The 57,671-nt window shown below is 57.3% G+C and carries 48 protein-coding genes and 1 pseudogene (2 of these 49 cut by a window edge); 15 read left to right on the top strand and 34 right to left on the bottom strand.

Annotation, left to right across the window (positions count from 1 at the left end; translation table 11 throughout):
- From AC0IM9_RS12535 to AC0IM9_RS12505, 7 genes are all read right to left on the bottom strand, one after another.
- Nucleotides 1-7: the 5' end (the start) of a heme biosynthesis HemY N-terminal domain-containing protein gene (locus AC0IM9_RS12535; protein WP_482804229.1), read on the bottom strand. It extends 1,226 nt beyond the left edge of the window; only the first 7 of its 1,233 coding nucleotides appear in the window; it begins with the start codon at nucleotides 5-7; its stop codon lies off the left edge, out of view.
- A 14-nt stretch (nucleotides 8-21) separates the two neighbouring features.
- The gene (locus tag AC0IM9_RS12530; protein WP_140910529.1) at nucleotides 22-1,179 is read right to left on the bottom strand and encodes a uroporphyrinogen-III C-methyltransferase; all 1,158 of its coding nucleotides are present in this window, start codon (nucleotides 1,177-1,179) and stop codon (nucleotides 22-24) included.
- Entirely contained in the window at nucleotides 1,163-1,942 is a 780-nt protein-coding gene (locus AC0IM9_RS12525) for a uroporphyrinogen-III synthase (RefSeq protein ID WP_482804228.1), read from the bottom strand. Before AC0IM9_RS12525 ends, AC0IM9_RS12530 begins: the two co-directional genes overlap by 17 nt.
- Nucleotides 1,942-2,868, bottom strand: a complete 927-nt coding sequence (hemC, locus tag AC0IM9_RS12520; RefSeq protein WP_482804227.1) for a hydroxymethylbilane synthase — start codon at nucleotides 2,866-2,868, stop codon at nucleotides 1,942-1,944. Before hemC ends, AC0IM9_RS12525 begins: the two co-directional genes overlap by 1 nt.
- A gap of 191 nt (nucleotides 2,869-3,059) precedes the next feature.
- Nucleotides 3,060-4,349, bottom strand: a complete 1,290-nt coding sequence (locus AC0IM9_RS12515) for a hypothetical protein (RefSeq protein WP_482804226.1) — start codon at nucleotides 4,347-4,349, stop codon at nucleotides 3,060-3,062.
- 177 nt (nucleotides 4,350-4,526) lie between these two features.
- Entirely contained in the window at nucleotides 4,527-5,723 is a 1,197-nt protein-coding gene (locus tag AC0IM9_RS12510; protein WP_482804225.1) for an AAA family ATPase, read from the bottom strand.
- Nucleotides 5,724-5,768: 45 nt separating this feature from the next.
- Nucleotides 5,769-6,398: a hypothetical protein gene (locus AC0IM9_RS12505; RefSeq protein WP_482804224.1), complete on the bottom strand. Its 630-nt coding sequence runs from the start codon at nucleotides 6,396-6,398 to the stop codon at nucleotides 5,769-5,771.
- A 344-nt stretch (nucleotides 6,399-6,742) separates the two neighbouring features.
- Between AC0IM9_RS12505 and AC0IM9_RS12500 the strand changes: the two genes are divergently transcribed.
- Nucleotides 6,743-7,012: a hypothetical protein gene (locus AC0IM9_RS12500; protein ID WP_482804223.1), complete on the top strand. Its 270-nt coding sequence runs from the start codon at nucleotides 6,743-6,745 to the stop codon at nucleotides 7,010-7,012.
- 29 nt (nucleotides 7,013-7,041) lie between these two features.
- Here AC0IM9_RS12500 and yccX read toward each other — a convergent pair whose 3' ends face one another.
- The 3 genes from yccX to gltA form a co-directional block, all read right to left on the bottom strand.
- The gene (gene yccX, locus AC0IM9_RS12495; protein WP_140910535.1) at nucleotides 7,042-7,314 is read right to left on the bottom strand and encodes an acylphosphatase; all 273 of its coding nucleotides are present in this window, start codon (nucleotides 7,312-7,314) and stop codon (nucleotides 7,042-7,044) included.
- On the bottom strand, nucleotides 7,311-9,506 hold the full coding sequence (gene rlmKL / locus AC0IM9_RS12490; RefSeq protein WP_482804222.1) for a bifunctional 23S rRNA (guanine(2069)-N(7))-methyltransferase RlmK/23S rRNA (guanine(2445)-N(2))-methyltransferase RlmL: 2,196 nt from the start codon (nucleotides 9,504-9,506) through the stop codon (nucleotides 7,311-7,313). The genes yccX and rlmKL overlap by 4 nt, the downstream gene beginning before the upstream one ends.
- A 115-nt stretch (nucleotides 9,507-9,621) precedes the next feature.
- Nucleotides 9,622-10,917 (bottom strand): citrate synthase, encoded by a 1,296-nt coding sequence (gltA, locus tag AC0IM9_RS12485; protein WP_482804221.1) that lies wholly within the window; start codon nucleotides 10,915-10,917, stop codon nucleotides 9,622-9,624.
- Between the two features lie 164 nt (nucleotides 10,918-11,081).
- Between gltA and AC0IM9_RS12480 the strand changes: the two genes are divergently transcribed.
- Nucleotides 11,082-15,092, top strand: a complete 4,011-nt coding sequence (locus AC0IM9_RS12480) for a hypothetical protein (protein WP_482804220.1) — start codon at nucleotides 11,082-11,084, stop codon at nucleotides 15,090-15,092.
- 11 nt (nucleotides 15,093-15,103) lie between these two features.
- Here the strand turns inward: AC0IM9_RS12480 and AC0IM9_RS12475 are convergent, their stop codons facing one another.
- The 6 genes and pseudogenes from AC0IM9_RS12475 to AC0IM9_RS12450 form a co-directional block, all read right to left on the bottom strand.
- Nucleotides 15,104-16,573 (bottom strand): methyl-accepting chemotaxis protein, encoded by a 1,470-nt coding sequence (locus AC0IM9_RS12475; protein ID WP_140910539.1) that lies wholly within the window; start codon nucleotides 16,571-16,573, stop codon nucleotides 15,104-15,106.
- 3 nt (nucleotides 16,574-16,576) lie between these two features.
- Nucleotides 16,577-17,116 carry a PAS domain-containing protein gene (locus AC0IM9_RS12470; protein WP_482804219.1) on the bottom strand — a complete coding sequence of 180 codons (540 nt, stop codon included), beginning with the start codon at nucleotides 17,114-17,116 and terminating at the stop codon, nucleotides 16,577-16,579.
- A gap of 119 nt (nucleotides 17,117-17,235) precedes the next feature.
- On the bottom strand, nucleotides 17,236-18,030 hold the full coding sequence (locus tag AC0IM9_RS12465) for a response regulator (RefSeq protein ID WP_278209644.1): 795 nt from the start codon (nucleotides 18,028-18,030) through the stop codon (nucleotides 17,236-17,238).
- A 3-nt stretch (nucleotides 18,031-18,033) separates the two neighbouring features.
- On the bottom strand, nucleotides 18,034-19,461 hold the full coding sequence (locus AC0IM9_RS12460; RefSeq protein ID WP_278209645.1) for an HDOD domain-containing protein: 1,428 nt from the start codon (nucleotides 19,459-19,461) through the stop codon (nucleotides 18,034-18,036).
- A 4-nt stretch (nucleotides 19,462-19,465) separates the two neighbouring features.
- Complete coding sequence (locus AC0IM9_RS12455) at nucleotides 19,466-22,273, bottom strand: valine--tRNA ligase (RefSeq protein ID WP_482804218.1); 2,808 nt, start codon at nucleotides 22,271-22,273, stop codon at nucleotides 19,466-19,468.
- Nucleotides 22,274-22,425: 152 nt separating this feature from the next.
- A pseudogene (locus tag AC0IM9_RS12450) lies at nucleotides 22,426-22,904 on the bottom strand (host attachment protein).
- Nucleotides 22,905-23,352: 448 nt separating this feature from the next.
- Between AC0IM9_RS12450 and AC0IM9_RS12445 the strand changes: the two are divergent.
- Both AC0IM9_RS12445 and AC0IM9_RS12440 read left to right on the top strand, forming a co-directional pair.
- Nucleotides 23,353-23,706 (top strand): hypothetical protein, encoded by a 354-nt coding sequence (locus AC0IM9_RS12445; RefSeq protein ID WP_140910545.1) that lies wholly within the window; start codon nucleotides 23,353-23,355, stop codon nucleotides 23,704-23,706.
- Between the two features lie 54 nt (nucleotides 23,707-23,760).
- Entirely contained in the window at nucleotides 23,761-24,312 is a 552-nt protein-coding gene (locus tag AC0IM9_RS12440) for an MOSC domain-containing protein (protein WP_482804217.1), read from the top strand.
- Here the strand turns inward: AC0IM9_RS12440 and AC0IM9_RS12435 are convergent, their stop codons facing one another.
- From AC0IM9_RS12435 to AC0IM9_RS12420, 4 genes are all read right to left on the bottom strand, one after another.
- Nucleotides 24,313-25,074, bottom strand: coding sequence for a hypothetical protein (locus AC0IM9_RS12435; protein WP_482804216.1), 762 nt, complete (start codon nucleotides 25,072-25,074; stop codon nucleotides 24,313-24,315).
- A gap of 6 nt (nucleotides 25,075-25,080) precedes the next feature.
- Entirely contained in the window at nucleotides 25,081-25,506 is a 426-nt protein-coding gene (locus tag AC0IM9_RS12430) for a YqaA family protein (protein ID WP_482804215.1), read from the bottom strand.
- A gap of 62 nt (nucleotides 25,507-25,568) precedes the next feature.
- A complete protein-coding gene (locus AC0IM9_RS12425; protein ID WP_482804214.1) occupies nucleotides 25,569-26,468 on the bottom strand; it encodes a cupredoxin domain-containing protein in 900 nt (299 codons plus the stop codon).
- Nucleotides 26,469-26,585: 117 nt separating this feature from the next.
- A complete protein-coding gene (locus tag AC0IM9_RS12420) occupies nucleotides 26,586-27,179 on the bottom strand; it encodes a hypothetical protein (RefSeq protein ID WP_140910550.1) in 594 nt (197 codons plus the stop codon).
- 310 nt (nucleotides 27,180-27,489) lie between these two features.
- On the opposite strand from AC0IM9_RS12420, the gene pgi reads away from it, so the two are divergent.
- Nucleotides 27,490-29,139: a glucose-6-phosphate isomerase gene (gene pgi / locus AC0IM9_RS12415; RefSeq protein WP_482804213.1), complete on the top strand. Its 1,650-nt coding sequence runs from the start codon at nucleotides 27,490-27,492 to the stop codon at nucleotides 29,137-29,139.
- Between the two features lie 2 nt (nucleotides 29,140-29,141).
- On the opposite strand, the gene AC0IM9_RS12410 is transcribed toward pgi, so the two are convergent.
- From AC0IM9_RS12410 to AC0IM9_RS12390, 5 genes are read right to left on the bottom strand one after another with little or no spacing between them, the layout of a single operon-like run.
- The gene (locus AC0IM9_RS12410) at nucleotides 29,142-31,211 is read right to left on the bottom strand and encodes a TonB-dependent receptor (RefSeq protein WP_482804212.1); all 2,070 of its coding nucleotides are present in this window, start codon (nucleotides 31,209-31,211) and stop codon (nucleotides 29,142-29,144) included.
- 24 nt (nucleotides 31,212-31,235) lie between these two features.
- A complete protein-coding gene (locus AC0IM9_RS12405) occupies nucleotides 31,236-32,468 on the bottom strand; it encodes a type III PLP-dependent enzyme (protein WP_482804211.1) in 1,233 nt (410 codons plus the stop codon).
- The gene (locus tag AC0IM9_RS12400) at nucleotides 32,465-34,294 is read right to left on the bottom strand and encodes an IucA/IucC family protein (protein ID WP_482804210.1); all 1,830 of its coding nucleotides are present in this window, start codon (nucleotides 34,292-34,294) and stop codon (nucleotides 32,465-32,467) included. Before AC0IM9_RS12400 ends, AC0IM9_RS12405 begins: the two co-directional genes overlap by 4 nt.
- Before the next feature lie 35 nt (nucleotides 34,295-34,329).
- Nucleotides 34,330-35,529: an MFS transporter gene (locus AC0IM9_RS12395; protein WP_482804209.1), complete on the bottom strand. Its 1,200-nt coding sequence runs from the start codon at nucleotides 35,527-35,529 to the stop codon at nucleotides 34,330-34,332.
- The gene (locus AC0IM9_RS12390) at nucleotides 35,526-37,355 is read right to left on the bottom strand and encodes an IucA/IucC family protein (protein ID WP_482804208.1); all 1,830 of its coding nucleotides are present in this window, start codon (nucleotides 37,353-37,355) and stop codon (nucleotides 35,526-35,528) included. The genes AC0IM9_RS12395 and AC0IM9_RS12390 overlap by 4 nt, the downstream gene beginning before the upstream one ends.
- Nucleotides 37,356-37,925: 570 nt before the next feature.
- On the opposite strand from AC0IM9_RS12390, the gene AC0IM9_RS12385 reads away from it, so the two are divergent.
- From AC0IM9_RS12385 to AC0IM9_RS12375, 3 genes are all read left to right on the top strand, one after another.
- On the top strand, nucleotides 37,926-39,041 hold the full coding sequence (locus tag AC0IM9_RS12385; protein WP_482804207.1) for a helix-turn-helix transcriptional regulator: 1,116 nt from the start codon (nucleotides 37,926-37,928) through the stop codon (nucleotides 39,039-39,041).
- A complete protein-coding gene (locus AC0IM9_RS12380; RefSeq protein ID WP_482804206.1) occupies nucleotides 39,038-40,111 on the top strand; it encodes a LuxR C-terminal-related transcriptional regulator in 1,074 nt (357 codons plus the stop codon). Before AC0IM9_RS12385 ends, AC0IM9_RS12380 begins: the two co-directional genes overlap by 4 nt.
- A gap of 119 nt (nucleotides 40,112-40,230) precedes the next feature.
- The gene (locus AC0IM9_RS12375; protein WP_278209656.1) at nucleotides 40,231-40,881 is read left to right on the top strand and encodes a response regulator; all 651 of its coding nucleotides are present in this window, start codon (nucleotides 40,231-40,233) and stop codon (nucleotides 40,879-40,881) included.
- Between the two features lie 11 nt (nucleotides 40,882-40,892).
- On the opposite strand, the gene AC0IM9_RS12370 is transcribed toward AC0IM9_RS12375, so the two are convergent.
- Nucleotides 40,893-42,986, bottom strand: coding sequence for a hybrid sensor histidine kinase/response regulator (locus tag AC0IM9_RS12370; RefSeq protein ID WP_482804205.1), 2,094 nt, complete (start codon nucleotides 42,984-42,986; stop codon nucleotides 40,893-40,895).
- Nucleotides 42,987-43,343: 357 nt separating this feature from the next.
- Here AC0IM9_RS12370 and AC0IM9_RS12365 point away from each other — a divergent pair, with 357 nt between their 5' ends.
- Nucleotides 43,344-44,414, top strand: coding sequence for a helix-turn-helix transcriptional regulator (locus tag AC0IM9_RS12365; protein WP_482804204.1), 1,071 nt, complete (start codon nucleotides 43,344-43,346; stop codon nucleotides 44,412-44,414).
- Between the two features lie 4 nt (nucleotides 44,415-44,418).
- On the opposite strand, the gene AC0IM9_RS12360 is transcribed toward AC0IM9_RS12365, so the two are convergent.
- From AC0IM9_RS12360 to AC0IM9_RS12345, 4 genes are all read right to left on the bottom strand, one after another.
- A complete protein-coding gene (locus AC0IM9_RS12360; RefSeq protein WP_482804203.1) occupies nucleotides 44,419-45,285 on the bottom strand; it encodes an alpha/beta fold hydrolase in 867 nt (288 codons plus the stop codon).
- 106 nt (nucleotides 45,286-45,391) lie between these two features.
- Nucleotides 45,392-45,700 (bottom strand): hypothetical protein, encoded by a 309-nt coding sequence (locus AC0IM9_RS12355; protein WP_482804202.1) that lies wholly within the window; start codon nucleotides 45,698-45,700, stop codon nucleotides 45,392-45,394.
- Between the two features lie 40 nt (nucleotides 45,701-45,740).
- Nucleotides 45,741-46,460: a hypothetical protein gene (locus AC0IM9_RS12350; protein WP_482804201.1), complete on the bottom strand. Its 720-nt coding sequence runs from the start codon at nucleotides 46,458-46,460 to the stop codon at nucleotides 45,741-45,743.
- Nucleotides 46,457-47,215, bottom strand: a complete 759-nt coding sequence (locus AC0IM9_RS12345; protein WP_482804200.1) for an Lcl domain-containing protein — start codon at nucleotides 47,213-47,215, stop codon at nucleotides 46,457-46,459. The genes AC0IM9_RS12350 and AC0IM9_RS12345 overlap by 4 nt, the downstream gene beginning before the upstream one ends.
- A gap of 621 nt (nucleotides 47,216-47,836) precedes the next feature.
- On the opposite strand from AC0IM9_RS12345, the gene AC0IM9_RS12340 reads away from it, so the two are divergent.
- Complete coding sequence (locus tag AC0IM9_RS12340) at nucleotides 47,837-48,364, top strand: hypothetical protein (protein ID WP_482804199.1); 528 nt, start codon at nucleotides 47,837-47,839, stop codon at nucleotides 48,362-48,364.
- Between the two features lie 172 nt (nucleotides 48,365-48,536).
- Nucleotides 48,537-50,327: a sensor histidine kinase gene (locus tag AC0IM9_RS12335; protein WP_482804198.1), complete on the top strand. Its 1,791-nt coding sequence runs from the start codon at nucleotides 48,537-48,539 to the stop codon at nucleotides 50,325-50,327.
- A gap of 153 nt (nucleotides 50,328-50,480) precedes the next feature.
- On the opposite strand, the gene AC0IM9_RS12330 is transcribed toward AC0IM9_RS12335, so the two are convergent.
- The 3 genes from AC0IM9_RS12330 to AC0IM9_RS12320 form a co-directional block, all read right to left on the bottom strand.
- Nucleotides 50,481-51,275 carry a VPLPA-CTERM sorting domain-containing protein gene (locus AC0IM9_RS12330; RefSeq protein WP_482804197.1) on the bottom strand — a complete coding sequence of 265 codons (795 nt, stop codon included), beginning with the start codon at nucleotides 51,273-51,275 and terminating at the stop codon, nucleotides 50,481-50,483.
- Between the two features lie 135 nt (nucleotides 51,276-51,410).
- On the bottom strand, nucleotides 51,411-51,971 hold the full coding sequence (locus AC0IM9_RS12325; protein WP_482804196.1) for a VPLPA-CTERM sorting domain-containing protein: 561 nt from the start codon (nucleotides 51,969-51,971) through the stop codon (nucleotides 51,411-51,413).
- Between the two features lie 44 nt (nucleotides 51,972-52,015).
- Nucleotides 52,016-52,735 (bottom strand): Lcl domain-containing protein, encoded by a 720-nt coding sequence (locus AC0IM9_RS12320; protein ID WP_482804195.1) that lies wholly within the window; start codon nucleotides 52,733-52,735, stop codon nucleotides 52,016-52,018.
- 224 nt (nucleotides 52,736-52,959) lie between these two features.
- On the opposite strand from AC0IM9_RS12320, the gene AC0IM9_RS12315 reads away from it, so the two are divergent.
- From AC0IM9_RS12315 to AC0IM9_RS12300, 4 genes are all read left to right on the top strand, one after another.
- The gene (locus AC0IM9_RS12315; RefSeq protein ID WP_482804194.1) at nucleotides 52,960-53,604 is read left to right on the top strand and encodes a LuxR C-terminal-related transcriptional regulator; all 645 of its coding nucleotides are present in this window, start codon (nucleotides 52,960-52,962) and stop codon (nucleotides 53,602-53,604) included.
- Nucleotides 53,601-55,418 carry a sensor histidine kinase gene (locus AC0IM9_RS12310; protein ID WP_482804193.1) on the top strand — a complete coding sequence of 606 codons (1,818 nt, stop codon included), beginning with the start codon at nucleotides 53,601-53,603 and terminating at the stop codon, nucleotides 55,416-55,418. The genes AC0IM9_RS12315 and AC0IM9_RS12310 overlap by 4 nt, the downstream gene beginning before the upstream one ends.
- A gap of 140 nt (nucleotides 55,419-55,558) precedes the next feature.
- Nucleotides 55,559-55,903, top strand: a complete 345-nt coding sequence (locus AC0IM9_RS12305) for a hypothetical protein (protein WP_482804192.1) — start codon at nucleotides 55,559-55,561, stop codon at nucleotides 55,901-55,903.
- A 135-nt stretch (nucleotides 55,904-56,038) separates the two neighbouring features.
- Nucleotides 56,039-57,070 (top strand): MerR family transcriptional regulator, encoded by a 1,032-nt coding sequence (locus tag AC0IM9_RS12300; RefSeq protein ID WP_482804191.1) that lies wholly within the window; start codon nucleotides 56,039-56,041, stop codon nucleotides 57,068-57,070.
- Between the two features lie 106 nt (nucleotides 57,071-57,176).
- Here the strand turns inward: AC0IM9_RS12300 and AC0IM9_RS12295 are convergent, their stop codons facing one another.
- Nucleotides 57,177-57,671, bottom strand: the 3' portion of a protein-coding gene (locus AC0IM9_RS12295) for a hypothetical protein (protein ID WP_482804190.1). Its footprint extends 159 nt past the window's final position; only the last 495 of its 654 coding nucleotides appear in the window; its start codon lies off the right edge, out of view; its stop codon occupies nucleotides 57,177-57,179.

Genomic DNA, 57,671 nt, shown 5'->3' with positions numbered 1-57,671 from the left:
TCTTCATGGCGCCACCGCTGATTACTGGCCGGCCGTTGCGGCTTCGGCCGGCGCCGGCGGATTGTTGAACACGGCCTTATCGGTCTCGATCCGCAGTTTGCTAATGTCCTTCAGTAGCTTCAGCGAGCCGCTGACGTCCGGGTACTGGCTACGAATCTGAACCCCGGCCAGTTTATCCAGCTCAACGGCAAAGTTATCGGTCTGTTGGTTTTCGGCAAAATTCTTCTTCAGCCATTGTTTGGCGTCGGCAACACTGCTGGAAAACAAGGCGTCATTCTGTTGCACCAAGGCAATCTGGATCATTTCCAACCGAACTTTCAATTGCTGTTTGATAAAGTGCGCTTCTTCTGGGGTCAGCACGGCATTGACCGGCTGGTCGGTATGGCGCAATACCACATAGCCCTCCAATTGCTTGGCAACCTGTTGCAGGATTTCATGACCGTGTTCGGACAAATCCTGATTGGCCGCTTCCGGTTTTTCCAAGGCTTTGCCGGCATGTGGCAGAAACACCGCCAAGCTTTCTACCGAATCCTGCAATTGTTGGATTTGCGCGTAAAGGCCGACGATATCCGGCACGATGGCACTGTTCAACAACGACAGTTCTTTGGCAATCTGCTCTCTGACCTTGAATACCGCCGCATCTCCACTTTCGCGCAGCCGTTGGTCGGCCGCTTCCAGCGCCTGACGCGTGGTATTGACGTCGCCGACCAGCTGCAACCGCTGATTCGCGACTGTCAACAAGTATTCGGCATCCGCCAGCAGCCAATCGCCGCGTGTTTTACCCAATTGGCGCTGCACCACCAATATCGAGTTCTCCAATTCCTTGCGGGCTGTCGTCAAACGCTCTTCGTGCAACTGGGAGAACTCGGCCAAGGTTTGGTTGAAATGGTTGTCCTTGCCGGTCATTTCGGCATTGACGTTGGCGATCTGGGATTGCACCCCGGCCAACTGATCGCGCAAGCCGTTCAACTCCCGGTCCAGTTCGATGATTTTCTGATTGTCCTGACTATTCTCGGTGTCTTGGCTGGCTCGTAATTGCTGCAAATAATAAAAACCCGCCGCCGCCACCGCCACAACCAGGGCGATGGAAAGTATGCCTATCCAAAGACCGGCGTGCGACTTCTTAACCACTACCACCTGAGCTGGAGCTTCTTGTTTTTCTTCAATTACTTCCGCCACTGTTTTCCCCGTTCAATAACGTCGTCAAGGTCTCTAATATCGCCGCATCCGTCGCTTGCGAGCTGACTGCCACCCGTTTAAATCCTAGCTGTAGCGCAGTTTGGCCGATACGCTCGCTCACCACCACTAATCCGATTTGCCGCAATCGTTCAACCGACTCGCCGTCCAGCATTGCCAACAAATTTTGCAGCGCCTCAACGCTGGTCACCATCACCGCTGCCAGCCGGTTTCCTTGCAGTTCCGCCCGCAACCCAGCGGCATCGGCCTCCGGCCGGCTCCGGCTGTAGACTTCCAAATACTTCACTTCGGCACCGCGGCCACGGAGTCCGTCCGCCAATTTTTCCCGGCCGCCGCAGCCGCGCACAATAGTGCAGCGCAAGCCTGCAACCTGCTGCAGTGCCGGCTCGGCTAGCAAACCGTCGCTACTGAATTCGCTGGCCGGCACACACGTCACCTCGCAGCCAGCCTGCCGCAACGCTTGCGCGGTTGCGGCGCCGACAGCCGCCAGTCTGGCTCCACGCCAACCCGGCATTTTGCCACCGAACGCCGGTATAGCAAAATCCACAGCGTTACTACTGGTAAAAATCAGCCAATCGCTGGCTGCGGCATCAGCCAGAGCTTGTGCCTCAGGCTGATGCGCAACGATCAGCAAGGTCGGAAACCGCACCGGAATCCCGCCACGGCTTTCGATTAATTCGCACAAATGCTCGGCTTGACCGGCAGGCCGGGTTACTAAAACGCGCGCGCCGTTCAAACCGGGCATCACTGGTAAAGCTCGCGGAGTATCTGATCGGCCCCTTGCGCCAATAAATCGTCCGCTACGGCCCGGCCCAATGCCTCAGCCTCCTCCAAACTGCTCTCTGCCTCGGCACGGTACAAAACGGAACCGTCGGGACTACCGACTAAACCACGCATGAACAAGCGCTGGCCTTTGACTTCGGCAAAACCGGCGATCGGCACCTGGCAACCGCCATTTAGTCTGGCGTTCATAGCCCGTTCCGCGCCGACGCGGATGCTGGTCTCTTCGTCGTGCAATACCTTTAGGTACTGATGAATCTCGGCATCGTCGATCCGGCATTCGATGCCGATCGCGCCTTGGCCCATGGCCGGCAAGGACTCCTCCGGCAGCAAGCGGGCGGTGATGCGTTCCGCCAAATCCAGCCGTTTCAGTCCGGCCGAGGCCAGAATAATCGCGTCGTATTCGCCGGCATCGAGCTTGGCCAGGCGGGTATTGACGTTACCGCGCAGGCTCAAAATTTCGGCATTCGGGAATTTTTCCTTAATTTGGCATTGACGACGCAAACTGGAGGTGCCGATTCGGGCATCCGCCGGCAGCTCGGCCAAAGCCCGGTAACGGTTGGAGACGAAGGCGTCGGTCGGATCTTCGCGTTCCAGAATCACCGCCAGATGCAAGCCATCCGGAAATTCGACCGGCACGTCTTTCATCGAGTGCACGGCAATATCGGCCGCCCCTTCCAGCATGCCCTGTTCCAGTTCCTTGACGAACAAACCCTTGCCGCCCACTTTCGCCAACGGCGCATCCAGGATTTTGTCGCCGCGAGTCACCATCTTCACCAGTTCGGTTTGCAAGCCCGGAAAAGCCTGACGCAAGCGCTCGGCGACGTGCTCGGCCTGCCACAAAGCCAGCGGACTTTGCCGGGTGGCGATTCGAATGATTCTGTCAGCCAAAATAGCTCCTGCCGATTCGGGCGGGAACCACCCGCACCCTGAGTTGAGAATAAATCGCGGCTATTGTAATCCGATTCTCCGGGAAAGGTGGGGGGAAGTTATCCTAGCGTCGCCGATTGCGTGGTTCCGGCACTGTGCCTGTAAAACTACCGACAACAAACTAAAACTGGAATGAGTGTAGTGACCGGAAATCAGCCAGCGGAGGCAGGGAGTTTCGCTCTAAAAATCTGGAACCAAGTTGCAGCCCATTGCATTCGGTCTTGCATATAAGTCAATTTATCTGGAAATCGCTGTATAAACTTCGGGTGCCATGAACTAGCTTCCCAGGTAGTTTTGGGACTGGACAATCCCCTTATCTCGGGGTTGTTAGCATAAACAACAGTCAGCGCCGAGTTCTTGTCCGCACGATGAAACACACTGTTGATCAAGACATCCGGCAATGCGACGTTTTTAGCGACTAGCCTGTTTGCGGCCAAATTAAAAATCGGCTGCCCCCACGGTGCGGTATCGTGTCCGACCCAAAAACACATCTGCTTGCCGAAATCCTGGTTTTCCGCCGTTTTAGCGGCTTGTGCGCCGGCAGCATCGCAAGCCGAGTGCCGAGCGAAACCTTTACCATCAACGACAAACTGTAAGCGTAGTACAACCATTTCCTGTAATTTGTCTTGCTCAATTTTGGCCAACACCGCCAATTCATCGCTGCCCCGACTGGACGGATTCTGGATGTGTGCCAACCCCTGCCAGTCTCCCTCCGGCAGCGGTATCGCCACATCGCCGATCACAACCTCATCAATAAAGCGACGCCCGGAAACGGAATCAGCCCGGTTTTCAGTTTTACCTGCGGACGCCACGCTCACCGCGGGCGAAGATACAATGGTAAAACGGTCGCTTTTGGGAAGTCCCTGGAACGAGACCGGACTAAGGCCCGTTATGCTGCGAAGCTTATCCAGCGCTTGCGAGTATTCCGCAGAGTCCTTGCGATAAGCGTAAAAGTGATCGGAATGGCGTGAACAGTTCACGCAAGGAGAGGAATCATAGGTATAAACGTCCACCGGGATATCCTCGGTGACCCCCTGAAAATCCTGACCGTGATACCCACCGAGAATAATTCGCCGGACGTTCCCGGCCTTTGCTCCAACCAATACCCATTTAACCGGCTCGTAAGACATCAGCGCGAGTACTTTGGGTATCGGGGAAGATGGGACTGTCACGGTCACGATATTCTGAGTGTGCTGTACGGCATATTGCTGATGACAATTCAGCATCGCTTGAGAATCCTTTCGGTTGGGACACTTTGCCCACCACGGCTGGGATTTAGGTCCATCGGCAGCGCCCCCACTATACACACCGACGACATGCAATTCGGTACCGGGCGGCAAAACATTAGCCTGAGGTGGCAGGCTGACGTCAAAGGACTCGTCGTGTCCGGCTGATCCGGTTGATACCTGACCTTGTGTGGTGTTGGCCGCCACCTGCTGCACCGAATTCGCCGCACTCGCTCGGTAACTGGCAGCACTGGGTCTGGATGTAACCATCTGCTGCCAAGGTCCCAACCACACCACTAACGCGGAAGACAGGCAGGTCAAAACCACAGTCCAGCGCCACGTTGCCGATCGAACCCATAACCCTTCGCGCTCCATCGAGTTCACTTTGAAACTTTAACCTCGCGCTCGAGCCACAACTCGTTGCTCACCGTCAAAACTCAATTCGATGGCTTTAACGCCACATTTCTTCGCTTCTATCAGTGAATCCGCCAAACGCTCTTCAATGACACGCACCAGATCCCTAGAGGAACTACTCTTCCCGAGCTTCTTGAAACGCGCCATTAACGTCAGGATAATTTGGGGGTCGATACCCTGATTGACGACTTCCAAGCCGTAACTACGAATCATGTCCTCGATTTCCAAAGCAGCGACTCTGGCAACATCCAAACCTTGCAGCGCTCGAAACACGAATATTCGATCCAGCCGATTCAAAACTTCGGGGGCAAATAGACTCTCGCGGAGCGCTTCGACCGCGCTCGACCTCATCATGTCTGGCTCGCCAGCGAAAGTCTCGGCCAATTCCGTCAGGCGGTCAGTCGCTGCATTACTAGTCAAAACAAAAATCGCCGAGGTCGTGGCAATGTGGCGGCTATCGGAGCGCTCCGTTACAAATCCATCATTCCAAGCGGTCAAAAAGGCTTTCAGCACATCCGGATGCGCTTTCTCGATTTCGTCCAACAGCACCACCGCATCCGGCGTGTCCCGCAGACCGGCCGTCAACTTTCCATAACTGTCGGAACCGACATATCCCTTGGTCATACCGAACAATTGCGACAAAGAATAACTACCGGATGCAAATTGCGTCATGTCAAAATGCAGCAACGGACGTTCAAGTTCGTCGGCCAGCACTTTGGCCAGATAGGTTTTGCCGGTACCCGGTGGCCCGGCGAACAAAAATACGCCGACAGGCTTGCCGCGCTGAGATAAGGCCAAGCGCCGCCTAATTTGGGCAGATATGTCGTCGCAAACGCCGTCCTGCCCGACTACCCGCTGTTTCATCGCCTTGGAGAGACTTTCGGCGTCGATAAATGTAGCATTCTCCGCTTCGGCCAACCCGTCTTCTATAGCCTGTCTATTGGTCAGGCGGTCGAGAATATCCATAAGTAGCCCCTTGTGTAAAAAAGTGGGAAGCCGGGAGCACTCGTAGAGCCATCCTAGCGCTAACAACAGCCATCCGACTAGAGCAAAGCCGGCGATATAGGCGATGTTGCTACGCAATCCGGAAATGATGCTTGGCACGACTGGCGCCTTCGGCCAGTGATCCTCAGCAAACTGAAACAAACTGACGAACGCCGTCACCGCAAACAGCACAGGCATCCAACGGCCAAAGGCACTAATCATCCGTCAACCGCCCAATCAAGAGGCCGGTAAAACCAAACTGACGCCCGGTTTTAACACCGGCAGCGCAAGCGGGTTACCTCCGCTCTCAACGCCAAGCGTGATACCTCCGCCACCGTCATGAACTCCGGTTATTTTCACAGACTTAGTCCCGTCAAGCGGCACCGCGATCCGGGTTGGTTTTTTTTGTAAAACCACATCGCTCTGATAGCCGGCCGAAGCCACGTTGACCACATCGCCATCTGCGGCAGCAAAATCCCACAACGTGACCCACACCAACCTCAATCCGCTTGCCGCCGGATTAGCGTCTGGAGCCAAATCAACGCGCTTGGACAATTCCGACATCAATTGTTGCCGCTGTTCAGGCGGGAGTCGCATCGTAGCCAAAGCGGCTTCCGTATCGCTATCTGACACCGGCACTAACTCGACTGATTGGATCTTGGCGAACGTGGTCTCCAATTCGGCTTGGTGGGTACTGGAAACCTTATCGACAGCACCGGAAATCCATGCATCATCAATAGCGTAACCCAGCCCGGCAACCAGCAAGACACTGATCAAAAGTAACTTAAGCGGCGAAGCTTGGCCGCTTCTGACCCGCCTCGACTCCTGCTCATTGCGTGACTGCTTTATCGGTTCCAAATGTTTCATGCTCTCCGGTATCCTCGAAGAATCGGCGAATTCCGCCGAGCAAATGATCTAACGCCATAATTGGCCGTATTGGCAGATTCACCATCTCAATCAATGTAAGCCACAACAACTCGACCGCTTGCCACAGCGAACTTTCCAAGTGATTTGGCCCGCCAAGCTTAGCCGTTACGTCAAAATCCGCAAGCCCAGTCTCCAACCGCATATCTCGAATGTGAGCCTAGTCCGTCAAAATGATCGAAATGCCCTATGCGGGGCCTAACCGAGGTCGACAAAGCATCTGCCAGCGCTTGGAAAAAACGAAGATCGCTCTATCTTTAACCTGACAAATCTGACGAGTAGCCCGCATGAAACGATCCATACGCCTGCTAGCAGGCGTCGGCCTGATTGCCGCTATACCCAGCATCGGCTGCTTTACCTACTACGCCGCGGCGGAGGCTGACGCTGGCCGCGAGGCATTCGGCATTTCAGACCTGTTGGCGTATCCGATGGCTTTGTTGTCGTTCGCCGCCTTGGCGACCGGCCTCAGTGCCGAACCTCCTAACATTCGTCAGGCCGCGCTGGCGGCGATTTTTCTGTTGGCATCGCTCGCATTGATCTTGAGCCATAGCTTTTGAAAAACAGCCGACCGATACCGTCACCAAGCTCAACGAATTTCGAAACCCGCAAAATGTTCATCGCTGTGATGCTGCGTCACCGTCACCTCTCCGACTTTGGCCAACAGCGGCCCTCGATGGCACCAGGCCACCAATTTTTGCAATTCTTCCGAATGACCGCTGGCGACAATTTCCACGGAACCGTCAGCCAAGTTGCGAACGAAGCCGGATAGATTGAGCTTTACCGCCTGCTTCTGGGTATAGGCCCGAAAATAAACGCCCTGCACCCGGCCTTTAACGATGATATGCACACAATCCGTCATCGGCTGATCCTCCAGCAATAATGAATTTTTTGGTCGCGGGCGAAATCGTCCGGGATCGTGGCCGCAGTTATATCTTCGAAGTGCAGACCGGCCAACGCCTCGCGGTCCAATTTAAAACGGCGGAAGTTGGTCGAGAAATACAAAACCCCGCCGGGCGCCAGTAAGGCCGCGGCGTTTTTCAGCAACGCGACATGATCGCTTTGGATATCGAAGGCCTCGTCCATTTTCTTGGAGTTGGAAAAGGTCGGCGGATCGAGAAAAATCAGGTCGAATTGCGGCCGGTTTTTTAACGCCGCTTGCTCGGCCAGCCATTTTGGGCAATCCGCCCGCATCAGTTTATGGTCGCCGCGGATGCCGTTCAATTCGAAATTACGCTTGGCCCAGTCCAGATAGGTGTTGGACATATCGACCGTGACCGTCGAGGCCGCACCACCAACCGCCGCATGCACCGTGGCGCTGCCGGTGTAGGCGAACAGATTCAGAAAGCGCTTACCCTTGGCTTCCTGTTGAATCCGTAAACGCATCGGCCGGTGATCGAGAAACAGGCCGATATCCAGATAATCCTCGAAATTGACCCAAAACTTGCAACCGCCTTCCTCGACGACCTGGAAGCGGCCGGAGTCGCCTTGCTTTTCGTATTGGTCGGTCGCTTTTTGCTTACGGCGGATTTTCAAAAACACCTGGTTGGCCGGGATTTCCAGCACCTTGGGAATCTCGGCCATCGCCCCAGCCAGGCGCTGGTTGGCCTTGGCCGGATCGATGGTTTTCGGCGATTCGTATTCCTGGACGTTGACACAGATTTGTTCGCCCTGGTACACATCCACCGCCACGGCGTATTCCGGCAAATCGGCATCGTACAAGCGATAGCAATGCACGTTATTCTGCTTGGCCCATTTCGCCAGCTTTTTCAGATTCTTGCGCAAACGGTTGCCGAACATGTCCGCTTGCGGATCGACCTGTTCGGCTTGGGCGCGGCGCCAGATGGATTCGGCGCGCTCCTGTTGCGACTTGGCCTTGGGCTCGAAGAACGCTCTTTCCTCAATGTTAAAACGCAACAACTTGCATTCCAGCGCCCCGTTGAACAACGTGATCGGCTTCTGCGAGCGGATGCCCAGCCTAAAGCCCAGCTCCGGGTCGCTGATGATCATCGCCGCCTGCCAGCCGGCGAAGCGCTGTTTCAACACCTCGCCGAAGCGGCGGTAAAGCGCGGCGGTTTCCGCTTCGTCGCCCAAGCGTTCGCCGTAGGGCGGATTACAGGCGATCAAACCTTTGGGCCAGCTTTCCGCCGCGGCCGCATCGCCGATGTCGCGTTTTTCGATATGAATCTTGCCGGACAAGCCGGCGTTTTCGACGTGCTGAACCGCAGTGGCGACGGTACGCCGGTCCTGGTCGAAACCGACGATGGTAGGCAGTTTTGCCAGCCCGGCCTCGCGGCGTTGCCGTGCTTCGTCGAGCAAGCCTTGCCACAACTCGGCATCGTGTTTCTTCCAGCCCAGAAAACCAAAATAATCGCGCTGCAAACCCGGCGCGATATCGGCGGCAATCAAGGCGCCTTCCAGCAGCATCGTCCCGGAACCGCACATCGGATCCAGCAACGTGCCGCCTTGTTCGGCAATCTTCGGCCAGCCGGCGCGCAGCAAAATCGCCGCTGCCAGGTTTTCCTTGATCGGCGCGGCAATGCTGACGTCGCGAAAACCGCGCTTGTGCAAACTCTCGCCGGACAAATCCAGGCTGAGCTGGGCCAAGTCGTTGTGCAGATAAACATTGACCCGCAGCGAGGGCCGTTCGGTCTCGACACTGGGCCGTTTGTTGAATTTGGCGCGCATCTGGTCGACGATGGCGTCTTTGACCTTTTGCGCGCCGAAATGGGTGTTGTTGATGGCAGGACTGTTCTTGCTGCTGAACGACACCGCCAGACTGTCGTCCGGCTTCATATGCTCGAACCAGTTGATGCGTTTGACGCCGTCGTACAAGTCCTGCTGGGATTTGACCTCGAAACTGCTCAATGGCAGAAAGATCCGGTTGGCGACCCTGGACCACAAACACACCCGGTAGGCCAGCGCCAAATCGCCGTCAAAGGCCACCCCGGCCAGCTTTTCCTTGACGTTTTGGCCGCCGAGGCTGCGGATTTCATTGGCGAGGATGCCTTCCAGCGCCTTGGGCGCAGTAGCGTAAAGAGGGTATTGCGTCATGATGGGCGACCGGAACAAGTGGGTCGGCTAGGATACTAAAACTGCCGCCGCCGCGGCGGCATTTTTTGGCAACACGGCGATTCGCCTCGCGCGAATCACCGTGTTGCCAAAGGGCTTAACGGGCGGAGATCGGTTTCACATCGCGGGTGGTCACGCCTCTGTACAACTGGCGCGGCCGGCCGATTTTCAGTTCCGGATCGGAGATCATTTCGTCCCATTGCGCGATCCAGCCCACCGAGCGCGCCAACGCGAAAATCGCGGTGAACATCTCGGTCGGAATCCCCAGAGCCCGCAACACGATGCCGGAGTAGAAATCCACGTTCGGATACAGTTTTTTCTCGACGAAATACGGATCTTCCAGCGCGATCCGCTCCAATTCCATCGCCAGCTTGAACAAACGGTCGTCGTTCAGATTCAGCTCGTCCAGCACTTCATGGCAGGTTTGCCGCATCAGCTTGGCGCGCGGATCGTAGTTTTTGTAGACCCGGTGACCGAAGCCCATCAACCGGAACGGATCGTTTTTATCCTTGGCCTTGGCCACATATTCGCCGATTCGCGACACGTCGCCGATTTCTTCCAGCATATTCAATACCGCCTCGTTGGCACCGCCATGCGCTGCACCCCACAGACAGGCGATACCGGCGGCGACGCAGGCGTAAGGATTGGCGCCGCTGGAACCGGCCAGACGTACCGTCGAGGTCGAAGCATTTTGCTCGTGATCGGCGTGCAAAATCAGAATCCGGTCCAGCGCCCGCATCAGTACCGGGTTGGCCAGATAATCCTCGCCCGGATCGCCGTGCATCATGCGCATGAAGTTTTCGGCGTAGCCCAGTTTGCGCTTCGGATAAATGAACGGCATGCCGATGCTGTATTTGTAGCACATCGCCACCATGGTCGGCATTTTTGCGATCAGCCGAATCGCGGACATGTAGCGATCTTCTTTGCAGGTAATATCCATCACGTCGTGGTAGAACGCCGACAGCGCACCGACGACGCCGACCAATACCGCCATCGGGTGGGCATCGCGGCGGAATCCGCTATAGAATTTGATCAACTGCTCGTGGACCATGACATGCTGGCTGATGGTCGTGACGAAGCCCTTCATTTCCGCGCCGTTGGGCAGATCGCCGTTCAATAACAGGTAACAGACTTCCAGAAAGTCGCATTTCTCGGCCAATTGTTCGATAGGATAGCCGCGGTACAGCAACACACCGGCGTCGCCGTCGATAAAGGTGATTTTCGAGGTACAACTGGCAGTGGAAGTAAAACCGGGGTCGTAAGTGAAACAACCGGTTTGCGCGTACAGCGAGCGAATGTCGATGACCGACGGCCCCATGGTGCCAGCAGTAACCGGCAATTCGACGGCCTGTTCCTGGCCATCGTGTTTTAACGTCACTTTTTGATCAGTCATGTCAAATTTCTCCGGTAATAACGAGCGTTTTAGACGGGGTACGCGACTTATTCTATTGCAATTAGCGAATAAACACAGCTTAAGATCGGGATTGTTTACAAAAAGACCTCGATAACAGGGGTTTTCCAATTCACTGAAACCGGGTTGATTCCGGGGAGGACAAGATGGAGCGCTGGATATGGTTGGTTATTCTTTTGGCCTGGCAAGGCATGCGGCAGCCGGCTAACGCTTGGGAACTTCAGGATACCCCGGAACCCTTAAAACCCTGGATCGGCTGGGTGCTGCACGACCAACCGCAACACGGCTGCCCGTTCTGGTTCAACGACCTCCAAAACAAGCAATGCGCCTGGCCCGGTCGATTCGTGCTAAACCTGCAACCCAACCGCGGCAATTTCGAGTCCGAGTGGACACTTTACCGCAAAAGTTGGATCACGCTACCCGGCGACGAACGCCACTGGCCGCAAGCCGTGACGGTAGACCAACAAGCCGCTCCGGTCGCGATCAAGGATGGCAGGCCGGCCCTGGAATTACCGGCAGGACATTACCGGATCAGCGGCCAATTCGTTTGGGACCAGCTTCCGGAACAACTGGCCATCCCGGAGGCCTCCGGCTTACTTCGGCTTAGTATCGACGGCCGGCCGGTGGATTATCCGCGGATCGAACAGGGTGCGGTCTGGCTGGCGGAGCGGGCCGCAGCCGACGCCGGCAATCGGGAGAACCGCCTGGAACTGCACGTTTTTCGCCAAGTTATCGACGAATCCCCGCTGCAAATGATCACCCGGCTGGACCTGGAAGTCTCCGGCGCCGCGCGAGAGCTTGAATTTGGCCATGCCTTGTTACCGGGCTTTATTCCGATCAATGTCAACAGCCCGCTGCCGGCCCGGCTGGACGGAAACGGCCGCTTATTCGCCCAAGTCCGCCCCGGTCACTGGATCATCGATATCCACAGCCGCCATCCGCAGTATTTGACGCAACTGGAGCTGGCAATCGACGATGCCGGCTGGCCGCAGGAAGAATTATGGACGTTTCAAGCCTTACCCTCCCTGCGGTTGACCGAAATCACCCAACCTGCGGCGATCGACGGCAGCCAGACCAACCTGCCTGACGACTGGCGGCATTTGCCGACCTACCGTTTGCACCAAGGCGACAGCATGATTTTCAACGTGATCCGCCGCGGCGATCCCGAACCCGAACCCAACCAGCTAGCCCTGACCCGCACCCTGTGGCTGGATTTTTCCGGCACCGGTTACACGGTCAACGACCGGATTAGCGGCAGCATGCGCCGCGACTGGCGGCTGAACGCGGAGCCGGAGTTACATCTCGGCCAAGTACAACTGAACGGTCAAAACCAGCTGGTCACTCAATTGCCCGACCATAGCCAAGGCGTGGAAATTCGTAGCGGCAATCTGCAACTGAATGCCGACAGCCGGATCGAGACCGATATCTCGAGTTTGTCCGCCAGCGGCTGGCAGCAACGCTTTCAGCAGGTCCGGGCTGAACTGAAAACACCGCCCGGCTGGCGCTTACTGGCGGTGACCGGGGTCGACAACGCCCCGGACACCTGGCTGAACCGCTGGACCTTGCTGGATTTGTTTCTGGTGTTGCTCGGCGGCCTGGCGGCCGGACGCCTGTGGTCTTGGCCATGGGGCGGCGCGGCCCTGCTCGGCTTGAGTCTGATCTGGCACGAACCCGATGCACCGCGCCTGATTTGGCTGCTGACTCTGGCAACGCTGGCCTTGCTGCGGGTATTACCGGAAGGCAAAGCCCGGCACTGGTTGGCCGCTTGCCGCAATTTGTGTTGGCTGACGCTGGTTGCGTTGGCGGTTCCATTCGTAGTGGATCAAATCCGGATCGGCATTTATCCGCAACTGGAGCAGCCGGAACAGATCGAGCCGAGCGCCGCCTACACCAGCGCGCCCGCCGCACCTGAAGCGTTGCAAAGCGATGCGGCGCCGGCAGAACTGGCTGACACGCTGCCCGAGGCAAGAGTATTAAAACGCAGTTACTCGACGAAATCCGAAGCTGGCGGCGGAGCCAGCAGCTCCGCCGACCTGGAGCGGACCGATCCCGACGCCAATCTGCAAACCGGCCCCGGTCTGCCGAACTGGCATTGGCGTAGCGTCCATCTGGCCTGGAACGGCGGGGTAGATAGCCAACAGCAAGTGCAGCTGTGGTACCTGCCGCCCTGGGCCATGATGTTGCTGCATTTTTTGCAGGCCGGGATAACCCTGGCGTTGATTCTACGGCTGACCGACGTCTCGATCGGTGGCTGCTGGCGCCGGATGGCGCCCACTGCTGCCTGTGTGGTGCTGGCGCCGCTGCTGGCTATGCCGAGCCGACCGGCATATGCGGATTTGCCCGATCCGCAATTGCTGGCCGAGCTGAAAGCCCGGCTGTTGCAAGCTCCCGCTTGCTTGCCTGACTGTGCTCAGATCGCGGAAATGCAAGTGCAAGCTAAACCGGACCTGCTGCGCTTGCAATTGCAAATCCACGCCCAGCAAGCGCTGGCGGTGCCGTTGCCGGCACAGGCCGACCAATGGCTGCCGGAAACGGTAGAGGTCGACGGCGCACCGGGGCAGGCCCTGTTCCGCAATGCCTCCGGCGACGTCTGGCTGGCGTTGCCGCGCGGCGTACACAGTGTGGCGATGCAAGGCCGCTACCGGGAACCGGTCAAGTTCACACTGCCGTTGCCGCTGATCCCGCAACATGTGAGCCTCGACGCCGAAGGCTGGCGCATCGACGGCGGCTACGAAGACGGCAAAGTCGGTCCGCAACTGGAATTCAGCCGGCTGCAAACCGAAACGCCGACCGGTAAAGTCCTGCCGCAAACGGCGCTGCCGGCGTTCGTCCGCGTTAGCCGCACTCTGCACCTGGGCCTGGATTGGCGCATCAGCACCCGAGTCGAATCGCTGGCTGAATCCGGCAATCCAATCATGTTCGAACTACCGTTGCTAAAAGGCGAGGCGGTAACCACCCCGCTAGTCCGGGTCAAGGACGGCAAGGTATTGGTGAATATTGCCGCCAGCGAAGGCAGCGCAGAATGGGAATCGGTCCTGGAAAAATCGGGCCAAATCGACTTGCTGGCCGATGCCGGGGGCCAATGGCACGAAGTCTGGCAGGTCGAGGTAAGCCCGGTTTGGCGCCTGCATAGCGACGGCCCGGCTCCGATTTACCGGGAAAATCCGCAAGGCCCCTGGCTGCCGGAGTGGCATCCCTGGCCCGGCGAGCGCGTGTCGTTGAAAGTAGAACGCCCGGCGGCGGTCGCCGGGGCCACGCTGACGATAGACAGCAGCGAATTGTTGGTTCAGCCCGGCGCACGTAATCAGACTGCGGAACTCACGCTGGCTATCCGCAGTTCGAAAGGCGGCCGACACACGATCATTTTGCCGGACACCGCCCAACTGCAGGAAGTGGCGATCGACGGCATCAGCCAGCCGATACGCCAGCAAGGCGCCAGTGTCAGCCTGCCGTTGCGGCCCGGTCACCAGCAAGCGGTGTTAAAGTGGCAGACCCCGCTGCCGCTCGGTTTCACGACCTCCACGCCCAGTGCCAATCTCGGCAGCGCCAGCGTCAATAGCCGCATTCGGTTGATCATGCCGCAAAACCGCTGGCTGCTGTGGACCTCAGGCCCCTCGTTCGGCCCGGCTGCGTTAATTTGGGGCTTATTGTTGGTACTGGCTCTGATCGGCATCGGTCTGAGCAAAACAGGAGCCACGCCGCTGAAGCACTGGGAATGGTTTTTACTGCTGACCGGCCTGAGCCAATTGCACGTTGCCGCCGGCATTTTCATCGCCGGCTGGCTGTTTGCGTTGCAATGGCGCGCCAGGCAGCCGCCTGCCGGAGTACACCGCTTCAACCTGTTACAAATCGGCCTGGCAAGCGGCAGCGTATTGGCTTTGCTGGTATTGGCCTGGGCGGTGGAACAAGGCCTGCTCGGTAGCCCGGAGATGCAAATCGCCGGTAACCATTCGACGGCTTACCAACTGAATTGGTACCAGGACCGCAACGACCCGCAGTTGCCCAGCGCCACGGTACTCAGCCTGCCGCTGGCAGCGTACCGCGGCCTGATGCTGGCTTGGGCGCTGTGGCTGGCGGCGGCTATGTTGAAATGGTTGCGTTGGGGCTGGGCCTGTTTTGCGGCGGGAGAGATTTGGCGCAAATCAGCCAAAACCTGACCGGCATGGCATCAGCTACCTTTATGCTTTTCCTCGACCATGGCGTCGATCATCAGCATAACGTCGGCGCTGGCGTTTTCGGCCAACTGCATCTGATGGATGATTTCGTTCAGCATGGCTTGATCTTCCTGCCACTTGCCGCGTGAGATTTGGTATGCGCGCTGGGTGGTGGTGTGGACGTCGGCATGCGGTTGGTTCAGTTTGGCGTAAGCCGCGGTATGCCGAAAAGATTCGTAGCCCAGCCCTTCGTAATACCACTTGCCCAATCGGCAATTATGGTTGTCGACCATAATGGCCTGACGTTGCGGACAATCGCTAGGCGTTTCTATCGAAATATAGCCGTTCTGCTTGTAGATGATATGGTCCAACTTGGTCAGCAAACCGAAGGATTTGTCCTTGGCGTAGGCGATAAAGCCCAGCGAAGCTTTGGCGGATTGCGACAGGTTGGAAAACTGTTGCCGGAACGAGCTGACTTGGGCCATGATCTCCTGCGAAATGGCCGCTGAAGTTTCGGCTTCTCCATGCATTTGTTCGACGCGCGAGTTAAAGGCTCTCAGCGTCTTCGAGACTTCCATCGCCGCGTCCTTGGTATGCTCGGACAAGTTTTTCACCTCGTCCGCCACCACCGCAAAGCCGCGACCGTGTTCCCCGGCCCGTGCCGCTTCGATCGACGCGTTCAATGCCAACAGGTTGGTTTGGTCGGCAATCCCGGTGATCATCGATAAGGATTCGGTAATTTTTTTGCTGTCGCTGATCAAGGCTCCGATCACGTCGGACACCGAATGCACGTTGGAATTGATATCGGCCAACGAGTGGCTGATCGTTTCTACAGTGGCCAAACTATCGTCGGCGTTGCGCCCGGTTTCGGTGGCGATGCTCTCCACCTTTTGCATCTGCTCGGTGATATTGATCAGATCGTTTTGGTTGCCTTTCAGATTAGTCAGCAAATTGGAAGTATTCAGCGCGTGCAAGCCGGCCGACAAGCGGTTTTTGATCATTAGTTGGTCGTTTTCGTCCATCAACTTGATCGCCGCATTCATGTTTTTGGCCGACTGCTTCAGCAAACCCGGCAAACCGTCGACCAGAGCATAGCGTTCATGGTTGCCTTGCGAGGCATGACTGAAACAGGTACTGATTTCCTTGAAATAACATTCCATGATGTCCAGTGTCTCGTTCAATTCCCAGGCCACCTTGCCGATTTCGCCCATGCCGCGGGTTTTGGTGACCCGATGGTAGAGCTCTCCGTCATTGGTATGCTTCAGCACTTGCTCCATCCGCTCCAACACCAGCAGACTTTGTCTGCCGGTCTGCCAGGCGATCAGAGCCACCAGCGGCAACGGCAATAACAGCAGCAACATGATCCAGGAAAAACCGAACATGATCACGGAGTAAACCAAGGCACCCAGCGCCGAGACCAGTATCGCCGCTACCGCATAATTCAGCTTGGTTCTTAAAAACGGAATGTTGGCATTGGAACTCATCGCTTAAACTCCGTTGGGCTTGTACAGGTTGAGCACTAAACTGTTGTAATGCTTAACCCCGGTTTGCTTGACCTGATCCAGAAGGTACGCCAGGGATAAATCCGGGGCATCCTTGGCGGAGCTGCGCTTTTCAATGGCGAGCATTTCCCGGTAAATCGGAATCAGCACCTCCAACGCCGAGCGCGGCGGATTGCGCCGCACCGAATAGTAACCTTGCAACTTGCCGTTACGGTCGTAGTCGGGCGTGATGTTGGCGAACACCCAATAATAACCGCCGTCGGCACACAGGTTTTTAGCGAATCCGAAAAACTCGTCGCCGGCTTTCAAGGTATTCCACATAAATCGGAATACACCGCGCGGCATGTCGGGATGGCGAATGATGTTGTGCTGTATGCCGAGCAGTTCGTGTTCCGGATAGCCGGCAATCTCCATGAAAATCCGGTTGGCGTAGGTAATTCGCCCGGCAGCGTCGGTTTTGGAGACGATAAAATCCTCGTCGCCCAGTTTTTTTTCATGATTGTTGGGAGTAATTCCGGGTTTCATGGGCGCACCGTTCAGGAAATAACATTACTAAATCTAGCTGAATTTCCGGTTTTGGGGGTACGCTAATGCCGCTTTTTGCCGTGTGCGTCGTGAAATATCCGCACGCCTGCGGGACAGGGTCAATTCAGCAGATTAATCAATAACCGCTTGATCGACGCCGGTTCGAACGGCTTGTCGAGAATGGCAGACACATCCGATTTTTCGATAGCGGCCAGCCGGCTTTGGTTCTGTTCGCTGGTCACCATCAGGACCGGCGTGGAGCCTCGCTCCGGATGGTTACGGATATGTTCGACCAATTGCAAGCCGTCCATTTCCGGCATGTTGTAATCCGTGACAATCAGATCGAAATAGTGCTGGCTGAAAAGCTGCAAGCCTTGTTTGCCGTCGTGGGCAACGGTCAATTGGTCAACGCCGATGTTGTTAAACACCTTGGTCAGATATTTCAAAGAAAAATCGCTGTCGTCGACCAGCAGCACCCGCAAGTCTTCGATATCGATATGTTCCAGCCCGAGCTTTTCCGGATGCACGTATTCGAGCGTGGACTGCAAGGCCGTACGCAAGGCTTCGCGACCGAACGGTTTGGGCAGAATCGCAATCGCACCGGCTTGGCGTATCGGCTCCAGGTATTTGATATTGGTCTCGCTGGAAATCAACAAAAAGGCCATTTCGTAGGAGGCACTGTCCTCGCGCAAGGCGTGAACCAATTCCACACCGGTCATGTCCGGCAAATACATCGCACTGACCACCAAATCGGGCCGGCTATGCTGCAAACCCTGAAACAACTCCCGGCCGCTGGCGACGCAAATGATGTCGCTGATACCGAAACTCTGTAAATATTGGATGATGATGAGCTGTTGGGTGTGGGACGGCTCCACCAGAAACACTTGGAGATTCGACAGCTCGGGATCGGTCATGGATTAATGGCCCTTCATACAGTAGAGAGTCAAGCCGATATGAGCTTGCTTGGCGAAATGGTTGGCGGCGATAAAATCTTCGCGGGTTAAAGGTAGCCCATGAATGGAGTGGTCGCAATAGATCAGACCGACCATCTTGTTCTCGGCCCGAATCGGAAAGACAAAACATTCGTGGCGGCCGATATGCTGCACGATTTGGGGGGTATAAAGGCCGGGATGCTGCTCCGGAAATTGCCAGGCGCCTTCGGTTTGGCGCAGGGCGTTGAAAAACAAATTGGTGGAATTTTCCGAATTCAGAATCCGCAGCTTCTGTTCCGGAACCGGTTTGCGCCAACCCAAGGAAAATTTTTCGTTCAGCGCCTGTTTATCCGGACTTAGCAGCATGAATAAGGTCCTATCCATTTCCACCCCGCGATGGATGCCTTCAAGCACCATCTCGAACAACTGGTTCAGGTTGATTTGGCCGCTGATATGGCTGCTGATATCCTGCAGGATCTGAAACTGCAATTGCTTCTTGTCGAACGGTTCTTCGACCGGCGCTTCGTCGGCCACCGCATCGACTTTGATAAAGCGCGACGCATCGTCCGCACCGAATTGGCGGGCGATCAGCGCCGCCTCCTGGGTATTTTTCTCGATTCTGGCACGTATTTCCGGCAGCGGCAGCCGGGTGAGCTCGCTGAACTTAGTCAGACAAGCGGTCATTAGCGGTGAATCGGGGCCGGCCTGCAACGCTTGGCAGATATCGTGACCCAACTTGACCATCTGCACCCGTTTGTCCGCAGAATCGGGTTTGGCGATCGCTTCTTCGATCAATCCACCCAGGCTCCAGGACTTGCTGAGCTTTTTGCCGAGATCGCGCAACGAAAACCCGAGGATTTTTTTCTCGGCTTCCGCGCCGCTCAACCCGCATTTTTCGAGTTTCGCGTGCGCCTGCTTGGAATGCGGGTCGCTGGAACACCAAAACGCGACGTGGCCGAGATTGTGCAGCAGGGCCGCAACGAACACCTCCTCCGGCGAAATATCGCCCACGGCGACCGCAAGATTCTTGGCCTGGACCGCCGCATGCAGAGCCTTGGCGATCTCCCGGTTGGCCCGATTTTTATCGCTGGTCGACAAAATCGCTTCGAAGAACGAACATGCCAGCGTCAATTCGCGGATGATTTCGGCACCCAACACGACAATAGCCCGCGAAACGGTGCTCATCTTCTGCTTGGACGGATTGTAGTACGGGCTGCTGCCGACTTTCAGCACCTTGGCGGTCAGATTCGGGTCTTGCAAAATCACCGTCGCCAACTCCATTGCCCCTTTCTTGCGATCATCCAACGCCGCATAAATATTGTGCGCGGTGTTGGAGAAAATCGGCATTTCCTGGCCGCGCAACAGCTCCGTCCAGTCTTCCAGGTTTGCCGGCGCTTTTTGTGGTCCGCCCATCGGCTTACAAGGCTTTGATTTTGGCGTACTGTTCCTTCAGATTGGTCAACGAGGATTGCAAACCGGCCAGTTTCTCGCGCTCCTTGGCAATCACTTCAGGCGGCGCCTTGTCAACAAACGCGGCGTTGCCGAGTTTGCCTTCGATGCGCGGCAATTCTTTTTCGATGCGTTGAATTTCCTTGTCCAGCCTTGCCAGTTCGGCATCTTTGTCGATCAAGCCGGCCATCGGAATCAGAATTTTCATCTCACCGACCAGCGCAATCGCCGATTCCGGCGCGTTGTCGCCAACGTTCAACCAGGTGATGCTTTCCAATCGGCCCAGCTTTAAAAGATAGCTTTCCAATTCTTTAAGATTGGTTTGGTCGGTCGCGGAGCCGTTTTGCAACAACACATTCAACGGCTTGCCCGGCGCGATGTTCATCTCGCCGCGGATGCGGCGGATGCCCAGGATGAAATCCATCGCCCATTGCACTTGGGTTTCGGCTGCGGTGTCGATGGCGGTGGTATCGCTGTCCGGATACGGCTGCAGCATGATGGTCGCGGTGGTGACGCCAGCTAGCGGTCCGACCCGTTGCCAGATTTCCTCGGTGATGAACGGCATGATCGGATGCGCCAGCCGCAGCACGGTTTCCAGGACTCGCAACAAGGTTTGGCGGGTGCCGCGTTGCAGCAGTGCATCGTCGCTTTGCAGCGAGATTTTCGCCAGCTCCAGATACCAGTCGCAGTACTCGTTCCAGGTAAATTCGTAGATCGCCTGTGCCGCCAAGTCGAAGCGGTAGCTGTCGATGGCGCTGCGGGTGTCGGCGATGGTGCGGTTCAGTCGGGACAGAATCCACTGGTCGGCCGGGCTGTAGCGGCACTCGGCGCAATCGACGCCGTTGTCCTGGCCTTCGGTATTCATCAACACATAGCGCGCCGCGTTCCACAATTTGTTGCAGAAGTTGCGGTAGCCCTCGGTACGCTGCAAGTCGAAGCGGATGTCGCGGCCGGTCGAAGCCAGCGAGGCGAAAGTAAAACGCAGCGCATCGGTACCGTAGGACGGGATGCCGTCCGGGAACTGCTTGCGGGTGGCTTGCTCGATTTTCTTGGCCAAATGCGGCTGCATCATGCCGGACACGCGTTTTTCCACCAACGCATCCAGCTCGATGCCGTCGATGATGTCGATCGGATCCAACACGTTGCCCTTGGACTTGGACATTTTCTGGCCTTCTGCGTCGCGCACCAGGCCGTGGATGTAAACCTCTTTAAACGGCACGTCGCCCATAAATTTCAAGCCCATCATGATCATCCGCGCTACCCAGAAGAAAATGATGTCGAAGCCGGTGACCAGCACGCTGGTCGGATAATGTGCGGCTAACTCCGGGGTTTTGTCCGGCCAGCCCAGGGTCGAGAACGGCCACAGTGCCGACGAGAACCAGGTGTCCAGCACGTCTTCATCCTGTTGCAGCGGATAATCGGCGGCCAAGCCGTGCTTGGCGCGAATTTCAGATTCGGAATGGCCGACGTAGGTATTGCCCTTATCGTCGTACCAAGCCGGAATGCGGTGGCCCCACCAGATTTGCCGGGAGATGCACCAGTCCTGGATGTTGCGCATCCATTCGAAATAGGTATTTTTCCAGTTGTCCGGCACGAATTTGATGGCGCCGGTTTCCACCGCTTCGATGGCCGGCTTGGCTAGCGGCGCGATTTTGACATACCACTGGTTGGTCAGGAACGGTTCGATCACCGCGCCGGTGCGGTCGCCGCGCGGCACCATCAATTTGTGATCGGCGATTTTTTCTAGCAAGCCTTGGGCGTCCAGATCGGCGACGATGCGTTTGCGGGCTTCGAAGCGGTCCAGGCCAATGTAAGCTTCCGGGATCAAGCTGAAGCCGTCGTCATTGCCACGCACGGCGGCATCGACGGTGAAGATATTGATCAAGCCGTTATGAGGTTGGTCGGCAATGACGTTGCTGTGTTTGTGGCGCGACCAGACTTCGTAGTCGTTGAAATCGTGGGCCGGGGTGATCTTGACGCAGCCGGTGCCGAATTCCGGATCGACGTAGTCGTCGGCGATGATCGGAATCAAGCGGCCGGTCAACGGCAGTTCGACCAGTTCGCCGATCAGGTGTTTGTAGCGTTCGTCATCCGGATGCACCGCCACCGCCGCGTCGCCGAGCATCGTTTCCGGGCGGGTGGTCGCGACGATCAAGTGGCCGGTGCCATTGGACAGCGGATAGCGCATGTGCCACATCGAGCCGTTTTCTTCTTCCGACAACACTTCCAGGTCGGACACCGCAGTGTGCAACACCGGGTCCCAGTTCACCAAACGTTTGCCGCGGTAAATCAGGCCCTCTTCGTACAATTTGATGAACACTTCCTGCACCGCAGCGGACATGCCGTCGTCCATCGTGAAGCGTTCCTTGTCCCAATCCAGCGACGAACCCATGCGGCGCAACTGGCGGGTGATGGTGCCGCCGGATTGTTCTTTCCATTCCCAGACTTTTTCGATGAAGGCGTCGCGGCCGTAATCGTGGCGGGTTTTGCCGTCGGCGTTAATGATGCGCTCGACCACCATCTGGGTGGCGATGCCGGCATGGTCGGTACCCGGTTGCCACAGCGCATTGTGGCCTTTCATGCGGTGATAGCGGGTCAAGGCATCCATGATGGTGTCCTGAAACGCATGTCCCATATGCAAGCTGCCGGTAACGTTGGGCGGCGGAATCATGATGCAATACGATGCACCATCGCGGTTGGCGGCGAAGTAACCGCTCTGCTCCCAAAGTTGGTACCAGCGTTGTTCTATTGCGTGCGGGGAATAGGTTTTGTCCATGTTTTGTGTTGGAAAGGCTTGCGTTTATACGAGTGGATATTTTACCTGTAAAACTTTACCCGGCTAGATTTTCGGTGGATTTGCAAGTATTTAGCGAAAGCAAAGGCCGCGGCTGAACGCGGCCGTGCGCTGAATGAAGGATCGGCGACACTTTACAAGATATGCTCGCGGATAGCCGCTTCATCGGCGGCAACCAGATTTTTATCCAGCGAATGATCCACCAGACTTTGCAAATGGCCGTTGAGTACGTGGCGAAGCGCACCTAAAATTCAGGCGGCGCGACCAGAACCAACTTGTCGAACTCGCACCCGACCCGCCCTTGTTCCAACCTGTGGGCGATTTGCCTGGCGAAAACCTCGGCTTCGTGGTGTTTCAAATCGGTAGGAGCCTCGAAGGTATGGTCGCCTTCGCCGTGTCCGCCGGCAATGCCGCCCTGACGGTCGCTGACCTCGTCCTGGCCGGGCATCCGGCCTTCGGCATGGGTCAAACCGTCCAATTCGAGCATCGGCTCGATGCGACTGGTTAAGTTGAAAAACGCGCTCTGCTGCTGTCCGTAACAATGACTCGGGTGACTGGCATAACAACCTCCTCGATAGTACGTTACGTTGCCGGGAGTCTTAGCCGGGTGGATTCTCCGGCTTTACCACGGATCGTATGCCTCCGCCGCCGCGCTGTCTAAATCGGAATTGCCGGCGAATTTGATCCCAGTCAATAAATATGCGATTTGCGCTTCCGCTTCGGCCGGCGTTGCAAGTAGGCTGGAAGCAGATCGGCTCGCGACGGCGTGGAACCGGTCGCCCCGACCCTAGTCCCGGCAACTGCGAAGCGACTATCGCCAAGGAATGCGGCCGGTTCAGAGCTGAGCGGGTTCGGCGAAAACCGAATTTCAGCCTTACAATTCGGCACGCCACATCGAACCAAGCGCGCCGAACAGGGTCACCCTACTGCATGGAGCAATTTTTTCTCGCCCTCTGCCAACCCGGCGAATACGGCCGACAAGCGGCGGATGGCGGTGTGACCGTCCCAAAGGTTGCTGCCGGCAACATTAAAATAACTAAAACGCACACAGGGGAACCACCATGAAACTATTGCTGTTCACATTTACCACCGGTCTCGCTCTGCTCTACCTCATGAACATGGCGATGCTGAAGTCGGCAATTCCTAGTGTGGAGTGGAGCATCCACGCCGGCACTCGATTTTTGGTGGGTTTTTTCGTACTCGGCGTCGTTTGTTTTTACTTCAAACAATTGACATTCAAACACGCTGTCCAGTTGACTCTGGCCGCGGTCGTTCTCGACTATCTGTACGATTATTACGTCGAAGCCTATCGGCTCAACTTCGAGATCATTTTGCACGGTATTTACATGCTGGTCTGGGGCGCGCTGATGGGGTATTTGACCTGGCGCTACAAAAACCAGTCGCCTTCGAAATGAAAGACTTGCTTGCCCGAAGCAATCGCTATTTTGCGGCATTCGGTTAACCGAACCATGGATCTGCGGCAAATCTGCCAACGCTTTGCCACGCCTGGCCGGATCGAAGCCATCATCCTGCGTCCGGCGCGCGGCGAACCGGCGGTTTCGGTCAGCGAGGCGGTCGTCGAACCCGGCCGCGGCTTGCTCGGCGACCGCCGCTCGGCCGCCAAACAATCCGGACGACAATCGTCGAAACGCGAGATCACGCTATTTCAAGCCGAACATCTGCCGCTAGTCGCCGGTTGGTGCGGACTCGACTACCTGGACCCGCTCCGGCTACGGCGTAATCTGCTAATCTCCGGCTTGAATCTGGTCGGCATGCGTTCGCCGTTTCCGGATACGCAACTGGAATGGATCATCGGCGGCGAAGTCAGGATTCGAATCACCGGACCTTGCGACCCGTGCTCGAAGATGGCGGCGGAGTTGGGCGCAGGCAGTTACAACGCCTTGCGAGGCCACGGCGGCATGACTGCGGCAATCGTAGCCGGCGGCGTGATCCGAATCGGCGACCGCGTCAGTTTGCACGCAGTCAGAACGCTGCCCGGAAAAACCGCCCGCCCGGATTGATCAAGCCCGTTGCCGTTGCAGCACCAGCGCCGTTTTACTTAATACTTGCAACAGCGGGCCGGCGCCGGCAATCGCCACCGCGTCGACCAGACAATACCAAGCGGCCACGCCGCTGGGCGGATTGCCTTGCGGCAGATGCGAGGCGGGATCGATCTCGGCCCAAGCCCAAGTCCCGGCGCTGGTGCCGACAATTTCCAACCACGAGGTAATGAAAAAGGCGCCAAGGTAAACCATCGGCGAACGGCCTTTGAACAGGTAGCCCAAGAACACGATAAACAGTACCGCACCGATCACATCGAGCCGAGTGTAACCGCTCAAGCCCCAGGCCGCCCAACTGCCGCAAGCCGCGACGACGAAAACAGCGATACGCCGCGCGTAGCGCTGGAACAGACCGGAGCGACCCAAGGCGACGGCAGTCAAATACACTAACCCGTGGCCGGCCGGCACATAAGCCGGTACGTTGCCGAAACGGTAGATGTAACCCTTCATATAGACCGACGCAAAATATTCGCCGATTAACGCAAACGTCACTGCAACCGCAACCTGAGTGCGAACGTATTTGCACTCGCCGCGTAGCCAGGCGTACAAAAACAGCCAGCCGAACACAGCCAGCACGTATTGCATGAATTGCGGCGCGAAGCCATCCATGGTCAAACAAATCGTCGTCGTCACAAAAGTGAATCCGGCGATTTGGTAATCGCGGCGGCGGTGCTCGGCTGAGCTATCGACTGGCGGAAAATGGGGTAGCGAAAAAAAACTCATAGCGGATCAAATAAAGGCGTAAGCCACGGCGAGGTAACGTAACACTTTACCGAAAAAGATCGCCAGCAGCGAAGGAAACCAGGACAAACGCAACCATCCCGCCGCGAAACACAAGCCGTCGCCGACCAGCGGCAACCAGGAGAACAATAAAGCCCAACTGCCCCAGCGGCGCACGGCGCGCAACGAACGCTGCCGCTCGCTAGCCAACACAGTCTCGGCTGGATATTTGCCGGCCGCCCACAATCCAAGCCACCAAGTGGTCAGTGCCCCCAGGGTATTGCCGACTGTGGCGACGGCCACCAGCGAGATTACCGGAATGTGCTGCTGGCTGACCAAGTAAGCCAACACCGCTTCGGAACCGCCAGGCGCGACCGTCGACGAAATAAATGCGCTGGCGAACAAGCCCAACAGGCCCCAGGATTCGAATTGCATTTCCGTGTCCCATAAAAAAGCCCCTGAAACCGAAAAGCTTCAGGGGCTTTTGCTCATGTGGCTTATTTGTCCGGCAGCGCGATAGCGTTTTTACCGGAAACCATTTTCACCAGTTTGCTGATCAGTTGCACAACCAAGCCAACCAGATGCGCCGATTGCTCCAGAATCGTCGCGACGATTTCCCCGGCACTCATGCCGGCAAAGCGCTTTGCCAACCAAGGTGCGGCAATCAAGCCGATGGCCAGGCCGATCACGGTAACGCCGGAAACGATTGAATCGTCAGACTGAACCGGAGCCGAAACGGCTTTGGCCGCCGCCGGTTGCGCCGCAACCGGCGCTGGAGTGACCGGAGCGTCGACCTTTGGATCGTAAGGCTTACCGCTGTAATCGTCTGGAAAAATGCTTGCGGTGACACCCGGAATGCTCGGCAAATCTTCACCGCCTTTACCGACCTTTAACTGGCCTTTCATGCCTTTTTCCATGTGCTGAGCGATATCGCAGTGAACCAAATAGGTTTTATCGCCCGGCGGCAAGATCAGGGTGCCGGACACTTTACCCGGTCCGCTGACTTCCAGATGGAACATGCCTTTTGGGTATAAATACTTGGGCAGGCCATGCATCATCCATTGGTGGCGTATTTCGTCTTCGTTGATGAAATGCACGGTCAGTTTGGTGCAAGGCTCGAACTGGTATTCCTGCTGGTCGAACGCGAACATGGTGCCGGGAAATTTTTCCGAATACTTGTGTCCGGCCCGCACGGTGATTTCCTTGGTGGCGGCGATTTTTTCACAACCACCCGGCAGGGTGTCGGTGTTTTGACCCATCACCATCGCGCCGTCCATATCCATCAAATGCCCGTCGCCGTGGTTCATCATCTGATTATGATCCTGAACCTCCTTTGCAGACACAGTCGAGACCGACAGAGCGCAGACTAAAGAAGCTAGTGAAAGAAATTTGACCATGGCGCGAGTACCTGTGAGGCGTTGGTGAATCAAGAATCTACCGCAAACCGCGGGTTTTACTAGTGGACTACTGCATCCGCCCTCTACCGGCTTGGCCGACAAAGGGCGGGTCAATATTTAAAATTCTTTGGCTTTACCGAGCATGCCGTCAACTTTGCGTTTGAAACCGGCATTGGACAGATAAAAGATGTAAAGACCGGCAAACAGAACCAATGCATACAGGCCATAGCTGCCTTTGCTGGTCGGTTGGCCGCCACCCGCTTTGAAGCTCATGTGGGCATCCAAACGTTCGCCGCTATCTTGCAACAGAGTGATGTGGATCAGGTATTTGCCGACTTCGGGCACGCCCTCAGGCAGATTCAATACCACGGTACCTGATTTGTGTTTTTCAGCAGCCTGGAAAAATACGCGTTTGCCTTCCGGCTCTTTGGTGACTTCGAATTCGACGGCCATACCGCGGTAACGTTGATCTTGGTAATCGAAGACCAATTGGGTCAGCGAACCGGTGTCGGGAATATTGCCGCAAAATTCTTCGGCCGGATAAGCTTTGGGCTGATAAGCCGTATAGTGGATCCAGTGGTCTTTTTCCAGTTCGAACTTACATTGATCGGTATCGGTACCGGCCGCACCGCCGTGCGCCCAAACCGACGCAGAAAAAACCAGGCCCAGCAAGCCCAGGAAACCGTTTTTTATCATGCGAGAGCTTTTCATAAATCCCCTTCCTGTATTAGTAAATGCTTTAATTTTTATTATCTTTCATGTGGTTATGCATGAAACCTGTTTTCGTCGCCGGCGAATCTAAATGCCTGATTTGGATCGAAACAATGGCTAACTCTAGCACATCGCCCTAGGCAAAGAAAGGTTGGCGTTCCATACTTGGCGGGCACTATTCGTTGCTTAATTTTTTTTGTCAGCAGTCAAAGACAATCCTTATAATGGGGTTATCATCCGTTCCTCGAAAAGCCTCCGCCCGATCTTTTCCACCGAATTAACCTCTCTGGTCAATTAACAACCAAATCATATGTCCAAATTAGTAGACTCTGCCGAATGGAACGCCGTCAAGCAACACCACCGCGAGATTGCCGGCAAATTTTGCATGAAGGATGCCTTCGACAAAGATCCCAAGCGATTCGACAAGTTTTCGATAACCTTCAACGATCTGTTATTCGACTACTCAAAAAATCTGATCACCGATCGGACTCTGCCGCTGTTGATCGAATTGGCCAACCGGGCCCAGCTCTCGGAAAAGACCGAAGCCATGTTTTCCGGTTCCATCATTAATACCACGGAAAAACGCGCCGTGTTGCATACCGCATTACGCAACCGCAGCAACAAGCCGATTTATTTCCGCGGCCAGGACGTCATGCCGGAAATCAACCAGGTGCTGGCCAGAATGCGGGTGTTTACCGAACAAGTCCGTTCCGGCGCCTGGACCGGTTACACCGGCAAAACCATCACCGACATCGTCAACATCGGCATCGGCGGCTCCGACCTCGGCCCGAAAATGGTCGATACTGCCTTGGCTCCTTACGGCAAAGAGGGTTTGAAGGCCCATTTCGTATCCAATGTCGACCAGACCGACATCGTCGAAACCCTAAAACCGCTGAATCCGGAAACCACGCTGTTTTTGATTTCCTCGAAAACCTTCACCACCCAGGAGACCATGACCAACGCCCGCTCGGCCCGCGACTGGTTCCTGAGAGCGGCGCAAGAGCAGGGACACATGTCCAAACACTTTGTCGCGATTTCGACCAACGAGGCCAAAGTCAAGGAATTCGGCATCGACCTGGAAAACATGTACGAGTTCTGGGACTGGGTCGGTGGCCGTTACTCGTTATGGTCGGTGATCGGCATGTCGATCGCGCTGTACATCGGCATGGATAATTTCGAAGAACTGCTGATGGGCGCACATCTGGCCGACGAACACTTCCGTAGCGCGCCATTCGAGCAAAACATCCCGGTGATCATGGGCCTGCTCGGCATCTGGTACAACAACTTCTTCGAAGCCGAAACCTACGCGATTCTGCCGTATGCGCAATCCTTGAAATACTTCGCCGACTATTTCCAGCAAGGCGACATGGAAAGCAACGGCAAAAGCGCGACGATCAACGGCGAAAAGGTGGATTACAACACCGGACCGATCATCTGGGGCCAACCCGGCACCAACGGCCAGCACGCCTTTTTCCAGTTGATCCACCAAGGTACCAAACTGATCCCCGGCGATTTTCTGGCGGCGGCGCAAAGCCATTACGACCTGCCCGACCACCACGATATCTTGATCTCCAACTTTCTGGCCCAGGCCGAAGCCTTGATGCGCGGCAAAACCGAAGCCGAAGTGCGCCACGATTTAAGCCACGAGCCCAACCTGGACGACGCCTTGATCGCTTCGAAGATATTCGAAGGCAACAAGCCGTCCAACGCCTTCCTGTTCAAAAAACTGACGCCGCGCACGCTGGGCATGCTAATCGCGTTTTACGAACATAAAATCTTCGTCCAGGGCGTGATCTGGAACATCAATTCCTTCGACCAGATGGGTGTGGAATTGGGCAAAGTGCTAGCCAAGGCCATTTTGCCGCAATTGAAAAACGACGAAACGGTGACCGACCACGACAGCTCCACCAACGGCCTGATCAACGCTTACAAACGGTTGCGCACTTCTCAAGGGACTTGACCTCAGAACTCGGCGCGAGCCGTTAACATAAAGGTTCGCGGAGTGCCAGGCTGGATCTGATTGTTGTTGTTGGCTGACTCGTAATACACACTGTCACCCAGGTTATTCACATTCAAGCCCAGCCTCCATCGCTTGTACCGATAGGCCAGCATGGCGTCGAATCGCACATACGAGGGTAATTGCACGACATTGTCCTCCAAGGCATAGCGGTCTCCCACATAGAAGACACCACCGCCCAAGGTGAAGGCGTCGCTGAGGGCATAGGTGCTCCAAAGGCTGGCAGCATGCTCCGGAATATTGCCTGGGCGGTTGCCGACCGCAAAATTATTGGACTTTGTGATCCGCGCATCGGTGAAAGCATAACTGCCGAAAACCTTCCATCCCGTAAGCAGAGTACCCGATAGATCGAGCTCCACACCGCGGTTGTTCTGTTCGCCGGTCTGCACGGTGCGCAGACCCGCCGGGTCGTTGGGGTCTTTGGTGACTACGTTGCGCTGGGTAATATCAAACAGCGCGAGCGTTGAAACCAGTCGGCCGCTTAGCCACTCGCTTTTGACGCCAATTTCATATTGCAAAGATTCCAGCGGCTTGATCGCGGCCAAATCCGAACCGTTAAAAAAAAAGTCGTTGCCGACCGGCTGAAACGAACGACTGATATTGCCGTACAAAGCATGTTCGGCATTGGGTTGGTAGACCAGACCGCCGCGGGGACTCCATGCCGAGTCGGTTCGACTCTGGCTGAGCCGGGTGAGATGGTTATCCTGTTGTTGCTCGAAATTGTCGAAACGCACCCCGGTCAACGCCTTCCAGTGATCGCCCAACTCCAACAAATCCTGCGCATATGCCCCTACGGTACGGGCGGAAAAATCGTTGTCGATGAACGCGGGTAAACTTGCCAAATTAGGTTCGGCGAGCACGTGTTGCGGATCTTGCAGACTCACGGGGCTGGTAGTGACACCTGCTGCCAACAGGTTGCGCGTCTGATAGCCGAACTCTACCCCGCCCAGAAGAGTGTGTCGCAATAACCCGGTGTCCAATTTATAGACAGCCTCGCTCTGATTCAAATAGTTGATCTGATCCTGGGGGAAATAAGTGATTTGGCGACGCACCTGGGTATTGTTATTGATTAGACCCAGCGAGCGAGTATTCGCCGCAACCAGGTCCACGGCCGAAAACTGAAAGTTGTTGCGCAACGTCAGTTTTTCACTGACTGCATGCTCCACATTAAGCCTTACACTGCCGGCATCGGTATTGGCGAAGTCAGAACTTTCGCCGTAAAAATGATGGATCGACACCCTCGCCGGGCGACCATTAACCGAGGGAATGCCACGGTCCGGGGTGCGATTTTGGTGCAGGAACTCGGTTTGCAGCAAGATGCGGGTATCGGCTCCCGGAGACCAACTGAAGGAAGGTGACAATACGAAACGCTCTGAATCGACGATATCTCGAAAACTGTCGCCCGCCTCGTAAGCACCCGTGACGCGAAAAGCCGCCTGCGAGTTCAAGGCGTCGCCAAAATCGAGATCGACCCGGCGCTGATCGAAGCTCCCGCCACTAACGGCGATTTCACGTACAGATCGGGCCACCGGTTTTTTGGTGACGCGATTGATCACGCCACCAGCAGAACCGCGCCCATAAAGCACCGCGGCCGGCCCCTTGACTACTTCGATGCGCTCGACGTTGCCCAGATCGCGAAAGTAGGGGCTATCGTCACGCATGCCATCCACCAGCATATCTCGGGAAGCGTCGAAACCGCGAATATAAAACTGGTCGCGCCGTCCTTCGCCTTGGGCCGGCATGACACCGCTGACGTTGCGCAGCACGTCTTTCATTTCCAGCGCCCCCTGCTCCCTGATCAATTCTTTGCTGACGACCTGCACCGCTTGCGGCACGTCGCGTAACGGCACGTCCAGCTTGGTTGCACTGCCGCCGCTGCCTCTCACCGAATCGGAACCGGGTGTAGCCTTGACCACGACTGGCGCAAGTTCGTTGTCGTCGGCATGGATAACGGTGGAGAAAACGACCGAAAGACTTAAAGCCAGACTATGGGGACGAAAATATTGGGATGGCATGAGTATTGTTCCTAAGCAATGACATTAAAAAATCGTTTGCTCCGCCGGCAGGTAGATATGCCGGGGATGCGGGTGGCGTAGAAAATCGTGATGCGAGATATGCCAGGCGTAGGCACCGGCATACGGGAACAGCAACAGATCGCCAACCCGCAATCGCTCGACCGGCGTATCGCTGGCGAGCACGTCTTTCGGCGTACAGAGTTGGCCAACCACAGTGACGGGGCGCCCCCGTACCGCAGGGCGGCGATAGATGCGCGGCCAATCCTCCACCGCCAATATCCGGAACGGATGGCTGTGCCCTTGCGCCGCAGGCGTGCGAAAGTGATGCGTGCCGCCGCGGACGACAGCAAAAGTGCGTTCTCCGGCATCCTTGATATCCACAACTTCGGTCGCGTAATAGCCGCAGAACGCGCTGACGAAACGCCCCAGTTCGAATCGCAGACGCGGCAGGCACCGGCTGTCGCCGGCGCGCCATTCCGGCAACGGCAGATCGGCCAATCCCCGGCTGAATCGCGGCCAATCGAATTGCTGGTGCGGTTCGCGGTAATTAACGCCGATGCCGCCGCCGACATTGATGTGTTCAATGTGCAGATCGTATTGTTCGCACCATTGCCGGGTCTGGCGCAGATAGGCCGCAAGCAGTTGCAAATGCTTGTCCGCATCGAGCTGATGCGACAGTAAATGAAAGTGAAAGCCGCACAAAATCAGCGCCGGTTCCTGCTGCAGCCGCTCCAGACAGGCGGGTATGTGTTCGGTTGCTATACCGAACTGGGTCGGCTTGCCGCCCATCACCAGCGTCGTTGTCGCAAGCTCCGCCAGTGCCGGATTGACCCGCAACAGTAGCGATACCGATTGGCCGCTGGCGCGGGCCAATGCTGCCAGCCGCTCCAGTTCATGCAGGCTCTCCACATGCACGGTAGCGCCATGTTTTATTGCCAGCTCCAACTCCGAATCCAGCTTGCCAGGGCCGCTGAAGATCAGCGGCAGCTGCCCAAAATGCCGCCGTATCCAGGCAATTTCGCCGCCGGACGAGGCTTCGAAGCCATCCAGCAACGGCGCCAGCGTGGTCAGCAGCGGCAGTTCCGAATTGGCTTTGATCGCGTAAAATAAATCACAGTGTTTCGGCAAGTCTGCGCGTAAGCGCGCCGCATGCTGGGCCAAGGCATTCAGGTCGTACAGATAGGCGCATAAAGGGGAATCCGCTGCGGCATGGGCATCGCGCGCCGCTGCAATCGCCCGTTCCCAATCCAGCTTCATACCGCCCCCTCATGCGTATAGCCGAATGGATTGGCAAAGGGCACGTAGTCCGCCGCCCGGTCCGCTTGCTTGAGGAAGCGGTTACGCAAATTGCCCTTGCTTGGCAAAGGCTCTCCGGCTAGCACGGCGGCAATGCGCTGAGCCGAGTCGCTGCTGCCGTATTGGGCTTGATAAAGCTGCAAATGCCGGCGCACCGTCTGCCACAGACGCTGTTGCAATGCCGGCTTGCCGGCGCCGAGTTGATGGATGGCCTCGCAGAAATTATTGACGAACAAACAATACGCCACCCGCTGCCAGCCGGATTCGCCCGGGTACCACAACGCCTCCCGCGAGCGCTGGCTGATCGCAGGCAAGCTGTCGGCCGGATAACGCTCGGCTACCAGTTTGACGCCTTCGAAGTCGCGCAGAAAAATTTGCGCCGGCCAATCGTTGACCAGGCCGATGACGACATTTTGCAGATGCGGTTCGAAAACGAGGCCGTGTGCGAAATAGCAATACAGCACCGGGTAGACTAATTGCCGCACGTAGCGCGAAAACCATTCTTCCGCCACCGCTTCCGGCGTCAGGCGCTCGCGTTCGGCAACCCGCTGCAATAGAGCTGCCAGACGCGCCTCACCCAACACATGATTGCCGAATAAAGCGCCGCTCAGTTGCGGTACTGCGCCAGGCAGCAGATTGTCGGCGCCGAAGCCTCGGCGCAGAATTAGGCCGAAACCCTCGGTTACTTCCCGGTTGAGTTGCGGGTTGCCGTCCTGCAGATCGACCGACAGAAAGGCAGGCTCGTCCAAGATTGCCGTACCCGGAAACAGTTCGCGCAATTCGGGTGCCAAGCGGTTGACGATGCGATTGATCTGCAACGCGCCTTCCAACTCATAAACGGCGTTCTTGCGCACGCAGTTGGTCAGGCGCACGTTCAGCGAGAACTTGTAGAAATACGGATTGCCGGGCTGATACAGCGTCCGTACCGACGACGTCGGGTAATAGAAGTCGCCCGCCTCCCCCAGGTCGCGGACTCGTCCATCGCGCATCGCCGCCGCGATCAACGGCTTTTCCAGCAACCAGCGCGCTTGCCAGGGATGTGCCGGTATCAAGAGATAACCGTCATCCGCTGCCAATCCATGCGGTGCGTGGGCGGCGACGATGTCGCTGCATTGCCGGTCCAACGTCGACTGTTGATGCACGGCATCCCGATGCACGGCGAAATAGTGCAGCAGAAAGCCGCCGCGCAATTCCGGCGAGTAGCGGCGTAGGTCTTCGGCCGAAAAACCTTGACGGCTTTTCGGTGCCGGGTGGAACGGATGCCCGTAGGTAAGCGACTGCTCCGAGTCCAGATAGGCCTGCATCGGATCGACCGGGACGGCGTTCGTCCAAGGGGCTTCAAGTATGGTCGTCGTGACCTGAACGCTGTCTTCGATCTGCGCCAGCAGTTCTTCGTTAAACGGCTGGTCGTTCTGCACGGCCAAATCGCGAATTATCAGGCCGGCCAGCGTCCGCCAATCCAACCTCGTCCACGCTTGCTCGCCCGTTTTGGCATAGACCTGAGATAAATAGCGGTAATTGCCGGTAGGCGAATCATGTTGCACCGTAACCACCAGGCGGCTGTCGAGACGTGGTAGCAGAATATGCAAGGCCGGGCCGTTGGCCAGTGCGCAACGCAAAGACAATGGCCAATCCTGCTGGCCGAAACACGAGCCGACGCTGGCATGGCCTTCCGGAATCGCCACTTCCCGGCAATAACAGTTGAGCAGCGTTTCCAGGCTGCGTTGACTGGCGGCGCAATAAGCTGCCGAGACGTTAGGACTGCGGTGTAATGCTAGGCTTGGCATTGAATTCTCCAATAAAGGTTGCTGGCTGGCCGCAGTCAATCTGTCCTGCTCGCTGGCTGTTTGAAAGTACCCCGACTGTGCCGGGACATGAGTAATAGCGCGTGCATGTTCGCCAACACCAGCGTGGCGGCGCCGATCAGAAAAGGCGCATGCAGTCCCCAACGGTCGGCGGCGACACCCGCCGCCAGTCCGGCGGCAACGGCACCCCATTTGGTACTGCTTTCGAGGGAACCGAAGCGCCGGCCGGCGTTGCCGGCATCGGTGATCGCGGCAATCAGGCCGTGCAGCGCGATATAGCCGGCGGTCATTGCGACTCCCATCGCAAGTCGCCAACCCGCCACCGCAATCACCTCATGGCTCCATGCCTGGCCCAACAAGGTGGCAATCAGCACCGCTTGACTGGCAAACAGCGTGGCGAGCAGCCGTTGCCGCCCCAAATGGCGTGACATTGGCATGGCGCACACCAGATAAACCAGGTGCGGCAAGCCGAACAGAAATCCCGGTGCAAAGCTTGGCAGCCCGGCCAAGCTCCGCTCCGCGTAAGGAACGAAGTAGGGGAACGTGATGACCGTGGCAAAGATGAAGGTAAACTGGAGACCGTATAGCCCGCCTGGGTCGACGCGTTCGCCGGAAGTCGGCGCGGCGTCTGCCGGTGCATCGGTTGAAGCTGGTGTCACGCAGCGACCATTGGCCGGCAGGCAGCAAACCAGCAGCGCCGAGATCAATGGAAAAATGGCCAGATAACGGTACCAAACCAGCGGCTCCGCGTCCGACGCGAGTAGGCCCATAGACGCCGGACCGAGAAACAAGGCGGCTCGCGCCGATCCTTGCATCAGGGTCAGCAACCGCGTCAACCTATGCCCGGAAACGATGCTTGCCAAATAAGCGTTGGAGGCGGCGAAGGTACCGCCAAGCAAGCCCTGCAATGCCAGCGCCAAGCCGAATTGCCAAACGGTACCGGCCAAACTGGTGAGCCAGAAACTCGCCGCCAGCCCCAGGTGGGCGCGCAGCAACAGCCGGCGTTTGCCGAACCGGTCTGCCAACGCTCCCCACCACGGATTGGCGAATGCCGCCAGCAAGGTCGGGATGACGAAAAACCAACCCGCCAGGTAAACGGCGTCGCTACCCAGCGCTTCGCGCAGAATGCGATCGTAGAACGGCGGCATACCCAAGGCTGCAACGGCGGCAGCGAAATGGCCCGCCAGCGTCGCGGCAACAATGCGGCGGCTGTTCATAACATCTCTTTGCCGACCTGACGCCGGTGACGATGCAAGGGATTCGGCACCGCTTGCAAGCGCAGCTCGGTTTCCGCAAACAGCCGCCGCTTGGCGAGTTGCTCAACCTGGACGGTCGGCGCGAACAGATCGAAACAGGCAAAGCGCGAGGCAAGTTCGGGATGGCATGCCTGATAATCGAAGAGGCATGCGGCAACCCGCCCCCAGAAATCGGCCTCGCTCAAATCATAATGTTGACGTAGGAACAGCGATAACTCGCCGAAATTGATGAAAAACACCGCATCGTGAAAATAATCGCGCACCTGTTCCGGTGCGACGGCTTCCATGCCGGCGCCGACATTGGCCTGTCTACGAAACGGCGGCGTCGGCGCGAATGGCGGACAACGTTCGGGCAGCTCCAGATACTGCCGCATAAAACGCAAACCGCCGGGCAAATCCTTCAATGCAATCCGGCAGGGCTGGCCGTCGCGATGGATTAGTACGATGTTTTGCGCATGTGCTTCCATGCCGATACCGTGGGCATACAGCAGATGCACGAGAGGCGGCAGGCTTGCTTTCAGCAGAGCATCGAGCCAGCACCCGAGACCTTGGCGTTCGACCCACGGTGCGATGAACGGACGCCCGTCCGCTTCGCATTGGCAGAGTCCGGAAAAAGGCGCGGCCGACTCGCCGATTTGCAGGTGTCTATCGACGCTTTCCCGCCAGATCGCACCCAGCATGCCGTACTGTTGAACTTGCAGCAGCGGCGGCAGATTCCGATCGCGGTAAGTGACGCCAGCCACTTCGCGCAAGAAAACCAAGCCGTAACGGATTAGTGTGGCATCGCGCTCGCGGATATCGCACAGCCAGTCCGACACCCGCGCTGCGTTCTCTACGTTGTGGCATGACAGTATGCGGTCTGCGGATGTGTTGACGATACCGACCGGCAGCTTGATATTCGCCGCCCACGGCCGGTCGGCATTGGCAAGCGAGCGGATCGATTGCAAAGGCCGGTAGCGTTCTTTCCCCATCCCCAGCAACACCAGGTCCTGACACTGCAACATCGGAAACAGTTCGCTTGCAATCTTTTCCCGCCATTGCCAGGGATGAACCGGCAGCAACAGGTAATCGTGCGGCGCCAGCCCGAGGCTGCGCAATTTGGAAGTGAACTGCGCATACTGCGCCGCGCCCAACTCCTCCCGCAGTAAGTCATCGATATCCATATCGCGGCAAACGGCCAGGCTGGCATGCCTGCGCCTCAAGGCCAGCCAAAGCAAACGAACCTCCGGTTCGAACTCCGGCCCATAGGCAAAGTTGTCAAGCGGGTCGAAGCCCACCCGCGACTTGTAGCAGGGGTGGTAAGGATGGCCGTCTTGCATTTGGCCTTCCAACGCCGTCAAATCGCGGTCGTGCCCGTGGGAGCGCCGCGTATAACGCGACAGGGTATCCTTCAATAACGTTTGCTGAAGTTCATGCAGAAACCGCACCAGCAAGACTTCGTCGATATCGATATTGGCTGCGATCTCGAACAGAAACTCCTGTATCGAAGTAACCGGTCTATCGGTATCCGGGCCGATGCGCAGAATGGGCGCGTCGTCCAGCCGAATGCGGCCGAAGCTTTCGCTGATACGGCCATGGCAGCGATAGCCTATCAAACGTCCCTGCTGGGTCCGAGCCGGAATCTGAAAGCATGCCATGCCTTGGCCTTCCGGTATAACTTCCGGAATCAGCACCTGCTCGAACAGCAAAGCTTCGATCAATTGGCGTAGTACCCGGCTCTGGGCGACCGGATAGTGAGGCGAAGTCAGCGCCTCGGCAAAAACCTCCCAAGCGGCCGCCCCACTCATGCCGATTGCCCGACGACTGATGCGCCTGGTAGCGTGAGGAGCGACAGGAATTTCTCTGTCTGCGGAAAAGCGGCGCGCGTATCCACGTAGTTTTTTCCTTTAAAAAGCCAACGTTACTGGCTCGCTCTGACGCGAGGCCGGGAAAACGCTGCAAAGGACACGTCGAACGGCGACGGCAGGCCGTCATCCGCAAAGGATCGGCAAGACCGAGACGAAGCTGAAAAAACACATCTTGCACCGGCCGATGCCGGGGAGCGACGGATTACGTCCCCTTGCAACATCATTGGCTGGCGGCTTTCCGGCGATTAGGAAAGCAGGCTGGCTAGAATCGATATAAACGATCAATGTGAACAGGCAGAAAACAATGGTTTTACGCCTAAAACAAAGACGCTGACACCATACCACAAATGATAATCATTCTCAAAAAACATTTTAATTTCCGTTTGTGCCTCCAATATTCGTCCACTAACAAAAACACCCTCCATAGGGAGGATGTTTGACTACACAGAATATGTTTCAATAATGAATCCGTCCGCCAGCTGGCGCTCCAGCCCTGCCAAAGGCTCAGGTATGAAACAAAGCCACGCTTTAGCTTATTTGCGCCAAATCTGTTGCTCAGGCTTGAGCCGTGAGCTCGCGATCGGTGAATTTCTCAAAACCTTGCCGCTGGTAGTGCCGTCGAACAGCAATACCTTTTCGGTCGGCGACAGCCAATTGAGACCGGTCTACCACATAGCCGGATTCGAATTGGCCGACATGGCGGCCACGGCTCCGGAAATTATCGCCGCCTACCATACGCCCGAGCGCCAACGACGCGCCAACGTCTGGTTCGCCTCTCATCCCTGCATCGGCGATCCCAGGGTGATGGAACAAGGATTTTATGCGACCGATCTTTACCACCTGATCTACCGCAGATTCGATATGCATCATGTGCTGTGGCTGCCGCTCCCGTTGGACGGCGGCGCAGCCGGAGTACTTGGGCTTTACCGGCCGCAGCATCAGAAACCGTTCGACGGCCGCGACCAGACCCGGGTGCTGAGTTTATTGCCCTATCTGGCCCATGCCTTCCGTGCCGGTAACGACAGCAATTTCCAGCTCGGCCCGCCTTGCGGCTCCGGAATGTTGGTGATGGACACTCAAGGCAAGACCGTATTCCAAAGCCCGGAGGCGACGCGGCTCTTGGAGCTCGCCCGCTACCCCAGGTTACTGCGCGATATGCGCGGGCAGGACCGCCTGCTGGCCAAACTCGCCGAACTATGCCGCAATCTGCTCGGCATCTACCGCGGCGAAGATGCGCCGCCACCGTCATTCAGCCACCATGCCGCCACCGGCCAATATCTGTTCAAAGCCTATTGGCTGAACGGTTGCGGCGACCAGCCGGAGCGCCTGATCGGCGTGACGGTAGAGTATCGCCAGCCTTTGACGCTGAAACTGCTCAGAGCTCTCCGCGACCAACCGCTGTCGCCTGCCCAGCGCGAAGTAGCGCTACTATTGGCCCAGGGCGAACCGTTCGAAAAGATTGGCCAACGCCTGCATATCAAAATGACCACCGTCAGGGACCACATCGGCAAAATCTACACCAAACTCAATATTCACCAGCGGGAAGAATTGCTGCCTAAGCTGCTGGCGGCCTCCGCAAGCTCTAGCGAACAACTCTACCCGGCCGAAACGGAGCGGTTTCGATGAAAAAAAATCACGCAATGGCTTATCTGCGCCAACTTTGCTGTTCCGGACTGAGCAAGGAATTGGTGATCAACGAATTTCTGCGCACCTTGCCCATCCTGATACCTTCCACCAGCAACGTCTTTTCCGGCGTCGATGCGCAGCTCAGGCCGACTTACTGTATTGCCGATTTCGACATGAGCGAAATGGCCGGTACGATGGTCGAGGTGGTATCGGCGTTTTATACGCCGGAACGCTTAAGCCGGGCCGCGGCATGGCTGAAACGCCATCCGGCCATCACCAACCCCTTGCTGCTGGACGACCGCTTTTACCAAAGCGATATCTACAACGTCGTCTACCGCCGCTTCGACATGCACCATGTACTGTGGCTGCCTACCATCGACAACGGCAAACCGAATGGCGTGCTGCGCCTGTACCGGCCGAGAACCCAAAAACCCTTCGGCCGCGAGGATCAAGCACTGGCCGGCCAATTGCTCCCCTATCTGGCCCACGCGATAAAAGCGGCCAACGACGCCCAGTTCCGCTACGAACGCGAGGCGACTTGCGGAGTGATCGTCATGGACCCGCAAGGCAAAATCTTATTTCAAAGCCCGGAGGCGAGAAAGTTACTACACGCCGCATCTACCCCGGCGCTCGACGCCAATCACGATCGGGGAAAAGCCTTGTTAATGACGGAACTGGCCCGCCTCTGCGCGAAATTACAAGCGGTTTCCCGCGGCCACAGCGCCGCCCCGCCCTGTTACCGCCACACCGGTGCGGCCGGCGAATTTCTGTTCCGGGCCTACTGGCTGGAAAGCCAAAGCGGCGCAAGCGGCAGCCTGATCGGCATCAGCGCCGAACACCGCGAGCCGCTGAAGCTGAAACTGCTGCGCTCGCTACAGCATTCGGCGTTGTCGCCGACGCAAAAGGAAGTGGCAATGCTATTGACGCAAGGCATTTCGTTCGAGCAAATCGGCCAATCGCTGCACATCAAACCGGCTACGGTTAAGGACCATGTCGGAAAAATCTACGGCAAACTCGACGTCCGCCAGCGCGACGAGGTATTGCCGAAGTTGCTGGCACTGAGGGCTTAGGCCGCACCCTCACGGAATATTGGCGACGCGAGCGGTATCGGGCTAATCTAAGCCGCAACCCTCGACTGAATGTCTCGCCGACGGCGGCCACCCGTTACCTTTCAGGACTTGTCCCAACCATGCAAATATTAATCGTCGACGACCACACCTTGTTTCGGGAAGCGCTGTTGCATGTGTTAAAGCAACTGGACAACAACGTGCTGGTCCACGAAGCGGCCAATACCGGCGAAGCCTCGAATCTGCTCAGCCACCGCCGCAATTTGGATTTGGTGTTGCTCGACATCGATCTGCCGGGACAAGACGGCCTCAGCGCCCTACCGGGCATGCGGGAGCAGGCGCCGACCGTGCCTATCGTGGTTTTGTCCGGCTCGGAAAGCTCGCAGCACGTCAACGCCGCCCTGGAATCCGGTGCGGTCGGCTACATTCCGAAATCTTGCAGCGGGCACGAGATGTTGACTGCCTTGCGCATCGTGTTGCAGGGCGATATTTACGTTCCGCCGCGCCTGCTCGGCAAGCTCGACGTTGCGCCAACGCTGAAAGTCGAGACCGATGCCGGCCAACACCCGTTGACCGCACGCCAGATCGAGGTACTGGAACTGATGGCGCAAGGCCTGCCCAATAAATCGATCGCCCGCCGCTTGAATCTGGCCGAAGGCACCGTGAAACTGCATGTCGCAGCGATCTTACGCGCGCTGGATGCCGGCAATCGCACCCAAGCCGTCACCGCGGCGGCTCGGCTCGGCCTGTTGCCGCTGGCCACAGGACTCTGATTCCGCCGAGCTCAGTCCCTACCGGGTTTGCTGAGCATATACTGCAAGGTACTGCGCAGCTTGGCCGGTTGCACCGGTTTGTGCAGTAACGGAAAACCGCTGGCATCGGCTTCGCGCAAACGTTCCGGCCCGGTATCGCCGGTGACGATCAGTATCGGCAGCGGATATGCCAACCGGCGGCGCAGTTCCCGCGCCACCTCGATCCCCGACAAATCGCCCGGCAAGCGGTAATCGACGATCGCCAATTCGGGCCGCAATTGATGATCGTCGATCTCGGCCAAAGCCTGGTACAGGTCGGCCGCGGCAAACACGCGGCAGCCCCAACGGCTCAGCAGGCCGCGCATGCCGTCCCGCACCGCGACATCGTCGTCGATCACCAACAACCGTCTATCCTCCAGCAAATGTAACGGCGACACTGCATTTTGCGGCTCGGGACCGGGCAAGGTGATCGCGGCTTCCGCCACCAACGGCAAGGTCAAACAGAAACAAGAGCCGTGGCCCAAGCGGGATTTGACTCGAATCTTATGGTTCAGCAGTTTCGCCAGACGCTTGACGATAGCCAAGCCCAACCCCAACCCTTGCCGGCGGTCGCGGGCCGGATTATGCAGTTGATGAAATTCGACGAAGATCTCGTCGAGCTGATTGTCCGGAATACCGGGGCCGGTATCGATGACCTGGATTTCGGCACTGCCGCAACGCCGGCGGGCAGCGACCAATACCCGGCCATGCCCGGTATGGCGTAACGCGTTCCCGATCAGATTGCGTAACATCCGCTCCAGCATGGCCGGGTCGGTGTTGACCAGCAATGGGGCGTGGCGAATCTTGAGCTGGTTGCGGTTTTCCGCGGCGATCGGCTGAAATTCGCTTTGCAGGCGTTGGAATAAGTCATCCAGCGCGAACGGCTCGATCGCCGGCTTGACCACGCCGGCATCCAATTTCGATACGTCCAGTAAAGCATTCAGCATCGAATTGATCGCGGCGATCGAATCGTCAATCTGGGCCAGCAAACCCTGGGTTTCCGGCGCCGCCACCCGGTCGGACAATTCGGCGAAGAACAGGCCCAGTGCGTGTATCGGCTGACGCAAATCGTGGCTGGCCGAAGCCAGAAACCGGGTTTTGGCAGCATTGGCCTGTTCGGCCTCGCGCTTGGCTTTTTCCAAAGCTTGTTCGCGTTTGATTAAATCGCTGATGTCGGTGTAAGTGACAACTCGGCCGCCGTGCGCCAACCCGGATTGGCGGATTTCGTAGACCTTGCCGTCAGGACCGCGATAATTGCTCGAGCCTTCCGCGCTGATCGCAATCGGCGGGTTGGCGGCCGCCAATAACTCTGAAAGCCTGGCATGGCTGTCCACAGTGCCAGCTCCGTCGCCCAGCAAGGCGGTAAATTGGCGGTTCCACATGCGCAGCAGATCGTCCGTATCCGACATCGTGATGCCCTGCCCCATATTTTCCAGCGCCGTTTCCAGCAACAGGGATTTTTCCTCGGACTCGCGGCGTAAGGCGGCATTTTCGAAATTCAGGCGGAGGGCATGGTTCAGCATCCCGGCCAGCCTTAGCGAGCTGGGAATGCTGATAATCGGCAGCACCGAAAAAATGATGGCCGGTACGATGTAGTTGCCGCCGCCTTCGCTTAACAGGAAATAGTCGATCGCAATCGTCGCCGGAATGTTGACGACCAACACTGCCGGAAAATAGGTAAACCAGGTCAACATGACCCCGACAACCTGGGTGATCGTCGGCACGGTAATCACCAGCACGTTGACCGGATCGTTGGCGTCCAAAAAAAACACCTGGCACATGACCCACCAAAAACCGTTGAGCGCGGCACCCAGCATAATCAGGCGTTTGAATTTCGGCACGTTGTCGACCAACGCCGTTTTATGCACGTGGTAATAGTGCAGGACAACCCAGCGAAACAGGTTGATACCCGTCAAAACCAAAGCCCAAAGCAACAGCAGGCCATGGGCGGCGGTCTGCCACAAGCCGACCACAATCAAGATCGTAAACGGCAGCATCACAAAAAACACATATTTGCCCTGCCGGGTCGTCACCCATAGCCGTTCCACTTCAATTTGCGCTTCGAGATTCCGGTCCGAGTTATTCATGGCTGATCCTGCTGAGCTTGATCGGGTGAGCATTTTCGCTGGCTGCAGGATAATGGCTGAGTGGCTGCCCTGCAATCGATACGACGGCCTATCTCTTTCGGACTAGCCTCTTAGCGCGCTCGGCCGGCTGCCGGCCGCAAACGGCGCGCAAGGCCCGAGATTGCAAGCCCGCCTATCGCTAAGATCGAGACAGACAAAGCCCTAACATAAAAGCCGATTACCCCGAAAGGCATAGGCTGTCAGCCATATTTTCTAGGGCTACCGAATACCAGCATACTTTTTCCCGAAACTGCAAGGCCGGCAAGCACCAGCGTTTGGCGACCGGCCCAAAACAATAACCAGTGGGGGAAATAAGCCATGAAACAATCTAACGCAATCGCCTATCTGCGCCGGCTGTGCTGTTCGGGTTTGAGTAAGGAGATTGTGATTGCCGAATTCTTGCGGGCATTGCCGGCTCTGATTCAATCGCACCACAATACGTTTTCCGGTACCGACGCCAGACTCTACCCGCAGTACCACATCGCCGGTTTCGATTTGGCCGGGATGCGCGACACCATTCCGGCCATCGTCGCCGAATTCCACACTCAGGAAAGGCAGCAACGGGCGATTGCCTGGTTTAAAGACCACCCGGCAATCGCCGACGCTCGCACCGTCGACCCCGAATTTTACCGTAGCGACATGTACAACTTGGTTTACCGGCCGTTCGATATGCACCACGTGTTATGGATGCCGGTAGCGCAAAACGGGCGGCCGGTCGGCGTGTTGGGTTTATACCGCAGCAAAAACCAGGCTCCGTTCGGCACCAAGGAACAAATGCTGCTCGGACACGTGCAGCAATACATCGTCCACGCCTTGGGTAATACCGCCCATGCCGAGCCGCAATACAGCGAGAACGGCCGTACCGGCATGATGATCATGAACAGCAACGGCGAACTGCTGAGCCAAAGCCGGGAAGCCGAACAGTTATTAAGTATGGCCAGATTACCCCGCCTGTTGGTCGACGGCCGCCGCGAAGACCGTTTGTTGAGCCGTCTCTCGCAACTTTGCGCCAATCTCACCGCCGTTTATCGCGGCCAAAACGTACCGCCGCCGCAGTTCTGCCACCTCAACCCTTACGGCCGATTTTGGTTCCGCGCTTACCGCCTGTTCGATTGCCAGGACCAAGGCTCCCAACTGATCGGCGTCACCATCGAACACCAGGAACCGGTGGCCTTGAAAATTCTGCGGGCGATGCAGGACTTGCCGCTGTCGCCGATGCAACAGGAAGTCGCGCAATGCGTTGCCGAAGGCTTGTCTTACGATCACATTGCCAAACGCCTGCACATCAAACTGACCACGGTCAAAGACCACATCGGCAAAATCTACACCAAACTGGATATCGGCCAACGCGAGGAGTTGTTGCCCAGGCTGCTGGCGCAGGCCGGCTAGCGGCTTAGCGCGAAGTGTCGGCGCCTGCCGGCGTTTGCGCCGACCGCGTCGTTACCGGTTCGGACTTGGGCTGTACCGCGGCCAGCACCTCGCGAATCGCCGAAATGATAGGCTCCGGTCGTTCCAGCGGCATGGCGTGGCCGCTGTCCACCCAAATTTGAATTGCGCCCGGATAGAGCCGGGCCAGCTCCATTCGTTTGCGATTGCTATCGACGGCCAGTGACGACGTATCGGCCAACGGTTGCGCCGCGCTCAGCACAATCACCGGCACGGCGCCAAATGCCGACGCCGCGAGTACTTCATCGCCGGTCCGATCGATTTCGGCAAACTCGCCTTCGGCCGCGGCCGACAACGATACTTCGAACAGCCAACGCCACCAAAACGGCCAATGTTCCACAGCCCCCTGGCCTTTCAGTTGCGCTGGATGGGTGGAATCCACCAGAATCAAAGCCGCAACTTCCTGCGGATAGTAACGGGCATACCATTGCAGGTACAAACCGCCCAACGAATGGCCAACCAGAACATAGGGCGGCGCCAGTTTCTGGCTAATCAGCAATTCGCGCAGCTCTTGCACCACATGGCGACCGTCGCGCGGCGATGCGACTGCATCGCTGTTGCCGATGCCGGCGCGGTTGTAAACCAAGGCCGTTGCCGACTCGGCGATTGGCGGATAGACCTCCTCCCACCAAGTGAAGTGTCCACCCAGCCCGGTTTCGAACACCACCGGCAAGGTATCGTGCCGGCTCAAAGCAAATTCCACTTGGCGGCCGGTGACATTGGTCGTCGCCACCTGGGGAAGGTTCCCGCCACAGCCGTTCAGCAGGCCGGCCAACAAGGGCAGCATGGCCGCGTTCGAAATCGCTAGTTTCATCGCCGGGGATGCAATCGATCAACCGAAGTTGCAGGGACGGCAGCGCCGCCGCGGCGATCTCGGTTCGATACCGCCTGCACGGCTAGCCCACATTGCAGAAATCGCGTCATTGGCCCAACAGCGGATTTCTGGCCGGCTCGCCTTTTTTGCTGCAGATCGCTTCCGAAACCATCCGCCCCAGCACCGAGATCGAGCCGCCGACGTAGCAATTGTATTGCAGACCGCTGTCGGTCTTCACCGAATAGCGGGTGGTGACGCCGTCGTCCACCCGGTTCTCGATTTTGAACTGGTTCTTTTCCAGTCCCAGGGCGTGGGCGGTGCGATCCACCAGCGCGTCTTGGGTCACGGCCCAGGCCGCGCAGCCGCCAAGCGTTAAAAACAAACCGGCATACAGCCAAATTTTTTGATTCGTCATTGGATTTCCTGGTTGAATTTTCTTAATTGAAGCGTGCTATTCAGTCTGTCAGGCGCCGTCTGCCGTTGCCCAACAGTCCGGCCAGACCGGCGCCGAACAGCCAGACCGCAGCGGGGAGCGGTACCGCCGCAACGTCGCCGTCGCGGACTGCCCAGGCATACATGCTTGAGGCGAGATTGTTTTTGTACCAAGTTTGTTGCATGCCTATCGTGGTCGGGAAAAACCAGGCTTCGTCGGTACGGCTAGGTACCTCGTTGCCGGACCAGTAATTATCCGATTGCAGATTTTTGACCAAGCCGACATCGGTTTGGCCGCCGGTGCGGCCGTCGCGGTAAATACCGAAATTCGGATTTTCGGTCCCGTCCGCGAAAACATACGAGGTCAACCCCAGGTTGACGAAGTACATATACCCCAGTTCCGAGTTCGGACTGGTAACATTCCAGGAGTAATCGGTAGAACCGTCGTTGGAAAAGTTCTCGTTGTAGGCAATCCCGTTGACCGGTTTGATGCTGGCCAGCCGCCAGTCGCCGAAGCCGCCGAACTCCAGTTGTTCCGCCCACGCCGTCGCTTCGTACCAATTCATCTTGCCGTCGGCGTCGTAGCCGCTGGTCTTGGCGTAATTGGCGTCCTGCAGCCAGGTCACGTTCAGGACGGTGTCGTACAGCATGCCGCCGCCGCGGTCGAGTAACGCCGCTTGCGCGTCAGTCAAGTTGATCGTGGCAGCCATCGCGACCGCCAATAAGGTGTGTTTACAATTCATAGGATTTTTCCTTGCAAGTGGATCGGTTCAATCGGACTGGCGCCGCTGCGACGGCGCCCGATCCGCCCGGCCATCAGGCCCAGGCCGGATAAAAACAGGACATAGCTTTCCGGGTTCGGTACTGCGGTGACATCGCCGTCGCGCACGGCCAGGACGTAAAATTGGCTACCTTTGCCGATGTAGTTTTGCATACCGGTCGCGGTGCTCAGATACCAGGCTTTGTTGCTGTCGCCGCTGTAACTGGTGCCCAGCCAATAACTGAAGGACTGAAGATTGCTGAACAGGCTTTCGTCGTCGGCCGTGGCCGGATCGTCGACCAGACCGTAGCCGGGCTGGGGCAAGCCGCGCGAATCAGAAAAGCCCTTGTTCCCAAAATCGCCGTAGAACAAATGGGCCAGTTCCGAGCTGGTTAAGGCGACGTTGAAACCGCAGTCGGTGCCGCTGTAGCCGTAGTCGCAGCCCGCCGCGCCCAAGTCTTGGAAAGTCGGCAAACGCCAGTCGTCGTAGGTGGTGCCGCGCACGCTATCCGCGTAGCTCAGCCCATCCACCCAGGCCACGGCGTTTTGCCAACTCATCTTGCCGGGGGTATAGGCGCCGCTGGTATTGGCGTAGTTGGCGTCGGCCAGCCAGGTAACATCAAGGTCGCTGTCGTAGATCAGACCGCCGCCGCGGTCGAATAGCTGCGCCTGCACACTGCCGGCAGCCAGCGAGCCGAGCAAGGCCAGCCATGTGCGAAAAGCTTTAGGTTTCATCATTTTTCTCCAAACAGTAGTTCTCGAGCGGATTCGTCAACTCGGTAAACCGGTCAAGGATGCCAAGCCTGGCCGGCATTATCGAAAGGCAAATGGCGCTGGGGAACCCTACCGGAGTGGGGTATCGAAAACCGTAGCCGGCCTGTTAAGATGCAATTTAATTGTATGTTTTAACCAGGTTTGATTTGGAACGAATTGTCTGAAATTCGATTGGCATGGGCGGCCAAGTCACCTAACAACGCCAATGTCGAGATCCGGCGTGTTTGCTGAATACCACGTCTTCCGCTTATGCCACTTCACGCCGAACGGAGCCATACGACGCTTGCCGGCCAGCGCCCATCGCGGCGGCCGATTGCCAGCGGCAGATCGAAAGGTTTGTCAGGTAACGGCGGCTTCCGTTCCGGTTGCCGCCGTTACCCGGCACCGCAACCTATTTGGAAGACTGGGGATTGGCCGCTGACATCAGCATGGAGCATGCACATCAGCCTCCAAAAGCGGGGCGACGGAACGCAGGCGCCACTCAAACTCATTGCAACGGCAGGCGACCGAAGGAGGTAGCAGATACCCAGATATCCAACAACTCAAAGATTTCTAAATACCCTCTACCTTTTTGGAGTACAAACAATGAATTTAAAAAATAACGCTATCCGTTTGCTTACGCTGCTTCTCGTTCTTCTGGCGATGGTTTCGCAAACGGCGAATGCCGCTCCGGTAAATGTCGATTTGACTTCCGGTACCTGGCTAGTATCCGGGGGCGACACCAGCGGCGTCAGCTGGAACGGTTCGACCCTGGTGTTCGAAACGCAAATAGCGATCGGGGAGAGTCTGTCCTTGACCGGATATTTCGATTGGGTGGGCAGTAACGGCTCATTCGGCCGCGAGCGGTTCACCGGAACCCTTTTCGCCAATCGGGAAATCGAATTATCCGGATTCGAGATCGTACAACCGGCGCGCGGCATCGGCTTGACGAATTACTTCGCGGAATTGGCTGTATCCGGCACGGAAATTATCAACGGCACCTGGAGCGGACCGGTCATTCCAAGCAATAACTGGTCAGCCAGATTGGCGCCGGTGCCATTGCCAGCCGCGGTATGGCCGTTTCTATCCGGCCTGATTGCGATAGCTGCCTCTCGCTCTAAAAAGCGCACATAATCCGCTGCGCCGGTGCAAGCGGATCGACTCTGTCGCGGCGGTTTGGCAAGATTGCCCGCTCGACTTTGCCGCCCGTTGCACCGCTGCCGACAGCCGGCCCGCCTCTTGGCAAACGGATTAATTCGGAAAGATACGGGCACCGCAATCACCTGACCGGTATTGGAGTAGCGAAATGGCAAAACTTATTGCGAAATCGGCTCGACAAGGCGCGGGTAGCTTGTCGGAAATCAGCGCCAGCGGCCAATTGCGCCTATTGGACCTCAGCTTCGCCCGCATCGTGTTGGGTTTCAGTTTATTCCCGGTGGTGGCAACCCCTTTCATCGTCTGGTTACACCAAATCGGCAGGAGTGCAGTGCCGTTTTGGACTTGGGCCGGTTGCTTCAGCCTGGTAGCGCTATTGGTGAAACTGCTGTTTAACCGTTTCAAGGCCGATTGCACGCGATTGGACGCCGAGCAGGCGATCAGCCATTGGTTACCGCGGGTGCATGGACTGGCGCTAGTCTATGGATTCGGTTTGTCGCTACCGATAGTAATCATGTCCTGCGCGCCTTACCCGTTCGAGTTTGCCATCCTGTTTTTGGTCACCAGCGCCTCGATTGTGGCCGGCAATGCCACTCATCAGTCGCCGGTACTCAGTTGTTTTAAGCGATTTTTCGCCGCCGGCTGGGGCATTACAACCATCTTAATCCCTTGGGTATTTCCGGAACATTGGCCCTACGTGATGCCGTTGACCGCCTTGTATATCTTCTCGATCTACAAACACGCCATACTGGTCCATCGCTTTTTTCTGCAGCAGATTTTGCTGGAGCAAGGTTACCGACAAGCCAAAGAAGAAGCCGAAGCGGCGCTCTATGCCAAAAACCGGTTTCTGACCACCGCCGCTCACGACTTGCGCCAACCGGTGCATGCCATGGGCTTTTTGATCGAATCCATTTCCCGCCGTAACCGCGCCGCCGAGTTGCGGCCGGCCCTGCAGGATTTGCGGCAAAGCGTGCAGTCCGTGACCCAGATGTTCAATTCGTTACTCGATTTGTCCAAGATCGAACTCGGCGCGCAACCGGTCAAACTGCAACCGGTATCCGTCGACCCGCTGATGGCCGATATCGCTATCTTGTTTCGCGAGGAAGCCCAGGCCCGCAATATCGACTTGCGGGTCCGCACCAGCGGCGGCAAGGCGTTGGTCAACGCCGATCCGTTGTTGCTGCGGCAGTCGATGATTAATCTGATGCAGAACGCGTTGCGCTATACCCAGCGCGGCGGGGTGCTGATGGCGGTGCGCCGCCGGGCCGGGCAATGGCAATTCGAAGTCTGGGATACCGGGGTCGGCATCGCTCAGGCCGATCAGCAGCGGGTGTATTCGCCGTTCTTCCGCCCCGAGCATGCCTGGCGCATCGACAATGCCGGCCATGGCCTGGGGCTGGCGGTGGTGGCCCGCTGCGCCGATCTGATGGGTGCCAGCCAGGGCTTGAATTCGCACGAAGGCCGGGGCTCCCGCTTCTGGTTGCGGCTGCCGGCGGCGGAGACCGGCGAGCGCCGCTTGGCGGTGCGCGATACGCTGCCCTTGGCGCTGGGCGGCGATACCCGGCTGCACGGCCGCTGTCTGGTGGTCGACGACGAGCCGCAAGTCCGCAGCGCCTGGGAAGCCTTGCTCTGCGCCTGGGGCATCAGCGCCGTCTGCGTGGCTTCGGCCGGCGAAGCCTTTGCCGAGCTGGACGCGGGCTTTGCACCGGACGCCATCTTCTGCGACCAGCGCCTGCGCTCCGGCGAGAGCGGCTTCGAATTACTGCAAGCGCTGTTGGAACGTTGCCCGGAAGCCGCCGGAGCCATGATCAGCGGCGAGTTCGATTCGCCAGCCCTGGCGCAGGCCGAACAGGAGGGCTATCTGGTGCTGCATAAGCCGTTGGAGCCGGAGGCGCTGTACACGCTGTTGCGTCAGTTTCTTTCTGAGACCGGAAAGGTATAAGGTCGATTTCTCGGGATAATACGTCCGCGACAGCAGGACTTGCCGGCTCAGCATATCCGCGGCTTAGCGGTGTGCGCTGGAAGATGGTAATCCCCCAGACCAAAACCGGAAGCCCCTATGCTACTGAGCCAGCGCACGACGACTAGGCGGCGGTCAGCCGATAGTCGAAACGCTATCCAGCGTGTCGCCGTTTGGACTCACCGTCGATTGGCCGCGCCGCGCCAAGCCTAAGCAGCCCAAGCCGGATAGAAACAGCAATACCGTTGCCGGCACCGGCACCGGCGCGTAACCGTATTGCAAATGATCCACCTCCCAATTGTTTTTACCGGGCATGGAAATTCGAATAGCGGAAATGCCGCTGGCGTTTATCACGCCGAAAAAGCGATCCTCGCCGGTGGTGCGGGAAATACTGGAATCTCCCAGGGAGTAAGGCCCGAACACGCCCAAGGAACGACCCAAATGGTCGAATGCTTCAAAGATAGTATTGTCCGACAGGTCGGCGGCTCGCGGGGCGCCGCCGTTGTTTCGCCCGACATCGGTCCAAACGATGCCGGCGTGCGTTGGCAGAGCGCCGCCCAGCGCTGCAGCGGAAAAATCGAAAGTAAAACTGCTGGTTCTGTAATTGCTGAACAGACTTCGGGTTTGACCGCTGGCGACACCGTCGATGATGCCGTCGTCGCCGTCTACCGAATCGCTGAACGCGGTGGTGATACCAGTGGTGAAAACTTCGCGGAGGCTGGCCCCCGGCGTGCTCAACACGCCATCCTCAAAGTCTTCGAGATGAAAATAGCCGAAATTTTGTCCGTGGAACGGGCTATCGGTAACGCTTGCATAAGCGCTCGGCCCGAGAAATATCGGCGCCGCCTCAGCCGAATAAGGCAGCGCAGCGAATAGCGCGAGCACCGTCAATTTTCCAATCCCAGTCTCGGGGCATCTAGTATTCCACATCACCTGTCTCCTCGTTTGCTAGGTAAAAAATGCGCCGCCAAGATTCGTTGGTATCCGGCGCCGTTGCATGGTTTTCGTCCCGACTTGAGAAATCGACCTGTCACAACACAGGCCCACCAAGCGGCAACCGTTCCCTTAAGCCCGCCAGCGCCGCATATCGACCAACCCGAGCAAGCCGGCGCCGAACAACCAGACTGCGGCCGGCAATGGCACTGGCGCAGTGGTATAGGTCAGATTGTCGACGATGAACCCGTCGCCGCTCTGGCCGTGGAACTGGATTTTGTCGACCAGTCCGGCGTAGCCGGATGCCAGCCAATAGATATCGCGCGGTTGATTGTCGCCATCGAGCGGCGAGCTGTAGACTTTTTCCCCCTGGTAAAACAGCGAAAAACTGACGTTGGTATCGGAGCCCCAATAGTTGTAATACAGACCTTGAAAAATCACAGGACCTTGATCGAACGTCAGCTCGCCGGCTGTAGCATGCAAACGGCTCTCGCCCAATTCCGGACCGTGCGCTTCGAATTCTGAGTAACTCGACACCTGTACGTGAAACGATTCCCAGCCCGACAAACCGCCGTAGCCGTCGACCAGATCCCAGTCGCGGATGCCTTCGAAGTCGACCACGGTTGTCGCCGCATTGGCCAGACCGCTACCTAGCGACGCCGTCAACAGCGCAGCCATCAATGTTTTTTTCATACGTAGTTCTCCAAAACTTTAAGTGAACAGGCTGCTTCTAGCGGCTAAACCTTGCCACTCCCGGATCGTTGCGTATAGAGCAACCCCATCAGCATGCTGCCGAATAGCCAGACTGCGCCCGGTAACGGCACAGCCGCCACATCGCCGTCGCGCACCGCCCAAGCCCTCATCGTGCCGCCGGCGGATGAGAAGTAATATTGCTCTCCGGTGGACAATCGAAAGCCCCACGCCAAACTGGATGAGCTGAAGTAGGATGTGCCGAACCAGTAGTAGTCGGACTGGAGATTGCTAAACAGCGACTCGTCGTTGGGGTTGGCCGGATCGTCGATCAAACCATAATCAAACTGTTGCTGGCCGCTGCTGTTGACCAAGGCCTTATTGCCGAGCGCTCCATAATACAGGCTAGCCAATTCTGAGCTGGTGGTGTCGACGTTGTAGCCGCAATCGCTGCCGCTATAACTGTAGTTGCAGCCGGGGCTGCCCAAATCGGTGAGCGTCGGCAAGCGCCAGTCGCTGTAAGTGACGTTGCGAACCGCGTCGTGGATCGCCAAGCCGTCAACCCAGGCGTTCGCCTCGTTCCAGTTCATATGCCCATCCTCATCGTATCCGCTGGTTTTGGCGTAGTTGGCGTCCGCCAGCCAGGTGATGTTTTGGACGCTGTCGTAAATCAGGCCGCCACCGCGGTCGAATAATTGGGCTTGCGCGGCCGGAGCCGCTAAGATGCCGCAAGTGATAACGGCGCTGGCCATCAATTTGAATTTCATAAGATAAGCTCCGAATCGGAAAAATAACCAAAAATTGTTTCAGTTGGCGGGCATTATCGAGAAGGGTTTTTGGCGGTGGAACCCCACCGCAGTGGGGGTAGTTTAGCCGTTGGAATCTGTTAAGATGCAAATCATTTGCATGTATAAAAGCAATCTTGACTCTCCAGGAAGAGCCGAGATAAAACCTTCGGCCGCCTGAACTTAATTGCAAGGAGAACATGATCGTGGACAACTCGGCTTGGGCAGTGGTAGTGGACGACCATCCGCTGGTAGCGCACGGCATCGCCGATTTTTTAGTGACGCATTGCGGTTTTAGCCGGGCGCAGCCGGTATCGGCTATCGCCGAATTTTGGCCGCTGCTGGAAACCGACCAGCCGCCGGCACTGGCCGTGGTCGATTTTTGGTTGCCGGACGGCGCTTCCTTGCCACTGCTGGCCGAATTGAAACAACGGCATCCGATGATTCGGGTGCTGGCGATCAGCGCGGACGACGACCGAACCGTCGCCGAAAAAATCGCCACAACGGGCACCGACGGTTTCATTCACAAACAGGCCGCGCCTAAGCTCTTCGCCAAAGCCGTAACGGCGGTGATGGCCGGCGAGATCTGGTTCCGCGGTCAGTCCCCATCGGCGTTGACGCTGGCGCGAGAATTGCCAATCACCGCCGCCGAGTTGGGTCTGACGCCGCGGCAGGGGCAAGTGTTGGCAATGATGTTAAAAGGCTTACCGAACAAGCGGATTGCATTGAATCTATCCTTGTCGGAGCACACGGTGAAAGAGCACGTCACCGGCATCTTAGAACGTCTGGGCGCGAAAAACCGGATCGAAGTGATTACCAAATTGCGCGGCCGCAGCCTGGAGAATCCATGACTGTTGCGGCGAGCCAAGCTACTCCTGCAGACGCCCGCTTACGCTTCGAAGACCTGGAGCCGGACGGTCAGGCTCGGCTGTTGGACATGACCCACAACCGGCTGGTGTTCGGGATTACCATCATCCCCTTCGTCGGCATGCCTTTTGTGTACTGGAAATACCAGTTAGACCAAAACGCCTGGGGTTTGCTGGTCTGGACCATCTCTTATCTGCTCGCAGTAGCGGGGGTACGCCTCCAATTTCGGCAATACCAACAAGACCGTAGCGCGCTTTGCGCGACCGATGCGATCAATAGGTGGATGCCAATCATTCTGCGTATGGCCTGGGCTCATGGCTTGGGCCTAGTGGCGCTGGTTATGGTGATCGCCGGCCGGGTGCCGTTTGAATTTGCCTTGCTGCTCTATATGAGTTTGGCGGCAATCATGGCAGCCAATGCCACGCATCAATCTCCAGTGTTCAAATCTTTCAAACGGTTTTTTTATGCCGGCTGGGGCGGCTGCACGCTGCTGACGCCTTGGGCCTTCCCCGAGCATTGGCATATGATCATGCCGCTCTGCATCAGCTACATTTTGTCGATTCACCGCCATTCGGCGATCGCCCACCAATTCTTTTTGCAACAGGTCAGGCTGGAGGAAGACAGCAAGCGTCTGGCCGAAGATTACCGGCAAGCCAAAGAAGAAGCCGAAGCGGCGCTCTATGCCAAAAACCGGTTTCTGACCACGGCCGCTCACGACTTGCGCCAACCGGTGCATGCCATGGGCTTTTTGATCGAATCCATTTCCCGCCGTAACCGCGCCGCCGAGTTGCGGCCGGCCCTGCAGGATTTGCGGCAAAGCGTGCAGTCCGTGACCCAGATGTTCAATTCGCTACTCGATTTGTCCAAGATCGAACTCGGCGCGCAACCGGTGAAACTGCAACCGGTGGCGATCGATCCGCTGATGACCGATATCGCGACCCTGTTTCGGGAGGAAGCCCAGGCCCGCAGCATCGACTTGCGGGTCCGCACCAGCGGCGGCAAGGCGTTGGTCAACGCCGATCCGCTGTTGCTGCGGCAGTCGATGATTAATCTGATGCAGAACGCCTTGCGTTATACCCAGCGCGGCGGGGTGCTGATGGCGGTGCGCCGCCGCGCCGGGCAATGGCAATTCGAAGTCTGGGATACCGGGGTCGGCATCGCTCAGGCCGATCAGCAGCGGGTGTATTCGCCGTTCTTCCGCCCCGAGCATGCCTGGCGCATCGATAATGCCGGCCACGGCCTGGGGCTGGCGGTGGTGGCCCGCTGCGCCGATCTGATGGGTGCCAGCCAGGGCTTGAATTCGCACGAAGGCCGGGGCTCCCGCTTCTGGTTGCGGCTGCCGGCGGCAGAGACCGGCGAGCGCCGCTTGGCGGTGCGCGAGACGCTGCCCTTGGCGCTGGGCGGCGATACCCGGCTGCACGGCCGCTGTCTGGTGGTCGACGACGAGCCCCAAGTCCGCAGCGCCTGGGAAGCCTTGCTCTGCGCCTGGGGCATCAGCGCCGTGTGCGTGGCTTCGGCCGGCGAAGCCTTTGCCGAGCTGGACGCGGGCTTTGCACCGGACGCCATCTTCTGCGACCAACGCCTGCGCTCCGGCGAGAGCGGCTTCGAATTACTCCAAGCGCTGTTGGAACGTTGTCCGGAAGCCGCCGGAGCCATGATCAGCGGTGAGTTCGATTCGCCGGCTCTGGCGCAGGCCGAGCAGGAGGGCTATCTGGTGCTGCATAAGCCGTTGGAGCCGGAGGCCTTGTACGCCTTGTTGTGTCGAATATTACCGGTGGCCGACAACGACCACGCGTAAAGCCGTTGGCGCGAACTCACGCAAATGGCGCCTATTTTGCTGGATACGCTGGATCGCCACCTTAAAAGCCGGAGTTTGCCATGAATATTTCCACCATAAGCCCCAACCTTGCCGCAACCCGAACAGTCAGCGGAAAAACTTTGCCATCTCCACCGCAAGTCAAAACGGATGCTGCCGGCGATAGACAGCCGTCGCCGCCTACGGTTGATATGCGCAATGTCTCGCTAAACGAAATCAATGCCTTGATCAAGTCCGGCGTGGATGGTTTGCTGGATGTCGTGCCCTACATGCCGACCGCCACCATCAACCCAAGCGCCGTAGCGGATGCCGGCGACGTGAAGGTGGACTATTTAGGCCAGATCGAGGGGCTGATCGAATTCCGGAAAAGCCGTCACGAAGACACCGCCTTTCTGGAACGGGTGCTGGGCAACGTAAAACGCCTGGATGGGATAGCCTTGCCGACGAAACTGGACGTGATGGCTTGAGTCGGTCTTGGCTGAGTCATCAAAACCTCACGAATTCAGTCGCAGTCGGGGAAGGGATTATCTTTCTGACGGCCCTTGACCCTGACGTTGCGTCACGCTCTATGCTGACGGCACGCATCAGGCAGGAGGCAAATCGTGTTGCTTAAAGTGGGCGAACTCGCCAAACGCTGCGGACTGACCGTCCGCACCCTGCATCACTACGACAGCATTGGTTTGCTTAAACCTTCCGCGCGCTCCGATACCGGCTACCGGCTGTATCAGCGGGGCGACATTGCCAGATTGCATCAAATTCAAGCCTTAAGGCAGTTTGGCTTGTCACTGGCCGAGATCGGGGACATTTTGGCAACGCCCGACCTGAATCTTGCGACTATCGTCGAACGCCAGCTTGAAGCCCTGGACCGAAAGATTGCCCAAAGCCAAGCTTTGCGCCATCGTTTGTCCGGGTTAAAACGGCAATTGACTCGCGGCGAGGAACCGGAGCTGGCCGATTGGCTAACCACTTTAGAGATGATGACTATGTATGATAAATATTTTTCCGCCAACGATCTGAAGCGCCTGCCGCTGCTGGATATCGACGAGACTTCTACCGCCGGCGAATGGGCGGCATTAGTCGAGCAGGTACAAGCCGCGATGCAGACAGGTTTGGATGCGGACAGCACACAGGCTCAGGCCTTGGCGATGCAATGGATAGGCATGCTGGTACGCGACACCCAAGGCGATCCCCGCTTGCTGGTGAAGCTGAACGCCATGATGGTGAGCGAACCGACCATGCAAACCAAAACCGGCGTCACTCCGGCCATTGTGGCTTACATTCAAAGCGCTTTCGTTGAGAGTAAATTGCGGATCTACGAAAAGTACCTCAGTGCCGACGAATTCAGCGTGATGCGCGCGAATTACGGCAAGCAGGCCGACGCTTGGCCGCCACTGATCGCCGCAATCCGCCAGCATTTGGAGGACGGCACGCCGCCCAGCGCCCCCGAGATGCAGGCACTCGCGCGAACCTGGCTGGGCTTGTTCCGCGCCTACGCCGGCGACAATCCGGACACCCATGCCAAAATTCGTGCCGCGCATCAGGCCGAGCCTTACCTATTCTTTGGTACGTTTATCGATCCGCCTTTGCTGGCGTATGTCTATCAGGCGATGGCCCAAATAGCCCAGGCGCATTGAGGCTGCGGTGAAGCGGATAAACTGCATCGATCTCGACGAACACAAGATCGATGCCGCAGGAGACCGACTCGGTAAGGAGTCGTCAGCGTGATCGGTTAAAGCAGATTTACAACGCGCCTTCCGAGCCGGTGAATTCTAGCCCCGACACATTGCCTCTCACGTCGGAAAAGCATTTCCAGGGTGCAGTGGCTTCGGGGACCAGCACCATAATCGCCATGCCGGCTTCAGAAGAAAAGATGTCTTTAATCTTCAGCAGGCTTTTGTCGGCGCCGACTTGTTTCGCAACGGCCGCCAGACAGGACTTTTCCGCAGCGCTGGTCAGGCTGACATTGCTGTCCGCGCTGTCTGTAGTCGCGTTGCTGGCAGGGATACCCACGCTAATAGTGAAACTGACCGGTTTGCCTGAGTCTTTGGCATTCCCTTTCAGGTAGACGCGAATAATGTAATCCCCGTCTTTCGGTAACGTCCCGGAATAATGGTCACCTTCATTCATACCCACAAATAGGGCTTCATAGGTGCTGCCTGGCGGGATGACGTTGAAATAGGCCGCGCCTTTGCCGGCTTTAAAATCCACGTTCAAAGTTTGGCCGGCCTTGGCTCG

Source organism: Methylomonas sp. Uni0011 (assembly GCF_056850255.1).
The sequence above is the reverse complement of the archived record's forward strand: the minus strand, read 5'-3'. Positions and strand labels throughout refer to the sequence as shown.

What these genes read in the sequence shown, in the direction of transcription:
- AC0IM9_RS12525 (WP_482804228.1), bottom strand. Translation starts at nt 1,942, where the DNA reads ATGCCCGGTTTGAACGGCGCGCGCGTTTTAGTAACCCGGCCTGCCGGT.
- AC0IM9_RS12505 (WP_482804224.1), bottom strand. Translation starts at nt 6,398, where the DNA reads ATGAAACATTTGGAACCGATAAAGCAGTCACGCAATGAGCAGGAGTCG.
- AC0IM9_RS12500 (WP_482804223.1), top strand. Translation starts at nt 6,743, where the DNA reads ATGAAACGATCCATACGCCTGCTAGCAGGCGTCGGCCTGATTGCCGCT.
- yccX (WP_140910535.1), bottom strand. Translation starts at nt 7,314, where the DNA reads ATGACGGATTGTGTGCATATCATCGTTAAAGGCCGGGTGCAGGGCGTT.
- rlmKL (WP_482804222.1), bottom strand. Translation starts at nt 9,506, where the DNA reads ATGACGCAATACCCTCTTTACGCTACTGCGCCCAAGGCGCTGGAAGGC.
- gltA (WP_482804221.1), bottom strand. Translation starts at nt 10,917, where the DNA reads ATGACTGATCAAAAAGTGACGTTAAAACACGATGGCCAGGAACAGGCC.
- AC0IM9_RS12480 (WP_482804220.1), top strand. Translation starts at nt 11,082, where the DNA reads ATGGAGCGCTGGATATGGTTGGTTATTCTTTTGGCCTGGCAAGGCATG.
- AC0IM9_RS12475 (WP_140910539.1), bottom strand. Translation starts at nt 16,573, where the DNA reads ATGAGTTCCAATGCCAACATTCCGTTTTTAAGAACCAAGCTGAATTAT.
- AC0IM9_RS12470 (WP_482804219.1), bottom strand. Translation starts at nt 17,116, where the DNA reads ATGAAACCCGGAATTACTCCCAACAATCATGAAAAAAAACTGGGCGAC.
- AC0IM9_RS12465 (WP_278209644.1), bottom strand. Translation starts at nt 18,030, where the DNA reads ATGACCGATCCCGAGCTGTCGAATCTCCAAGTGTTTCTGGTGGAGCCG.
- AC0IM9_RS12460 (WP_278209645.1), bottom strand. Translation starts at nt 19,461, where the DNA reads ATGGGCGGACCACAAAAAGCGCCGGCAAACCTGGAAGACTGGACGGAG.
- AC0IM9_RS12455 (WP_482804218.1), bottom strand. Translation starts at nt 22,273, where the DNA reads ATGGACAAAACCTATTCCCCGCACGCAATAGAACAACGCTGGTACCAA.
- AC0IM9_RS12445 (WP_140910545.1), top strand. Translation starts at nt 23,353, where the DNA reads ATGAAACTATTGCTGTTCACATTTACCACCGGTCTCGCTCTGCTCTAC.
- AC0IM9_RS12440 (WP_482804217.1), top strand. Translation starts at nt 23,761, where the DNA reads ATGGATCTGCGGCAAATCTGCCAACGCTTTGCCACGCCTGGCCGGATC.
- AC0IM9_RS12435 (WP_482804216.1), bottom strand. Translation starts at nt 25,074, where the DNA reads ATGAGTTTTTTTTCGCTACCCCATTTTCCGCCAGTCGATAGCTCAGCC.
- AC0IM9_RS12430 (WP_482804215.1), bottom strand. Translation starts at nt 25,506, where the DNA reads ATGCAATTCGAATCCTGGGGCCTGTTGGGCTTGTTCGCCAGCGCATTT.
- AC0IM9_RS12425 (WP_482804214.1), bottom strand. Translation starts at nt 26,468, where the DNA reads ATGGTCAAATTTCTTTCACTAGCTTCTTTAGTCTGCGCTCTGTCGGTC.
- AC0IM9_RS12420 (WP_140910550.1), bottom strand. Translation starts at nt 27,179, where the DNA reads ATGAAAAGCTCTCGCATGATAAAAAACGGTTTCCTGGGCTTGCTGGGC.
- pgi (WP_482804213.1), top strand. Translation starts at nt 27,490, where the DNA reads ATGTCCAAATTAGTAGACTCTGCCGAATGGAACGCCGTCAAGCAACAC.
- AC0IM9_RS12410 (WP_482804212.1), bottom strand. Translation starts at nt 31,211, where the DNA reads ATGCCATCCCAATATTTTCGTCCCCATAGTCTGGCTTTAAGTCTTTCG.
- AC0IM9_RS12405 (WP_482804211.1), bottom strand. Translation starts at nt 32,468, where the DNA reads ATGAAGCTGGATTGGGAACGGGCGATTGCAGCGGCGCGCGATGCCCAT.
- AC0IM9_RS12400 (WP_482804210.1), bottom strand. Translation starts at nt 34,294, where the DNA reads ATGCCAAGCCTAGCATTACACCGCAGTCCTAACGTCTCGGCAGCTTAT.
- AC0IM9_RS12395 (WP_482804209.1), bottom strand. Translation starts at nt 35,529, where the DNA reads ATGAACAGCCGCCGCATTGTTGCCGCGACGCTGGCGGGCCATTTCGCT.
- AC0IM9_RS12390 (WP_482804208.1), bottom strand. Translation starts at nt 37,355, where the DNA reads ATGAGTGGGGCGGCCGCTTGGGAGGTTTTTGCCGAGGCGCTGACTTCG.
- AC0IM9_RS12385 (WP_482804207.1), top strand. Translation starts at nt 37,926, where the DNA reads ATGAAACAAAGCCACGCTTTAGCTTATTTGCGCCAAATCTGTTGCTCA.
- AC0IM9_RS12380 (WP_482804206.1), top strand. Translation starts at nt 39,038, where the DNA reads ATGAAAAAAAATCACGCAATGGCTTATCTGCGCCAACTTTGCTGTTCC.
- AC0IM9_RS12375 (WP_278209656.1), top strand. Translation starts at nt 40,231, where the DNA reads ATGCAAATATTAATCGTCGACGACCACACCTTGTTTCGGGAAGCGCTG.
- AC0IM9_RS12370 (WP_482804205.1), bottom strand. Translation starts at nt 42,986, where the DNA reads ATGAATAACTCGGACCGGAATCTCGAAGCGCAAATTGAAGTGGAACGG.
- AC0IM9_RS12365 (WP_482804204.1), top strand. Translation starts at nt 43,344, where the DNA reads ATGAAACAATCTAACGCAATCGCCTATCTGCGCCGGCTGTGCTGTTCG.
- AC0IM9_RS12360 (WP_482804203.1), bottom strand. Translation starts at nt 45,285, where the DNA reads ATGAAACTAGCGATTTCGAACGCGGCCATGCTGCCCTTGTTGGCCGGC.
- AC0IM9_RS12355 (WP_482804202.1), bottom strand. Translation starts at nt 45,700, where the DNA reads ATGACGAATCAAAAAATTTGGCTGTATGCCGGTTTGTTTTTAACGCTT.
- AC0IM9_RS12350 (WP_482804201.1), bottom strand. Translation starts at nt 46,460, where the DNA reads ATGAATTGTAAACACACCTTATTGGCGGTCGCGATGGCTGCCACGATC.
- AC0IM9_RS12345 (WP_482804200.1), bottom strand. Translation starts at nt 47,215, where the DNA reads ATGATGAAACCTAAAGCTTTTCGCACATGGCTGGCCTTGCTCGGCTCG.
- AC0IM9_RS12340 (WP_482804199.1), top strand. Translation starts at nt 47,837, where the DNA reads ATGAATTTAAAAAATAACGCTATCCGTTTGCTTACGCTGCTTCTCGTT.
- AC0IM9_RS12335 (WP_482804198.1), top strand. Translation starts at nt 48,537, where the DNA reads ATGGCAAAACTTATTGCGAAATCGGCTCGACAAGGCGCGGGTAGCTTG.
- AC0IM9_RS12330 (WP_482804197.1), bottom strand. Translation starts at nt 51,275, where the DNA reads ATGTGGAATACTAGATGCCCCGAGACTGGGATTGGAAAATTGACGGTG.
- AC0IM9_RS12325 (WP_482804196.1), bottom strand. Translation starts at nt 51,971, where the DNA reads ATGAAAAAAACATTGATGGCTGCGCTGTTGACGGCGTCGCTAGGTAGC.
- AC0IM9_RS12320 (WP_482804195.1), bottom strand. Translation starts at nt 52,735, where the DNA reads ATGAAATTCAAATTGATGGCCAGCGCCGTTATCACTTGCGGCATCTTA.
- AC0IM9_RS12310 (WP_482804193.1), top strand. Translation starts at nt 53,601, where the DNA reads ATGACTGTTGCGGCGAGCCAAGCTACTCCTGCAGACGCCCGCTTACGC.